Origin of the sequence: Arthrobacter sp., from assembly GCF_031988865.1 — a bacterium.
Taxonomy (GTDB): Bacteria; Actinomycetota; Actinomycetes; order Actinomycetales; family Micrococcaceae; genus Arthrobacter_B.
This window is the reverse complement of sequence record NZ_DALZXY010000006.1, coordinates 1-57671: the sequence shown is the minus strand read 5'-3', so window position 1 is coordinate 57671 and position 57671 is coordinate 1. Positions and strand designations below refer to the sequence as shown.

Sequence of the window (57671 nt, the reverse complement as noted above, 5' to 3'; positions counted from 1 at the left end):
GGCAGTGTGGCCGCGGCCAGGGCCAGGCCCACGCCCAGAATGGACAGGATCACCTGCATGGTCAGCGGGGTTTTGGCGTCCTCGTTGGCGTAGAAGGCGCGGTTCATGAGGAAGGTGGCGCTGAGGAACGGCGCGCTGGCCGCGAGCAGGACCAGGACCTGTGCCTGAATAACTGCCGAGGAGTTCGACCCGCCGCTGAACCACATGCTGATCGGTCCGGCCAGCACCACCAGGACGGCTGCGCAGAACACGGTTGCCACACCGATGGTCCGCAGTCCGCGGGAGACAGTCTCCCGGACGCCGTCCAGGTTCTTCTCCACATAGGCGTGGGACATGCGGTTAAAGAGGACGGTGGCGAGGGAGAGCGTGATGACCGAGTGCGGAATGATGTAGAGCATGGCCGCGGTTTCCAGGTTCAGGTGACCGGCTATCTCCTGGGGCGGGGTCATGGCCTGATACTCCGGCCGCGCAGCGGAGGCGATGGTCGCAACCTTGGTGTAGACAAGGTAGGCGCCGTTGCCGACCAGCATGGTGAGGATGGTCCACTTGGCTACCTTGCCGGTCTGCCCCAGCCCCACGCCGCGCAGCCCGAAGGATGGCCGCAATCCCAGTTTCAACTTCTTCAAGGGGAAGAGCAGGACGACGGCCTGCAGGACAATTCCGAGGGTGGTGCTGCCGGCCAGGATCAGGGTGGCGGTTGACGTCCAGGTTTCCGGAGAGAACTGCTCGGTCTCCTGCCGGCCGACGAAGGTAATAAAGACGATGAGACCGGCGATCGCCACCACATTGTTGACCACCGGCGCCCACATATAGGCGCCAAAGCGTCCGTTGGCGTTGAGGATCTGGCCGATCACGGCATAGGCGCCGTAGAAGAAGATCTGTGGGAAGAGCCAGTAGGCAAAAACAGTGGCCAGCGGCAGCTGGTCCGGGTTCAGGGCTGTCACCAGCGGAAGGATCAGCGGCGCCGCAAGGGTAGCCAGGAAGGCGATGACAGCCAGGAATACCAGGCTCAGGGTCAGGATTCGGGAAACGTAATCCGCGCCCCGGTCCTCCCGTTTGCTCGCCTTGATGATCTGGGGCACCAGAACGGCGTTGAAGACGCCGCCCGCAACCAGCAGATAGATGAAGTTGGGCAGCACGTTCGCGGAGCTGAAGATGTCCGTTACCAGCCCGGTGTTACCGATGGCCACGGCCAGCAGGGCGGTGCGGATCAAGCCAAGTACGCGGGAAACCATGGTTCCCGCGGCCATAACGGCGCTGGAGCGGGCAGTACTGGGAGCGGTTTTCTGTGCGGCCATTATGTCCTTATGCTCTCACCTTCGGGCGCGTTTTCCTCAAAGCGGGCAGGCGGGGGCATCCGGGCAGCCCCGGGCCCACGGGTCAAAGATGCTTGGGCAGAATCTCGCGGGCGAGGTCCGCTATGCGCCGTTCGTTTGGGAAGGAGAGCCTCCGGCCCAGGACCGAAAGCGGCACCCAGGCAACGTCAACGGCCTCATGGTCCGGATCATTCTCGATTGTGAGTTCCCCGCCCACGGCGACAAGCAGGTAATGGTGCACGGTTTTGTGGACCCGGTGGCCGCTGACCGTGAACCAGTAGTCAATACTGCCCAGCGGCGTGAGGATTCGGCCGTTGATGCCGGTCTCCTCGGCGATCTCCCGGATCGCGGCCTGCTCATTGTCTTCATCGTTTTCCGGATGGCCCTTGGGCAGGCACCACTCGAGCCGTCCGCCGCGGTTGAGGCGGGCGATGATGGCCACGGGCAGCTGGGGATCAGAGGTATCCACCACAATGCCCCCAGCCGATACCTCTTCTACGGTGGGAAGGGCCGGATGTGCCGGGTGCGCGCCGGAACTGCCCATTGACACAGTCAATGGGGTCCGCTTGGGCGCACTCGGCACGGGATGGGCCATACCCCCACTGTAACTACCTTTCTCCGGCGATGATGACTGTTCGGAGCCCACGCCTGCCGGGCCGCGGTAACCCCGGCGTGTCCGGGTCACAGGAGGGCTGCGTTGTCCACCGATGCCGGTTTATCTGGCAGGCTTAAAGCACTATGGCGCACCTTTTTGACAGCTCGTTTCCCAGTACCCCGCTTCCTGGCGTCATCCCGCAGCTGGGTGAGAAGTTCCAGGCAGCCGGGTTCGAACTCTCCCTGGTCGGCGGACCGGTGCGCGACCTCTTCCTGGGCCGGGTTTCCCCGGACCTCGACTTCACCACGAACGCCCGGCCGGACGACATCATTTCCGTGGTCCGCGGCTGGTGCGACACGTACTGGGAGATAGGCCGGGAATTCGGCACGATCGGGATGCGCAAGGACGGCTTCCAGATCGAAATCACCACGTACCGCGCCGAAGCCTACGATCCCGACTCCCGCAAGCCAGTGGTCGCGTTTGGCGACAAGCTGGAGGACGACCTGTTCCGCCGGGACTTCACCATGAACGCCATGGCCCTGCGGCTTCCGCAGCTGGAACTGGTGGACCCCTTCGGCGGAGCCCGCGACCTGCACGCCGGAGTGGTGCGGACACCCGGTGCGCCGTCGTCCTCCTTCTCCGATGATCCACTGCGAATGATGCGGGCGGCCCGGTTCGCCTCCCAGCTTGATGTGCGGGTGGCGCCGGAGGTCTTCGACGCGATGAAGGACATGGCAGCGCGGATCGAGATCATTTCCGCCGAACGCGTCCGCGACGAACTGGTGAAGCTGATCAACGGCAAATCACCGGCAGACGGCATGGACCTGCTCGTGGAAAGCGGGCTGGCCGGCTATGTGCTGCCGGAAGTCGCGGCCCTGAAACTGGAGATTGACGAGCACCACCGGCACAAGGACGTCTACCAGCACTCGCTGACCGTGCTGCGGCAGGCCTGCAGCCAGGAGACGGGCCCCGACGGGCCGGTGCCCGGGCCGGACTTTGTCCTGCGGTTCGCCGCACTGATGCACGACGTCGGAAAGCCGGCCACCCGCCGTTTCGAACCTGCGGGTTCGGTCAGCTTCCTGCACCACGACGTCGTTGGTGCCAAACTCACCGCAAAACGGATGAAGGCGCTGCGTTTCGACAATGACACCATCAAAGCCGTGTCCCGCCTGGTGGAACTGCACATGCGTTTCTACGGCTACGGCGACGCCGGCTGGAGCGACTCCGCCGTGCGCCGGTACGTCACGGACGCGGGCCCGCTGCTGGAACGCCTGCACCGGCTGACCCGTTCCGACGTCACCACCCGGAACCGGCGCAAGGCCGAACGCCTGGCCTTCGCGTATGACGACCTCGAAGCCCGGATCGAGAAACTCGCCGAGCAGGAGGAACTGGCCTCGATCAGGCCCGACCTGGACGGCAGCCAGATCATGGAACTGCTGGGCATCCGCCCGGGGCCCGTGGTCGGCCGCGCATACCGGTTCCTGCTGGAAGAACGAATGGAGAACGGTCCGTCGAGTCCGGACGAGGCCGAAGCCAAGCTTCGCAGTTGGTGGCAGGAACAGCCGGAGAGCCGGCAGGAAGCCGGGATCCCCCAGGGACCCGAAACGAAGGAGCAGCCATGACCGCAGAGAACCTCGGACCGGCCGTACCGGACCTGACGCCCTCCGGCACGCCGCTGCCCATGCTATGGCTGGTCCGCCACGGTGAGACGGAATGGTCCCGGGACGGGAATTACACAGGACTTACTGACATCCCCCTCACAGCAGCCGGGGAGGCGCAGGCGGAGGCAGCCCGCGGGAAGATCGGAAATGTCGCCTTTGACCGGGTCTTCACCTCACCACTCATCCGTGCCCGGCGCACTGCCGAGCTCCTGGGTTACCCGGACGCCGAGGTCCTTGAGCACGCTCATGAATGGGACTACGGGCAAAACGAAGGCCGTAAGAGCACCGAAGTGCGGGCCGAGAACCCGGGCTACATCATCTGGAATGACGGCGTGCCGGGCGGCGAAACGCTGGAAGCCGTCGCAGCCCGCGCAGACCGGATCATCTCCACCATCCAGGCCGGATGCGGAACGCCGATGGACCAGGATCCCGGGGCCGTTCCCATGGAGCGGGCAGCGCTCGTGGCCCACGGACACTTCCTGCGCATCCTCGCTGCCCGGTGGCTTGGGTTTGCTCCCGACCAGGGCCGGCACCTGGTGCTCGGGACCGCTGCCGTGTGCGTCCTGGGCTGGGATAAGCACACCCCTGCTGTCCTGAAATGGAATATCTAGGAAAAGATTCCAAAAAAGTTATGCATTTGGGCTTGGCATAAGCTGTATAAGTCGGCTATATTTTTTTCAGCAGCCAGATGTGGCAGCTAATGTGCCGCAGTACCGGCTGTGTTGCCGTACCGGCACAAAATCAGCAACACGCAGCAACCAATGCATCGGCCCCCAGGGGCCCCGGATAAACATGGAGGTGGAAATGGATACCAATCACACGGGCGTACCCGGACAGTTCGGTTTCCGTGCAGCCACTTCCCCCGGCCTGCCGGTTGGAATGCGGTTGCGGCCTTGCGGCGGCTCCACTGCCGGAGGCTCACGGTCGGTCGGTTCCGCGTAGACGCGGATACCTGCCTAGCCTGACCTCCCCGCACCGCCCCGGTTTCCGAAACGCCGGCCTCCCAGGCACGAACTAGTTGTGTCCGGGTGCTGCACGGTTTCGGTTCCTGGCCCTCAACGGCTTTCCCGGCCCGGGTGCCTGTCCGCTTGACTGCGGGCACAGATCAGCACACGGAAGCCCAGTCACCGACAAAAGCCATTGAACCGGACCGCTTTTCGTCCTTCACTTCCTTTCACTTCCCTTTAGCGCGCCTTTTGCACGCCATTCTTTGGAGTATTTCCGTGCCTTATAACAACCTGCCCTTTTTGGGATTGAATGATGACAAATATGTCCATAACGCCGCACCGGCGCCTCCAATCGGGAACGCTGCAGCGGGCACCGTGGACCGCGGGAGCTTCGTGGGCCTGGCTGCCCTTGCGGCGCTGCTGCTCCGCGGCCTGCACCGGACCTTCCGCCGGCAGTGGGGAGCCAGCGGAGAATCGCTCCGGAAGCAGGAGGAACAGCAGTTCAACCTGCTCACCCATTACGTCAACAGCCGCAGGGGGCTGTGACGGGTACGACGCCGTCCTGCCGGGGCCGCCGCAATCAGGCGGCGGCCCCGGGTAAGGAATCAAAACGGCACCCCTTGGCGTTGTATGGTCGATAGGTAGGGAACACAGGCCAGCGACGAAGGGAGTGCTGTGCCCCAGGTCAACCGGGTGGCAATGCTCTCGCTGCATACCTCCCCACTCGAACAACCTGGTTCCGGTGATGCAGGCGGAATGAACGTGTACGTGCGTTCCGTCGCCGTTGAAATGGCGAAGATGGGCATGCAGGTCGACATCTTCACCCGCGCCTCCGCCCCGGATCAGCCATCGGCGGTGGAGATTGCGCCCGGAGCCGTTGTTCGGCACGTGACCGCCGGACCACGCCGCCGCCTGCCCAAGGAGTTGCTTCCCGGCCTGGCCGAGGAGCTGGCAGAGGGCATCGGCGCTGCGGCCCGCGGACTGCAGGATGACGGACGGTACGACGTCCTGCACTCCCACTACTGGGTTTCCGGGATCGCCGGGCTGGCACTTGCCCGCCAATGGGATGCCCCCCTGGTTCACACCATGCACACAATGGCCCGGGTGAAGAACGTCCAGCTGAGGCCCGGGGAACCGGCCGAACCACAGGTGCGGATCCAGGGCGAACAGGACATCGTGGACTCCGCGGCACGTCTGATCGCCAACACCACCACCGAAGCGGCAGAGCTTGTCACTTGGTACGGGGCAGCGGAGTCCGCCATTGATGTCGTAGCTCCCGGCGTCGACCTTGAGGTGTTCTCCCCGGCCGGGCGCGGGGCAGCCAAACGGCAGCACGGCTTCGGCCAGAAGGAGTTCCACGTCGTATTCGCCGGACGCATCCAGCGAATGAAAGGACCGCAGGTGCTGGTGGAAGCCGCGGCCAAGCTGCGGGCCGCCCGTCCGGACATCCCGCTCCGGATCAGCATTCTCGGTGCCCCGAGCGGCTCTGAGGTCCTGGACCTGGACGCAGCCGTAGCCTCGCTGGGGCTGCAGGGTACGGTTCAGCTGCACCCGCCGGTCGCGGCCGGCGGGCTCGCCGGCTGGTTCCGTTCCGCCGACGTCGTTGCGGTGCCGTCCTACAGCGAATCGTTCGGCCTGGTGGCACTCGAGGCCCAGGCCTGCGGGACCCCGGTCATCGCCGCCGACGTTGGAGGCCTGCCAAAGGCAGTCAGCTCCGGCCGGACCGGAGTCCTGGTCCAGGGGCACGACCCAGCGAGCTGGGCTGCCGAACTCGAAGCGCTCTACGACCACCAGTCCTGGCGGGAGGACCTCGGCCGGTCCGCGGCCGTGCATGCCCGGGCCTTCGGCTGGCAGCGCACCGCGATGCTCACTACGCAGGGTTACCGGCGGGCTGCAGAACAGGCCTCGGCGCACGCCGTCGGGAACTAACTCTTCGCTTTCCGCGCCGCGCACCCCCGGATTGACGCATAACGGGGCTGGTGCGAGCGTTGACCCTATGGCCAACGACCTCGAAATTTCCCGCGCCGCAACCATGCAGCCCATCACCTCCATAGCCCGCGCCGCCGGTATTCCCGATGAGGCGCTCGAACTGTACGGCCGGTACAAAGCCAAAGTCGATCCCCAACGGGTGCCGGCCCCGGAGGAGAAGGGCCAGGTTGTCTTGGTTACCGCCATGAGCCCGACGCCGGCGGGGGAGGGGAAATCCACCGTCACGGTGGGACTGGGTGACGCACTGGCGCGTGCCGGCCGCCGGACCATGATCGCGCTGCGGGAACCGTCCCTGGGCCCGGTCCTGGGCATGAAGGGCGGTGCGACCGGCGGGGGCTATTCCCAGGTCATCCCGATGGAGGAAATCAACCTCCATTTCACCGGCGACTTCCATGCCATCACCAGCGCCAACAACGCTCTCGCCGCCCTGGTGGACAACCACATCTACCAGGGCAACGAACTAGGCATCGATCCCCGCCGTATCAGCTTCCGCCGCGTCCTGGACATGAATGACCGGGCACTGCGCAACGTGGTGATCGGCCTCGGCGGGCCCACCCAGGGCACACCGCGTGAAGACGGCTTCGACATCACCGTGGCCTCCGAAATCATGGCCGTTTTCTGCCTGGCCACCGGCATGCAGGACCTCACCAGCAGGCTGGCCCAGATCACGGTCGGCTACACCTATGACCGGAAGCCGGTGACCGTCGCCGACCTGGGCGTCCAGGGCGCGCTGGCACTGCTGCTTAAGGACGCGCTGAAGCCCAACCTGGTGCAGACCATCGCCGGAACGCCGGCGCTGGTCCACGGCGGACCCTTCGCGAACATCGCCCATGGCTGCAACTCGGTGATCGCCACGGCGCTGGCACGGGACCTGGCCGACGTCGTGGTGACCGAGGCCGGTTTCGGAGCAGACCTGGGGGCGGAAAAGTACATGGACATCACCTCACGGGTTGCGGATGTGGCTCCGGATGCCGTTGTAGTTGTTGCCACCATCCGCGCACTGAAGATGCATGGGGGAGTACCTCGGGACCGGCTCGATGAACCCAATCCGGCAGGCCTGGAAGCCGGAACGGCCAACCTGCGCAGGCACCTCGGCAACGTCGCCAAGTTCGGCATCACCCCCGTGGTCGCCATCAACCGGTTCACCTCCGACACTCCGGAGGAACTGGACTGGCTGCTGGAGTGGTGCTCGGAAGCCGGCGTGGAAGCAGCTGTCGCCGAAGTCTGGGCCGGCGGCGGCGGTGGCCCCGGCGGTGACGAGCTGGCCGGCAAGGTCCTGGGTGCTCTCGGGAAGCCGTCCGCCTTCGCCCCGCTCTACCCCCTGCAGATGAGCGTCGAGGAGAAGATCCGCACGGTGGTCCGGGAGATCTACGGTGCGGACGACGTCGAATTCTCCGTGCCGGCACTGCGCCGGCTTGAGGAGATCAAAGCCAACGGCTGGGAGCATTTCCCGGTCTGCATGGCGAAGACCCAGTACTCCTTCTCGGATGACGCCGCGAAGCTCGGCGCCCCGGAAGGGTTCACGGTGCACGTCCGGGACCTGGTGCCCAAAACGGGTGCCGGGTTTATTGTCGCCCTGACCGGAGCGGTGATGACCATGCCGGGCCTGCCGAAGTCACCGGCCGCCCTGCGCATGGGAGTGGCGCCTGACGGCACGCCGTCGGGCCTCTTCTAACGCCGGCAGCCAACCCGGCGAGAGAACAGAGAACGTCCTTCCCAGCGCTGGAAAGGACGTTCTCTGTTCTCTCGATGAGGGGAAGGGCGCTTAGCGCTCGACTTCACCGCGGATGAACTGCTCCACCTTTTCGCGGGCAAGGTCATCGTTGTACTGCTCCGGCGGGGACTTCATGAAGTAGCTCGACGCGGAAAGGATAGGCCCGCCGACACCGCGGTCCAGGGCGATCTTCGCGGCGCGGACGGCGTCGATGATCACGCCGGCCGAGTTGGGCGAGTCCCATACTTCCAGCTTGTACTCCAGCGAGACCGGGGCGTCGCCGAAGTTGCGGCCTTCCAGGCGGACGAAGGCCCACTTGCGGTCATCGAGCCAGGCGACGAAGTCCGACGGGCCGATGTGTACGTCGTTCGCGGAGAGTTCGGCCTCGACGTTGGAGGTCACAGCCTGCGTCTTGGAGATCTTCTTGGATTCCAGCCGCTCGCGCTCGAGCATGTTCTTGAAGTCCATGTTGCCGCCGACGTTGAGCTGGTACGTCCGGTCCAGTGTGACGCCGCGGTCTTCGAAGAGCTTGGCCATCACCCGGTGGGTGATGGTGGCACCGATCTGGCTCTTGATGTCGTCGCCGACGATCGGCACGCCCGCATCGGTGAACTTATCTGCCCATTCCTTGGTGCCGGCGATGAAGACGGGCAGCGCGTTAACGAAGGCGACGCCGGCATCGATGGCGCACTGGGCGTAGAACTTGGCTGCCTTTTCGGAACCGACCGGCAGATAGCAGACCATAACGTCAATGTTGGCGGCCTTCAGCTCAGCCACGATGTCCACCGGGTCCTCATCGGATTCGGTGATGGTTTCCCGGTAGTACTTGCCCAGGCCGTCGAGGGTGTGGCCGCGCTGGACCTTGATGCCGGTCTCGGGGACATCGCAGATCTTGATGGTGTTGTTCTCGCTCGCGCCGATGGCATCCGCCAGATCCAGTCCGACCTTCTTCGCGTCAACGTCGAAGGCGGCCGCGAACTGCACATCGTTGACGTGGTACTTGCCGAACTGGACATGCATCAGGCCCGGGACGGTTGCGCTCGGATCGGCGTCGGCGTAATAACGGACACCCTGCACCAGCGATGCAGCACAGTTTCCGACACCAACGATTGCGACCCGGATGGGGTTCTTAGCCACTGTTCTCCTTTGAAGACATTCCATATGCCGCCGCACGCGGGGCAGGCAACTGCATCAGTCTACTTTGTTAACCTGATCACATCCGGGCAGGTGCCGGCCGCCGGCGGCAGCTGCGGATTGCAGCCCGCTCAGCCGTAGCTGACGGCGGAGACTGCGACGGCGCCCAACCCCAGGACCGCGACCGTGGCATGGCCCGCCATCGAGAGGGTCCGCTGCACCGCACCAGTGGTCCGGCCCCGCAGGTACGCGCCGGAGAAGACAAGTCCCAGCTGCCAGGCCAGGGAGCCCAGGCTCACTCCGATGATGAATGCCCACGGCCCGGCGGGCGGGGATAGAACGTCCCGGAGGCCGACCGCCAGCGCAGCGAAGTAGAACAGCGTCATCGGGTTGATGGCGGTCAGGGACACGAACAGGACAAAGCGGCGCCGTTTGGACGACTCGGGGAACTTGAATGACGACGGCGGCGCCGGGCCCGCCTCGGGCGCCGGGCCGGGACCCGAACGCCAGGTCCGCCGGATGCCCACCAGGCCCAGGAGCATAAGTGCCACACCTCCGGACAGGGCCGGTAGGGCACCCCAGGAAGTAATCAGCGGTGCCGCTGCGGTGCCGGCCAGGATGGCCAGGGTGCAGTACGCCGCGTCGACCAGTGCCACGGCGAAGGCCGCCGGTGCCGCTTCCCGGAACCCTGCAGCCAGCCCCTCACGCAGCAGCAGGACCCCCACCGCTCCGAGTGGGGCGGCCACGCCGAAGCCGGCGAGGACTCCTCCGGCCAGCGCTGTGATGACATCCATTCCGTTACTGTGCCTGCCGGAGCTCGGTTCGACCGCGATTGTAGCGGTCCTGTAGCTAGAATCGCGGTGTGGACGGAATAGACAGCAGAATTCTCGGGATTCTGCAGCGCGAAGCGCGGATTACCTACAGCGAACTGGGCCGTCGGGTTGGCTTGAGCACCAACGCCGCTGCGGCTCGGGTCCGCCGGCTCGAGTCCAGCGGGGTCATCCTCGGCTACCGCGCTGTCCTCGGCTCGGATGTCCCGGAGACCGGAGCGGGGCTGCAGGCCTTCATCGATGTGCGGCTCAAGCCGGAGACGGATTCGCGGGCTTTCCTCGAGTGGGCCCGGGCCGATGCAGCCGTCCAGGACGCCGTGCATGTCACCGGTCCCTACGACTACATCCTGAGGGTTAATGTCCCGACCATGAAGGCACTGGATCTGCTCCTTCACCGGCTGAAGGTGGATTCGGGGGCGATCCAGACGCAGACCAGGCTTGCCCTGCGCTGATCAGGCGTCACTGCATACTGGTAGACATGGATCCCAAGCTCCGCCGGAGGCCGCTGCGCATCGTTGTCCCCAGCCGAAACGACAGGCTGCTGCGCCGCTTCACCGAAGTTATCGGCGGTCCGCTGGGGCGGTTCACCGCCCCGGGAATCGTCTCTCCGGGATTTTTCACGGTGGAGCGCGTGCTGATCCTGATGACCACCGGGGCGGCGCTGATCGCACTGCTGGCCAAAACCCCCTGCCGGCTCAGCGGCTGGTCCAACCAGTTCTATATGGCCTGTTACTCGGACTGGCCGGCGCTTTTCAGCGCCCGCGGCCTGGGGGAGGGGATCTACCCGTTTATCAGCCCTGGCTCCGAATTCGAGTACCCCGTCCTGCTGGGACTGCTGGCAGGCTTCGTGGCCTGGCTGGTTCCTGCCGGGATTGAGTCCCGCGGCCTGCTGTACTTCGACCTCAACGCGGTCTTCGCCACCATCGCCTGGATCGTAACGGTCGTGGCGACCATGAGGATGGCCAACCGGCGCCCGTGGGACGCGGCCATGGTGGCCCTGGCCCCGGCCGTGATCCTGTCTATCTTCATCAACTGGGATATCTGGGCGGTGATGCTCGCAGCGCTGGGAATGCTGGCGTTCGCCCGGAACAAACCGGTGGCAGCGGGCATCCTCCTGGGACTGGGCACCGCACTGAAGCTCTATCCCGTGCTGATACTCGGCGCCGTGCTGGTGCTGGCCCTGCGGACGTTGAAGTTCCGGGCCGCGCTGCTCACCTTCGCTGCCACCGCGTTGACGTGGCTGGTGGTGAACGTGCCCTTTATGCTCCGGGACTTCCCGGGATGGAAGTACTTCTACGACTTCTCCCGGGAGCGGGGTGCCGGGAACTCCAGCGTCTGGCAGGCCTGGGACATCACCTTTCCGGAGTACGCCGTCAGTGCGGAGTTCATCACGTTCTGGGCATACTTCCTGTTCGCGCTGGCCTGCGCAGGCATCGCCGTCCTCGCCCTGAGCGCCCCGCGCCGGCCCCGGCTGGCCCAGCTGGCGTTCCTGATCGTCGCCGCGTTCATCCTCACGAACAAGGTCTATTCCCCGCAGTTCGTGCTGTGGCTGGTTCCGCTGCTGGCCCTGGCCCGGCCGCGCTGGCGCGACTTCCTTCTCTGGCAGTTCTTCGAAGTGATGCACTGGTGGGCCATCTGGCTGTACCTGGCTGCGGTGACCGGCGGCGGTCCGCCGGAGAACAACCTGGATTCCGGCTGGTTCGTCCTTTCGGTTCTTGGACACATGGGTGCCACGCTGTACCTGATGGGGCGCGTGGTGGGAGACATCCTGGACCCGCGGACGGATCCGGTACGCCGCATGGATATCGACGACCCCCAGGGCGGGCCCTTCGACCATGCACCGGACCGCTGGCGGCTCGGGCTCCGCCGCCGCCCTCGGGTACCCTTGGAAGCGGACGAAGCCCCGGCGAAAGAAGCACTGTGACACCCGCTCCCTACCGTTTCCAGCAGTTGTCCCGCGAGGACTTCGATGCGCTGGCAGACCGGCATCCCGACGTCGTAATTCCGCTGGAGCAGACCCCGTACTGGGCGAATTTCGAGACCCGGCTGGGCCGGGATCCCTATGGCATCTGGGCTTACTACGACGGCGATAAATTGGTCGCCACCGCAAGTTTCCTGCGTTCCTCCCGCCGTTTCCGCCCCTCCCTGGTGGCTGTCAACGGTCCCACCTGGTTCGCGGAGCGGACACCGGAGGCCGAAGCCCGGCTGGTGCAGACCGTCCAGGACCAGTTCCGTGCGGATCCGGCTGTCGACCCGCTGTACGTCCGCATGCAGGTGGAGAACCTCGAGCCGCCGGTCACCGGTCCGTTGGAGCACGGCTGGTATGAACGCGAGATCGTCGTCGACCTCAAGCCGGACACGGAGAAGATCTTCGCCGGGTTCCGTCCGAACGCACGCAACCTCATCCGTAAGGCAGAGAAGCTCGGCGTCGAGGTGCGCACGGTGGAGCGGGAGAAGTGGACCACGGTTTTCCGCACCGAACTGTTCCCGATCATGCAGGAAACCGCCGCACGGGATGGCTTCTCAAGCTTCGACTCCGCGTTCTACGAAACGCTCCTGGATGAGCTCGGGGACTATCTGCGCCTGATGGTCGCCTACGTCGAGGGCAAGCCGGTGTCCTGGCTGATCACCACCGAATACCGCGGCTACTCCGTCTACTACTTCGCCGCCAGTTCCCGGGACGCACGGAAGACCAACGCGCCCTACCTGCTGCTGTGGGAAGCCTTCAAGGTGCTTAAGGACGCCGGGAACACGGCCTGCGGCCTGACCGGCATCGAGAGCGAAAACTATCCGTCGCTGGCGAACGTCACCACCTTCAAGCGGAACTTCTCCAAAACCGTTGTTACCGTTCCCACCACGTATGACATTCCGCTGCAGCCGGCCCGCTACCGAATCCTGTCCGCCGCGCTGCGGACCCGGCGGGAAGGGCCCGCAGCCGCCAAGGCGGCCCTGAACCGGCTGAAGCAACTGCCGGCTGCCGTAAAGTCGCGCCGTGACTGACGTGACGGTGGTGGGAGCCGGGCCTAACGGCCTCGCCGCTGCCGTAACCATGGCCCGCGCAGGGCTTTCCGTGCGGGTCGTGGAAGCGGCGACCACCGCGGGCGGAGGATCACGCACCCGGGAATTGATGCAGCCCGGGCACCTCCACGACGTGTGTTCAGCCGTGCATCCGATGGCGCTGGCCGCACCTTTCTTCCGTAGCTTCGGCCTCGCCCAGCGGATCCGGTTCGCCGTTCCGGACGCGTCCTATGCCCAGCCGCTCGACGGCGGACGCGCCGCCGTCGCCTACCGCAGCCTGGAGCGCACCGTTCAGGAACTTGGGGCCGACGGCGCGGCTTTCGGCGCCCTGTTACGCCCGCTGACGCAGCACAGCGACGCCATCACCGAGCTGCTTATGAACCCGCTGCTGAGCCTTCCCCGCGAACCCCTGGCAGCCCTCCGCTTCGGCCTGGCGGCCCTGGAACAGGGAAGCCCCGCCTGGAACCGCCGCTTCACCGGCGACGCCGCCCCCGCACTGCTCACCGGCGTTATGGCCCACCCGGTGGGCCACCTTCCTTCGCTGCCCTCGGCCGGTGGAGGGCTGCTCCTGGCCCTGCTGGCCCACACCGTGGGCTGGCCGATCCCCGAAGGTGGATCACAGGCGATCGCCGATGCCCTGGTGGAGGACCTTCGCCGGCACGGAGGAGAGCTGGAAACAGGCCACCGGGTGGACTCCCTGGACGAGGTCTCCGATTCCCGCGCCGTTCTCCTGGACACCGCGCCGGCCGGCCTGCTGCGCCTGGCCGGGGACCGGCTGCCGTCCCGGTACACGAAGCGGCTGGAGAGCTTCCGGTACGGAAACGCCGCCTGCAAGGTGGACTACATCCTTTCCGGACCGGTTCCCTGGGCCAACCCCGCCGTCGCGTCCGCCGGAACCGTGCACCTCGGCGGGACCCGCGCCGAAACGGCGGCGGCCGAAGCGGAGGTCGCGGCCGGACGGCACCCTGAACGTCCGTACGTGCTGCTTTCCCAGCCCAGCGGGTTCGACTCCTCGCGGGCACCGGCGGGCCGGCACATCCTCTGGACCTACGCTCACGTGCCGGCCGGTTCGGAGCAGGACATGACCGACGCGGTGAGCGCCCAGATCGAGCGGTTTGCTCCTGGCTTTAGGGATCTCATCCTGGAGTCGCAGGCCACGACGGCGGCCGGACTGGCCGCCTACAACGAGAACTATGTGGGCGGGGATTTTGGTGCTGGAGCCGTGACGCTGGGGCAGATGATCCGCCGCCCGGTGGCATCCCCTACGCCCTGGGCCACACCGCTGCCCGGAGTGTTCCTCTGCTCTGCCTCTACGCCGCCAGGCCCCGGGGTCCATGGCATGGGCGGCTATCACGCCGCGTCCGTTGCCCTGCGGCAGGTCTTCGGCCTTCCCCTGCCCGATCTGGACCCGGACCACTGACAGTCCCCTGCTGCCCCGGCCACCTCGGCAACGGGGCGTTCCCGGCGAGCCCAGGGCGGCCCGCCCGCAAGCTGCGCGCCAGGTAGCTGCCCGCCCGGGAGCTGGATAAAACCGATCCCGGCCCGCCGAGTCGACGTGAAAAGCCGCGTCCACAGCCTGTATCTTGAACAAGTGCGTCCTCGGGCAGGGACCACAGTCAGAGCTCAGCCGGGGGATTTGCCGAATGACCGTTTCAACACCACAGCGTCCCCGTAGCCGTCCCCGGGCAGGCGGGCGGCCATCCTCCCAAACCGCCGAAGGCCTCCGGTCCGGCCCCGCACGCCGCCGGCTGCTCCGAAGCCGCCGCACCGCCGTCGTACTGGCTGCTGCGGGCGCTGCCCTGCTGATAACCGCCGCAATCCTCGGCTTCCGCTTCCTCAGCCAGCAGGTCTTTGGCCCGCAGGCACAGGTGGAGGGGTATCTTGCCGCGCTGGTTTCCGGGGATCAGGAGGCGGCCGTGGCGGCATTGCCGCCATCCCAGGCCCTGACCCCGCAGGATCCGGGTATCTATGCAGCGGCAGGGAACCGGATTACCGGTTATGAGATCCTCGGCCAGGAAATCAACGGCAGTGAAGCGGTGGTCCGTGCCGAACTTGAACAAAACGGTAAAACGTCCGCCGTTGAATTCGCCCTGCAGGCAGAGGGAAGCCGGTTGCTGGCCTTTACCGATTGGCAGCTCCAGCACACGGCGGCGCGCTCTGTGGCGGTTGCCATACCGTCCGGAACCGAGGGGCTCAGGGTCAATGGCCGCAACGTCCCGCTGCCAGCGGACGCTTCCGGCACGGTTGAACTGCGGCTGCTCCCAGGCAGATACAGGCTTCAGGGCCCGGACACCCGGTACCTCAGCTACGGGGGCCCGCACACCGTCATGGTGGAACCCGGCATGGCCGGAGACCCGGATCCCGTGCGCCTCTACGCCTCGGTGACGGCTGAACTCGCCGCGGATGTACAGGCGCAGGGAGAGGCCTACCTGGCGGCATGCCTGGGCAGGGGCGAGACCGCGCCGGAGGCCTGCCCGAATACCGCTTACGCCTCCGGGGACGCCGCACGCTTCCGCGCTGCGGAGTGGACACTGGAAAAGGCGCCTGTCTACCGGATCACCGGAACACCGGCAACAGGTTTGGCCGTCTACGCCACCGGAGGCAAGGCCCGGGTTACCTATCAGGAGGATGTCACCGGAAGCGGACGCTGGGAACCCCGTTCGGACCTGGTGAATATCCCGTTCGGTTCGGACCTGGAGGTGGCAGGGGAAGAACTGTCAGTGGACTTCCGGCCGTAGCCCCTTGCACTGGCCGCCGGTGCGTGGCGAACTTGATGGAGGAGGTTCAAATGACGGCTACACCCGAGCACCTGAATAACCACCACCGGGACACACTGAACCAGATTCTGCGCCACCCGGTGTCCCACAACATTGAATGGAAGCGGGTGCGCTCCCTGCTCGAAGCAATCGCGGACACCACCCGGGAACACAACGGCAAGTACGAGGTCACCCTCGCGGGCCGCACCGACGTCCTCACCCCGCCGAAGGGCAAGGACATCGATGAGCAGACCGTGGTGGACCTGCGGGAGATGCTCCAGCGGGCCGGATATTCATTGGAGAGCTGAGCCTGCCCGCTGGCTGGCCTGGCTCACCCAAGGCCGCTGGTTGAAAGCACCAGCCGGCAGTCTTATGACACCGGGCTAGTCGACCGCGCTAGTCAACAGTGAGCTCACCCATCCGGGACCACTCCTCGCCGTCGATGCCCGTATTGATGATCCGCGGGGTTTCCACCAGGGCCTGGACCATATCCTTCATGGCCTGCTGGAAGTGGTCGCTGTTCACATGGGCGCCGGCGGCGTCGTCCTTGAAAGCCTCCACCAGCACGAACTCGTTCGGATCTTCAACACTGCGGGACCAGTCAAACCACAGGTTCCCGGGCTCGGACCGGGTGGCGGCAGTGAAATCGGCGGTCAGGTCCAGCCACCGCTCGCTCCACTCGGGCTTGACCTTGAACTTGACGACGATGAAGATCATTTCTCCTGCTTTCGGTTGGGGCCGGGAACGGCCATCCTATGCCCGGCCCGCGGCCGCCGTCACGCAAGGCGGATCCAGCCATAGGCAGTGGGAGGATGGAAGCGTGGCTCATCTCGACGTATCCAACATTGACTACTTCCTCTCGGACGGACGGCAGCTGCTCAGCGGCGTCAGCTTCAAGGTCGGCGACGGCCATAAAACGGCGCTGATCGGCCCGAACGGCACCGGCAAGACCACCCTGCTGCGGATTATTTCCGAGGACATCAAGCCCGATGAAGGCACCGTCGCGCGCTCCGGACACATGGGCATCATGCGCCAGTTCGTGGGCCAGGTCCGCGACGGAAGCACGGTCCGGGACCTGCTCGTATCCGCCGCCCCACCCGCCCTCGCCGCAGCCGCCCGCGCAGTGGACGATGCGGAAATGGCGATGATGGAGAACGACGACGAACCCACCCAGATGCGCTATGCCCAGGCCATCGCGGACTGGGGTGACGTCGGCGGCTACGAACAGGAAACCGTCTGGGATGAAGTAACGATGGACTCCCTTGGGATGCCGTTCGAGAAGGCGCAGTACCGGCAGGCCAGCACACTCTCCGGCGGGGAGCAGAAACGGCTGGTCCTCGAAGCGCTGTTCTCCGGACCCGATGAACTGCTGCTGCTGGACGAGCCGGACAACTACCTTGACGTGCCGGGCAAACGCTGGCTGGAGGCCAAGCTGGCCGAATCAAAGAAATCGGTGCTGTTCGTCAGCCACGACCGCGAACTGCTGGCCAATGCCGCCACCCGGATCGTCACCCTGGAACCGGGAATCAACGGTGCCTCCGCATGGATCCACGGCGGCGGATTCGAAAGCTACGTCCAGGCCCGGGAAGACCGCAACGCCCGCTTCGAGGAACTGCGGCGGCGCTGGGACGAGGAGCACGTCAAGCTCAAGGAACTCGTCAACATGTACAAGAACAAGGCCGCGTTCCGCTCCGACATGGCCAACCGCTACCAGGCGGCGCAGACCCGCCTGGCCAAATTCCTGGAAGCCGGACCACCCGAGGCACTGCCGATCGAGCAGAACGTCCAAATGCGGCTGCGCGGCGGACGTACGGCCAAACGGGCCGTGGTGGCCCAGAAGCTCGAGCTCACCGGGCTGATGAAACCCTTCAGCACCGAAATCTGGTTTGGCGACCGGGTTGGGGTGCTGGGCTCCAACGGCTCCGGAAAGTCCCACTTCCTGCGCCTGCTGGCCGCGGGCGGCAGCGATCCTGAGAAGGAACACGAGCCGGTTTCCGAAGTGGAAATCGCGCCGGTCCCACACGCTGGGTCCGTGAAACTCGGTGCCCGGATCCGGCCGGGATTCTTTGCCCAGACCATGCTGCGCCAGGACCTTCTGGGGAAGACACTCCTGGACATCCTGCACCGCGGAGACGAGCACCGCTCGGGGCTGGGACGTGAAGCGGCCGCCGGGGCGCTGGACCGCTACGGACTGGCCTCGCAGGGGGAGCAGAAGTACGACTCGCTTTCCGGCGGACAGCAGGCGCGCCTGCAGATCCTGCTGCTGGAACTCTCCGGCGCCACGCTGCTGCTGCTGGATGAGCCCACCGACAACCTGGACCTGCACTCGGCCGAGGCACTGGAAAAGGCGATCGACGCATTTGAGGGAACCGTGCTGGCCGTGACGCACGACCGCTGGTTTGCGCGCAGCTTCGACCGTTTCCTGGTCTTCGGCTCCGACGGCAGGGTCTACGAGTCCGAGGAACCTGTCTGGGACGAACAGCGGGTCGTGCGGACCCGGTAATCCCGGCCGGCAGCCGGTATTTCCCAACGGTGGTGTTCCGGCCACAGAATGGGGGAGTGGACACCAAATCCCTGGATCGGGCACTCCTGGCAGTTTTCGCCATCTTCGGACTGAACGGCATGATCTTCGCCAGTTGGGCGGCGCGGATTCCCGCTGCCGCGCAGGCGTTGGGCATCGGGTCGGCAGGCGTCGGCCTGCTGCTGCTCTTCTCAGCCGTAGGATCCGTCACTTCGCTGCCGCTGGCCGGAGCCTTGGCCCAGCGGGTCGGCACGGCCAACGCCGTCCGGGTTGGCGGGCTGCTGGCTTCCAGTGCCGCCCTGGTAATCGCCGCTGGGCTGGCCTGGAGCTCGATCCCACTGACGGCCGGTGGCCTGCTGATATTCGGTGCCGGAATTGGCCTCTGGGATGTGGCCATGAACCTTGAGGGCACCGAGGTGGAGCACGGGTTGAAGCGAACCGTGATGCCCAAGTTCCATGCGGCGTTCAGCGGCGGTGCCTTCATCGGTGCCATGATCGGTGCCGTGCTCTCCGCCGTCGGAGTGAGCCTGCCGCTGCACCTGATCGGAATCGTGGCGGTTGCCGTGGTGCTGGTGATACTGGTGCCCCGCGCGTTCCTGCCGGACAGCCCCGCGCTTGAACATGGGGAAGCTGTGGCCAGGCCCTCCAGTTTCGGGGCGTGGAAAGAGGGACGCACCCTGCTGATCGGCGTCGTCGTCCTGGGGGCGGCGCTGACGGAAGGCGCGGCCAACGATTGGGTGGCCAAGGCGACCGTGGACGGGCTGCAGGCCTCCGAAACCGCCGGTGCGGTGATGTTTGGGATTTTCGTCGCAGCAATGACGGCTACCCGTTGGTTCGGTGCGCGGCTGATCGACAGCCTGGGCAGGGTCCGGGCGCTGCGGCTTTGTATGGGCGCTTCACTGGTGGGGCTGGTCCTGTTCGTGGTTGCGCCCACGCTGTGGCTGGCGGCCGTGGGAGTCATCCTGTGGGGCATCGGTGCTGCCCTGGGCTTCCCGATGGGCATGTCCGCGGCCGGGGATGACCCGGTCCACGCCGCGGGGCGGGTCTCGGTGGTGTCCACCCTTGGTTACACCGCGTTCTTTGTTGGTCCGCCGGTGCTCGGATTCCTCGGCGAGCTCTGGGGCGTGCGCAACGCCCTGCTGGTGGTTGGCGCCGCAATCCTGCTCTCGATCGTCTTTGCTCCTGTCGCCGCTGAACGCGGAAAAGCTGAACAGGGTGCCAAAGATCCTGCCGTGTAACGGGTAGTTCCAGCCAAGTTCTCCCCGCCCCGCGACTTGCGGACCAAAGTTGTCCTGAAAGGGTCTTCCAGCCGCGGAGGCGCAGCCCTACCCTGTTCGCATGTCTTTTCCCCAAAACCCCCCACATCCGGAACGCCCGGTCTCCGAGGGCCGGAGGGATCCGCTGATCCAGGCCCACGGCCTAACCAAGGTCTATAAATCCAAGTCCGGGCCGGTCCATGCCCTGGATGGGCTCGATATCGGCGTGCCCGAGGGGACGGTCACCGCGCTCCTGGGGCCAAACGGCGCCGGCAAGACGACAGCGGTGAAAGTGCTGACCACCCTGATCGAGCCAAACGCTGGGACTGCGTCCATTGCTGGTATCGACGTCGCCGCACGGCCCAAAGAGGTGCGCCGGATTATCGGTGTCTCCGGCCAATATGCTGCGGTGGACGAGAACCTCACGGGCATCGAGAACCTGCGGATGGTCGGCAAGCTGTACCACCTGCCGACCCAGAAAGCCCGGAATCGCGCCGCCGAACTCATCGATCAGTTCGATCTGTCCGACGCCGGCAACCGGCCGGTCAAAGGCTATTCCGGCGGTATGCGCCGGCGGCTGGACCTTGCCGGTGCACTGGTGAACGAGCCCCGCGTCCTGTTCCTGGACGAACCCACCACCGGGCTGGACCCGCGCAGCCGGCTGGCCCTCTGGGACGTGATCAAATCCCTGGTAGCCGGCGGAACCACCCTCCTGCTGACCACCCAGTACCTAGAGGAAGCGGACCAGCTCGCGGACACGGTGGCGGTGATCGACGGCGGCAAGGTAATCGCCGAGGGCACCTCCGACCAGCTCAAGGCACGGATCGGTGGCCACCGGGTGGCCGTCGCGCTGGTGGAGGGATTCGACGCCGGAGTCGCCCGGGACATCCTGGCCCGGTACGGCAACGGTGACGTCCAGACCGCCAGTGACGGCCGGACGCTCGAAGTTGCGGTCACCGAGGGCCCGTCGGCACTCCAGCAGGTCCTGCGCGACCTCGAATCCGCAGGAATCGAACTGCATGACGCCGGGATCCGGCGCCCCACCTTGGATGACGTCTTCCTCAAGCTCACCGGGCACGTCGCCGAAGAGGAAAAGGACGACGCCGGGAAAGCGAAGGCCGCACGATGACTACCGCCACGCAGACACTCAAGTTCCAGCCGGGTTCCGGCACAACTGCCGGAAGCTGGGCCTCCGATGGCTGGACTGTGACCAAACGGAACCTGATCAAGATCCGCCGCACACCGGACATGGTGGTGTTCGCCGTCCTGCAGCCGATTATGTTCGTGCTGCTGTTCAGCCAGGTCTATGGCGGGTCCATCCAGGTGGCCGGGACCGATTACACGCAGTACCTGATGGCCGGGATCTTCGCGCAGACCGTGGTGTTCGGCTCTACCTTCTCCGGTTCCGCCATGGCGCAGGACCTGAAGGAAGGAATCATCGACCGCTTCCGCACCCTCCCCATGAGCCCGTCGGCCGTGCTGATCGGCCGGACGAACTCCGACCTGGTGCTGAACAGCATCTCGATGGTGATCATGATGGGGACCGGCCTGCTGGTCGGCTGGCGCGTGAACACCGGATTCTGGAGTTTCCTCGGCGGCCTCGGGCTGCTGTTGCTGTTCTCCTACTCCTTCAGCTGGGTGATGGCGCTGCTCGGAATGTCAGTGCGGTCCCCGGAGGCGATCAATAACGCGTCCTTCATCATCCTGTTCCCCATCACCTTCATCTCCAATGCCTTTGTGCAGAGTTCCACCCTGCCCGAACCGCTGCGGACCATCGCGGACTGGAATCCTGTCTCCGCACTGGTCCAGGCCGTCCGACAGCTCTTCGGCAACCTCGGATCAACACCCGTGCCGGACACCTGGCCCATGCAGAATCCGATCGCCACAGTGCTGATCGGCTCGGCAATCATGCTCGTGGCGTTCGTGCCGCTGGCCGTGCGGAAGTTTGAAGCCGTGAGCTCCCGCTAAGGGACGGCGGTTGTCATCCCTGAGGGGGAGGGGTGGCAGCCAAGTGCCTGCCGCAGTTCATCCCAGGGGCCAATGTGCGGAACTGGGACGGTGTCCTAGGCTGGGGAGTGCTGGGCTTTTCCGACTTCCGGAACCTGCCGGGCTCCCCGACCCTTGGGGCCGCACCCGTCTTTGAGCCCGTCTGCTTCCCTACAACCGACCCAGAGGATGCATCATGATTGAGGCAATCGGCCTCTCCAAGCGCTACGGCAGCAAGACCGCTGTCGACGGCGTCTCCTTTACCGTCGAGCCCGGCAAGGTGACCGGTTTCCTGGGCCCGAACGGTGCAGGAAAGTCAACGACCATGCGGATGATCGTCGGACTTGACCGGCCCTCCGCCGGGACCGTGACCGTCAACGGCGCACCCTACGCCCGCCACAAGGCGCCGCTGCATGAGGTTGGCGCCCTGCTGGATGCCAAGGCCGTGCACACCCGCCGCTCCGCCTACAACCACCTGCGCGCCATGGCAGCAACCCACGGCATCTCCAACAAGCGGGTGAACGAGGTCATCGAGCTGACCGGACTGGAACCCGTCGCGAAGAAGCGCGTTGGCGGCTTCTCTTTGGGCATGGGCCAGCGGCTCGGTATCGCCGTCGCCATGCTCGGCGACCCGCAGACCCTGATCCTCGACGAGCCCGTCAACGGTCTGGATCCCGAGGGTGTGCTCTGGGTCCGCAATCTCGCCCGCGGCCTCGCCGCGGAGGGACGCACGGTTTTCCTGTCTTCACACCTCATGAGTGAAATGGCCGTCACGGCCGATCACCTCATTGTCATCGGGCGCGGCCGCATCATCGCCAACGCTCCGATCCAGGACATCATCGACGGCGGTGGCCGCCAGCGGACCCGCGTCCGGACTGAGGGGGCACAGGAACTCCTGCCGGTCCTCGAGGCGCAGGGTGCAACGATCCAGCGGATGGAAGAGGGCCTCTTCGAGATCAGCGGCGCCGATTCACGCGCAATTGCGGAGATCGCCCTCGATCGCCGGATCCTGCTGACCGAGCTGACACCGCTCCAGGTTTCGCTCGAAGACGCGTACATGGAACTGACCCGGGACGACGTCGAGTACAAGTCCCACGGATTCTCGCAGGAACCGGCGTCCGCCGGTGTCACCGGGGAAGGAAACTGACAATGAGCACCACATCTGCACCGGCTCCCTCCCACCGGGCCGCCCGGCCCGACGGCAGCGGCGTGAACTTCGCGCGGATCCTGCGCTCGGAATGGATCAAGGTCACCACCGTCCCCTCCACCGTGATCCTGATCGCGACCACCCTGGTGGTCATGGTTGGTCTCGGCGCCTTCTTTGCCTGGAACGTCGTTGTCAGCAAAGAAATCATGGCTGAAGCCAGTCCCGAAATGATGGCCCAGATGGGCGGCGCCATGGACATGCAGGCCATGGCCCACATGGTTCCCACCTCCGGGCTTATCTTCGGTCAGCTGCTCATCGCCTCCCTGGCCGTGGTCCTGATCGCCTCCGAGTACAGCACCGGGATGATCCGCTCCACCATGGTCGCCGCCCCGAAACGCATCCCGGCCCTTCTGGGCAAGACTGTGATCATTGCCCTCATCGCGTTCGTAGTGGGGGCGGTCTCCGCCTTCCTGAGCTACCTCGTGGGGCAGCCCATCCTCAACAGCGCAGACCTGGGTTTCTCCCTGAACGTTGACGGCATGGTCGGCAGCATCATCAACACCGGCACCTTCCTTGCGCTGGTGGCGGTCATCGGCACCGCCCTCGGCACGCTGCTGCGCAGTACCGCCGGAGGCGTCGTGACTACGATCGGCCTGCTGATGATCCTGCCCATCCTGTCCTCGATCTTCAACGTGGAGTGGGTGACGGACGTTTCCCGCTTCCTGCCGAGCAACGCCGGCAACCAGCTCGTCGCACTGGAGATCGCCGAGGACGCACTGAACCAGTGGCAGGGCGGGCTGGTCCTGGCCGCCTGGGCAGTGGTCCTGCTGGTGATCGCCTTGGTCGTAACGAAGCGGCGGGACGTCTAACGCCGAAATAACCCGCTCCCGGTGAGCGGATAAAAGCCCGGTGGAGGGGACAGCGGAACGAACGGCCGCTGTCCCCTTCACTGTTTTGTCCGGTGCATTCTGGTTGAATCGGACTATGTTGAATCCGACCAGGCAACCACGTGAACACGTCAATGACCTCGGTGAGTACGTGAGTGCCTCACCCTCGAGCTTCCACGCCGCCCGCACCGCGGCGGACCGCCTCGTGGCCGCAGGATTCACCGAGCTGGGTGAAGACCAGGACTGGCCGGTGGCATCGGGACGGTACGTGGTGGTCCGCGACGGCGCGTTCATCGCCTGGATCGTTCCCGAAGATGCGACGCCGACCACCGGCTTCAATATTTTCGGCACCCATACCGATTCACCCACCTTCAAGCTCAAGCCCTCACCCACAACCGGCCGGTTCGGCTGGCTGCAGGCCGGCGTCGAGGTGTACGGCGGGCCGCTGCTGAATTCCTGGCTGGACCGCGAGCTGGAACTGGCGGGACGGCTGGTCACCATGGACGGGCAGGAGCACCTGGTCGCCACCGGGCCGCTGCTGCGCTTCCCCCAGCTGGCCATTCACCTGGACCGGGCCGTCAACGAGGGCCTGGCCCTGGACAAGCAGCAGCACCTGAACCCGGTCTGGGGCCTGGGGGATCCGTCCACCGCCGACCTGCTGGCCCTGCTCGCCGCCAAGGCCGGCGTGGACCGGGCAGAGATCGGCGGGTACGACGTCGTTGCCGCCGACACCCAGCCGGCCCGGATATTTGGGGCGGACAGTGAGTTCTTCGCCTCCGGCCGCCTGGACAATCTCTCCTCGGTGCATGCCGGACTGTGCGCGCTTGCGGCCGCAGCCGCAGCCAAGACCCAAGGGGCGATTGCCGTTTTGGCCGCGTTCGATCACGAGGAGGTCGGCAGCGGTAGCCGTTCCGGTGCCGCCGGACCCTTCCTGGAAGACGTGCTGGCCCGCATCAGCGCCGGTTTGGGTGCAGATGCCATGCAGGCACAGCGGGCCTTCGCCGCTTCCTTCTGCATCTCCGCCGACGCCGGGCATGCGGTGCACCCGAACTACGCTGAACGCCACGATCCGGCCAACAAGCCGGTCCTGAACGGCGGACCCCTGCTGAAAATCAACGCCAACCAGCGGTACACCACCGACGCCCCGGGGGCAGCCTATTGGGCCGCACTGTGCCGCGAGGCCGACGTGCCGTACCAGGAATTCGTGTCCAACAACTCCATTCCGTGCGGCTCCACCATCGGACCACTGACAGCGACCCGGCTCGGGATCCGGACCATCGACGTCGGAATTCCGCTGCTGTCCATGCACTCGGCCCGCGAAATGGCCGGGGTGCAGGATCCGTATTTCCTCTCGCGGGCCGCGGAGCTGTTCTTTCGCCGCTGACTCCCGTCCGGCGTCGAACCCGGGCTTTGGGTGTCCACAGGTCTCCAATGGCGTTCAGTGTAGGAGTTAAAGTCCGTTAGGATAGTGGAGTCTGTGCTGTCGGCCTTGGCTGGCAGGCGCTTGGCGTGCGGTGGGACTATCTGCCGCCGCCCGGAGCAAAGACAACGCTAAAGAACCTCCTGTTACGGAAAGACCGTGACCGTATAGCCCAAAGGAGGTGGGTTCACAAATGCGTGCTTATGAACTGATGGTAATCATCGACCCCGAGGTCGAAGAGCGTACGGTGGAGCCTTCGCTCGACAAGTTCCTCAACGTTGTCCGCAACGATGGTGGAACCGTCGACAAGGTGGACATCTGGGGCCGTCGCCGCCTCGCCTACGAAATCAAGAAGAAGGCCGAAGGCATCTACGCGGTGGTTAACTTCACCGCGAGCCCTGCAGCGGCTGCTGAACTTGACCGCCAGCTTGGCCTCAACGAGACCATCCTGCGCACCAAGATCATCCGCCCCGAAGACCAGAAGGTTGTTGCCGAGTAATTTCGGCCCATCCTTTTACTCGTCAACGAAAGGTCCGTTTACGCGGACCGAGACACCAGGAGGCATAAATGGCAGGCGAGACAACGATCACCGTGGTCGGCAACCTGACGAATGATCCGGAACTCCGGTTCACCCCGTCCGGTTCGGCAGTGGCGAACTTCACCATTGCCTCGACGCCGCGTACCTTCGACCGGCAGTCCAATGAGTGGAAGGACGGCGAAACGCTGTTCCTCCGTGCATCGGTCTGGCGCGAAGCTGCGGAAAACGTCGCCGAATCCCTGACAAAGGGCACACGCGTCGTCTGCCAGGGCCGACTCAAGTCGCGTTCGTACGAGACCAAAGAAGGCGAAAAGCGCACCGTTATGGAGCTTGAGGTCGACGAAATCGGCCCCTCGCTGCGGTACGCGTCCGCGAAGGTCACCCGCACCCAGCGCTCCGGCGGCGGGGGCGGCGGCTTTGGCGGCAACGCTGGAAACACCGGCGGCTTCGGCGGCAACTCCAACCCCGGTTGGGGCGGCCAGCAGCAGCAGTCCGCACCTGCGGAAGATCCTTGGGGCGCGCCTGCGGGCGGCAACTCGGGTGGCTGGGGAGCCGGGCCGGATTCCAACGATCCGCCCTTCTAAGCAATACCTGGTGCCGCAAGGCACCAACCTCTGACGGCAACCGCCGTCGAGCCCATCCCGTGGAATAAATCCACGGGCTCCACTAGACATAAGGAGCTCCACGATGGCTAAGGCTGAACTTCGCAAGCCCAAACCAAAGTCCAATCCCTTGAAGGCCGCTGACATCACCGTCATCGACTACAAGGACGTAGCATTGCTGCGCAAGTTCATTTCCGACCGCGGAAAGATCCGCGCTCGTCGCGTAACTGGCGTAACCGTGCAGGAACAGCGCAAGATCGCACAGGCAATCAAGAACGCCCGTGAAGTTGCCCTCCTGCCTTACTCCGGCGCTGGCCGCGGCTAAAGGAAAGGAACCTAACTCATGGCAAAGCTCATTCTGACCCACGAAGTCACCGGTCTCGGTGCAGCAGGCGACGTCGTCGAGGTGAAGGATGGTTACGCACGTAACTACCTGGTACCCCGCGGCTTCGCCCTGACCTGGACCAAGGGTGGCGAGAAGCAGGTTGAGTCCATCAAGGCTGCTCGCGCCGCGCGCGAGCACGCTTCGCTGGAAGATGCCCAGAAGCAGGCTGCTGCTCTCTCCGCCAAGCCGGTCAAGCTGACCGTCAAGGCCGGCGAGTCCGGACGCCTCTTCGGCACGGTCAAGCCCGCTGACGTTGCCGCTGCCGTTGAAGCTGCCGGCCTCGGCAGCATCGACAAGCGCAAGGTTGAACTGCCGACGCACATCAAGTCGGTTGGTTCCTTCCAGGCCAACGTCCGCCTGCACGACGACGTCGCTGCCGTCATCGACCTCGAGGTCGTTGCCAGCTAGTACGTCTGTTGCGCGCTGCGCGACTTAAAAGCGCCCTCCGCCTCTGGCGGGGGGCGCTTTTGTATGCCCGGAGCCCTTGGCGCCGTGCTCCCTTCTCCCGGGGCCCTGTGGGCTCCTGCCCGGGCAGGAGCCTTGGGCACCGCGCGTTTCCTGGCAACTAAATATGTGTTGTCGGCCACATCTGCGGCGAGTGGCAGATACTACGCAAACTTATCAATCCAAGTAATTTTGATAGGCCCACAAGTATGTGGATATCGGCTGTGGATAAGCGGATCCCTATGCCCCTGTGGTGGATCTGTCAACCTGAAGGTAGAGGATGAATGTTGGGGAAAATAGTTGGCTGTGCACAGGTGTGGACGAGCATTTGCCCTAGTCAGAGCCATATTTGCCGCGAAACTAATTTGTTATCCACAGTCTTATACCCAGCCTGTGCACAAGACACGCCCAGTTATGAACAGGGTATCCACAACGCCTGTGGATAACACGTTTGTTGAGGGGCCCTTACGGGGCTACGGTTGCGGTGGACTCCCTCATCGGCGCACCCGGAAAGGTTACGGCGAGGGCATTGGCGGCAGTTGCGCCAATGTCAGTGCCGTCGGATAGACAAGTATCCAGCCATACCCACATGCCGCCCGCCGGACGGGGCCCATGGAACTAACGCTTTTTGAAAGGGTGGCCATCGTGTCGCTTGCACATGCGGATGCCGCTGAATCAACCCGCAGTTCAGATTTCGGACGCACCCCGCCGCAGGACCTGGTGGCTGAGCAGTCCGTTCTCGGCGGCATGATGCTCTCCAAGGACGCCATCGCGGACTGTGTTGAGGTCCTGCGCGGCGTCGACTTCTACCGTCCCGCCCACGAAGCGGTCTACGAAGCCATCATCGACCTCTACGGCAGAGGCGAACCGGCCGATGCCGTCACCGTCTCGGATGAACTGACCAAGCGCGGGGAAATCAGCCGCATCGGCGGACCGGCGTATCTGCACACTCTCATCCAGTCCGTGCCGACCGCCGCTAACGCCGGGTTCTACGCCGAGATCGTGCGCGAACGTGCCGTACTGCGCCGCCTGGTGGACGCCGGCACCAAGATCGTCCAGCTCGGCTACTCCAACGACGGAGAAGTCGACGATCTGGTGAACGCAGCCCAGGCCGAGGTGTACGCCGTGGCGGAACGCCGCACATCCGAGGATTATGTTCCGCTGAAGGACATCATCGAGGGCACCGTCGATGAAATTGAGTCCGCCGGGCACAAGGGCGAAGGCATGACCGGTGTTCCGACCGGTTTCTACGAGCTCGACGAACTGACGCAGGGACTGCACGGCGGCCAGATGATCGTTATCGCTGCCCGCCCGGCCGTGGGTAAGTCCACCTTCGCGCTGGACTTCGCGCGTTCCGCGGCGATCAAGAACAACATGACCACGGTGTTCTTCTCCCTGGAAATGGGCCGCAACGAGATCGCCATGCGCCTGCTTTCGGCCGAGGCCACGATCGGCCTGCAGGACTTGCGAAAAGGCACCATCAAGGACGAACAGTGGGGCAAAATCGCCACCACCATGGGCCGTATGAACGACGCGCCGCTGTTCATCGATGACAGCCCGAACATGTCCCTGATGGAAATCCGCGCCAAGTGCCGCCGCTTGAAGCAGCGGCACGACCTCAAGCTTGTGGTGCTGGATTACCTGCAGCTGATGTCCTCCGGCAAGCGCGTGGAATCCCGCCAGCAGGAAGTCTCGGAGTTCTCCCGTGCCTTGAAGCTGCTGGCCAAGGAACTCGACGTCCCGGTCATTGCGCTTTCGCAGCTGAACCGTGGTTCCGAGCAGCGCACCGACAAGAAGCCCATGGTTTCGGACCTGCGTGAATCCGGTTCCATCGAGCAGGACGCCGACATGGTGATCCTGCTCCACCGCGAGGACATCTATGACAAGGAATCCCCGCGCGCCGGCGAAGCCGACGTGATCGTGGCCAAGCACCGTAACGGTCCAACGAAAACTATTGTGGTGGGCTTCCAGGGCCACTACTCCCGGTTCTCCAACATGGCGGTTGAAGGCGGCTCCGGGTTCTAACTCGAATTCCCCCAAGCACCGCGATGGCCTCCGGCATCGGTGGTGCCGCTTGGCCCTCATGGGGCCAGCTTCCCAGCGTTTCCCTGATCAGCAGTCTTCGAGGAGTAATACCGTGCCCAAGTCCAAATCCCGCAAGAAGGCCGCCGCCAAGAAGACCCAGGCCCGCCGAAGCGAGCATGAAAGTAACCGGATCCTTGGAGGTACGGAAACTTTCCAAAGCGACGAGGGCGAGGAGCTGCTGACTTCCCGCGGTTGGATCAGCGAGCGTAATCAGCCAGGCGGGTTGGACCAGGGGGACGCCTGGTACTGGATGCCGTCCCAGCTCCCTGCCTATCTGGAAGAGGGGGAACCGGTTCCGACCTCCGTGTTCCCGACCAAGGCCGGATTTGTCAGCCAGTTGGCCACACCGGACGGCTCCGTTCCGCCGGAGGCCCAGCGGGAGTACGCCTCGCTGGAAGAGCTGGCGGCGGACCTGGATCGGCTTGAGTCCTACCGGGTGCCCGAGGGCGCCTGGACCGTCCTGGGCGGGGGCCCCGGACCGGAGGAAACCCCCGGAGAGCTGATCGATACGATCGCGGAGGAATGGGAGCTTGTTGCCGAGCTGATTCACTTCCCGTACAGCAGCGATGACGACTCACGGTCCTTCGAGCGCGTGGAACAGGCAGCGCAGGAGGGCCGGCTGACGGACTTCGCCTACCAGTGCGTCCTGGCCGGCCGTGGAGCATCCCGGCCATAGCGGTCCTGGAGGTGCACGGGGAGCCGTGTGTGGGCCTTCGTTGCCCCGGCGTCCGGCTCCGCACTAGGATGGGACGCATGCTGCTTTCCTGACGCTTAGCGCCCGCGCCCGAGGCCCCCGCACTCCGCCGGCGGATCCGAACATACGGACATCCGCCGTCGGCCAACCTGCGGTGCCGTGCCCGGCGGGCATCCGCATTTTGGAGGTCAGGACCCTACATGGCTGCAGCACACCCCTCCACAGCACACACCACCCCAGGACACGCCTGGACAGTCAATCCCGGAAGTATCCGGCACCTTCAGCTGGACGCCGTCTCCCTCAGCTATCCGGGCCGCCGGTTACTGACAGATGTGTCGGTAGTCGTCTCCCCGGGACAGCGTACCGGCCTGATTGGGGAGAACGGGGCCGGAAAATCCACCCTCCTGCGGATCGCCGCCGGTGAAATTATGCCCGACGGCGGTTCCGTGCAGCGGCCAGCGTCTGTCGGATTCCTCCGCCAGGAACTGGTACCCACTCCGGGTCTCTCCGTGGAGCAAGTCCTGGAAGCCGCCGTCGCCCCGGTTCGCTCACTCGGAGAAGCACTGACCGTACAGGCGGAGCGGCTCGGGGCAGAGCCGGCCAATCCCGCGGTCGCTGACACCTACGACCGGATCCTGCAGGAGGCGGAGAACTCCGGACTGTGGGCGCTGGATGCGCGGATCGCCGCCGTGATGGACGGCCTGGGTCTGGGCGCTGTCCCGCGCAGCCGCCCGGCGGCTGGCCTCTCCGGCGGTCAACGCCGGCGTTTATCACTTGCCGCGCTGCTGCTGGAAAGGCCGGTTGCCCTGCTCCTGGACGAGCCCACCAACCACCTCGACGACGACGCCGTGAACTTCCTCGCGGCCGAACTTGCCGGTTGGCGCGGTCCCGTCCTGATGGCCAGCCATGACCGGTGGTTCCTGGATACCGTTGCCACGGACCTGGTGGACCTGGATCCCGGATCCGGACCCGTTGGCTACGGGGGACCGGCCGTGCAGGGCACCCGCTACACGGGAGGATTTTCGCAGTACCTGCGGGTCCGAACCGGGGTGCGCAGGCGCTGGGCGGAGGCCTGGCAGGCACAGGAGCAGGAGCGGGGACGGCTGCAGCGGATCGCTGACGTGGACGGCCGCAACGTCTTCCACACCACCGTGCCCAAGACCGAAGGGCGCGGCGCCCGGAAGTTCTACAGCGACAAAGCGGCCAAGACCGTGAGCGGCCGGGTCCAGGCCGCACGGCGCAGCCTGTCCGAACTGGACCGCTCCGCCGTTCCCGAGCCGCCGGCCCTTCTGCGCTTCCGCGGGATTCCCGACGGCGGGCCTGGAACCGACCTGATCCCGGCAGCCGATCTGCGCCCGGCATCTGACCTGGCCCCGAAACTGCCCGCGGCAGCCCCGGAGGAGATTCTGTGCCTCAGCGGCGCCGGAGTGGAGGGACGGCTGCATCCGCAGACCCTGGTCCTGCGCGTCGGCGACCGCCTGCTGGTGGAGGGGCCAAACGGGGCCGGCAAATCGACTCTGCTGGGACTCCTGGCTGGAACCGTGTCCGCGGATACTGGCATCGTGGTCCTTGCCAGCGGACTGACGGTTGGCTTCCTGTCTCAGGAAGACCGCTGGCCGGACCTGGAAATCCCCGCCGGGGAGGCTTACGGCTCCCGGCTTGCCGCACCCGATCAAGCGCCGTCGCTGGCCGATCTGGGTCTTCTTCATCCGGGCGAGGACCGGCAGCGGCTTACCGAGCTCTCACCGGGCCAGCGCCGGCGGGTGGCTCTGGCGGTGCTGATGGCCGAGCCGCCGCAGCTGCTGCTGTTGGACGAACCGACCAACCACCTGTCCCTGGCCCTCGCCGAGGAACTGGAACACGCCGTCACGGCCTATCCAGGGACGGTGGTAATGGCCAGCCATGACCGCTGGCTCCGGCGGCGCTGGACCGGCGAACGGATCAGCCTGGCGGCGCCGGAAGCCGGCACACAAACGCCCTAGTCGCCGGTCCCGGGCGTGGCGGTCTTGTCCCGGCTGGACGCCAGCTGCCAGGGGACACTCGCAACCATGATTCCCGGCTCGAAGTGCAGCCGGGTCTTGATCCGCAGGGCGGTCTGGTTGTGGACCAGCTGTTCCCACCAGCGGCCAACCACATATTCGGGGATGTAGACCACAAAGAGCTCGCGGGGTGAACTGCGGCGGGCCTCACGCAGGTAGGCCAGGACGGGGGAGACGGTTTCCCGGTAGGGGGAGGAAAGCACGGTCAGGGGCACCGGAATGCGCAGGCGCTCCCAATCATCCACTGTTTTCTGCGTCTCATCCGGGTCCAGGTCCACGATGATCGCGTTCAGGCTGGACGGGCGGGATGCCCGTGCATAGGCGAGGGCGCGGAGCACGGGTTTGTGGACCTTGGACACCAGGATCACGGCATTCACCCGGCTGGGCAGGGCCAGCAGCTCCGGATCCTCCTCCACTCGCAGCTCCTCGGACACGGACTGGTAATGCATCCGGATGCTGTTCATCACCACGTAGAGGAACGCCATGGCCAGCAGGGTAATCCATGCCCCGTGCTCAAACTTGGTCACGACGACGATGACCAGCACCAGTGCCGTCATGCCGAAACCGCAGGCGTTGATCAGCCGCGAACGCATCATCCGCCGTCGTGCCTCCTTGCTCCGTTCGGTGCGCAGCTTCCCCGTCCAGTGCCGGATCATGCCCAGCTGGCTGGCCGTGAAGGAGACAAACACACCCACGATGTAGAGCTGGATGAGGCGGGTGACATCGGCGTTGAACGCCAGGATCAGTACCAGCGCGGCCAGGCCGAGGGCAATGATGCCGTTGCTGAAGGCCAGCCGGTCACCGCGGGTGCGCATCTGCCGCGGCAGGTAGCCATCCCGGGCAAGTACCGAGGCCAGGATGGGGAAGCCATTGAAAGCAGTGTTGCTGGCAAAGATCAGGATCAGGCCGGTCGCCGCCACGACAATGTAGAAAAACAGCGAGCCGTCGCCAAAAATGGTTTCCGCCAGCTGGCTGATCACCGGGTGCTGGATGTAGTCCTGGACCGGGGCGCCGTTCAACAGCAGCTGGGTGGCGGGGTTCTGTACGAAATGGACCTTGGTGAGCATGGCCAGGGTCAGGATTCCGGCCAGCATGGCCGCAGCCAGGCCGCCGAGCAGGAGCAGTGTGGTTGCGGCGTTCGTGCTCTTTGGTTTCCGGAAGGTGGGAACACCGTTGCTGATGGCTTCCACCCCGGTCAGGGCCGCGGCACCGGAAGAGAACGCCCGGAGCAGCAGGAACGCGCCCGCCAGCCCGGTCAGGCCGGCGTCGAGTCCTGCCTCGGGCACCAGGTCAAAGGCGGCCGACGGCGCCTTATCAAGCGTTCCGGTTGCGGCCTGGAAGAGGCCGATGGCGCACATGCCGAAGACTGAGGCAAGGAAGAGGTAAGTGGGGAAGGCAAAGAGTTTGCCGGCCTCCTTCACGCCCCGCAGGTTCACCACCATCAGGATGACGACGCCGGCAGCTGCCAGGAGGCCCTGCCTTCCGTGAAGCGCGGGAACGGCCGTGACAACGTACTGGGCGGCCGAGGACATGGAAACGGCCACCGTCAGGACGTAGTCCACAAGCAGTGCCGACCCTACGGTGAGCCCGGCACGCCGGCCCAGGTTTTCGCTGGCGATCTCATAGTCTCCACCGCCGGAAGGGTAGGCATGGACGTTCTGCCGGTAGGACGCCACCACCGTCAGCAGGACCACGATGACGGCTGCGCCGACCCACGGGGAAAGGGTAACGGCGGTAACCCCGGCCAGCGCCAGGGTAAGGAGGATTTCGTCCGGCGCGTACGCTGCGGACGAAAGTGCGTCCGAGGCATAAACGGGCAGGGCAACACGCTTGCGCAACAGGGTGCGCGAGAGCTGCTCGTTGCCGTACGGACGCCCCACCAGAATGCGCTTGAGCGCATTGAAGAATGTGAGCACGAGGTCAAACCCTAGACGGGTTGCAAACCCAAGTCCAGAAGGCCCTGAATCGGCTCAGGGGAGGCCTGTGGCAAAGCGTAGAAAAAGCGGGTCGAACGGCACGAATAAGCCTCGTGCCGCGCCGTCGGCCGCAGGGCCTTCTATCCAGCTGTGCCATCCGCTTCCCTGCGGTGGTGGTGAGTCGGAAACGGAGGGTTTTAGCGCTGCGGATGGTTCGGACCGGTGATGTTCACCTCAGATCTGGCTTCCTGGCACGTCGACTTCGATGGCACTCCCACCGCAAATCAGCTGGCATCCCAGCCGAGAACGGTCCAGTCGCGCGGCGCTGGTGCAGTCGAGCATCTCCTCCTCGTCCTCTGCGGCTGGCGGCACTGAGTCCAGGTATTCCTCTCGGACATAAACGTGGCATGTGGCGCACATGGCCTGCCCTCCGCACTCACCCACGATCCCCGCGACGCCGTGGGTAACGGCGGCGCGCATGACCGATGTACCTGGTTCGACGTCCAGGACATCCATGCCGCCGCCGGAATGGTGGAAGGTAACTTTTGCCATTGGGTTCCTTGAGTCGTCCACGCGGAGAAGGGAATCCTCTCCGCGGTATTCGAAGATCAGTGACTGGATGTTGGGCGAGCAGCCAGCGTCCCGGGCCTAACCGCCGGCCCGGGACGCGGTGTCACCCGGTCAGAACGTTGGGACCACGGTGTCCGCTGCGGGGTCGCTCGCCAGAGCGGGTGCTTCGGTCAGGCTCCTGTCCTTGGACTCCGGCATACAACTCACAGTGATCAGGCTCATGAGGGCAATTGCGCCCAGATAGATAATCACCGGCGTAGTGGACTGCCCGCTTCCGCCGTAGAGGTTCGCCAGCACGATCGGAGTGAAGCCAGCGCCCAGCAGGGTGGCGATTTGGTACCCCAATGACGCTCCTGTGTAGCGGGAGCCTGTGCCAAAGCGTTCGGCAATGAATGCGGCCATCGGGCCGTAAAGAACGGTTTGGGTCACAATGCCGAGAGTGAAGGCCAGGAATACAAGGGCGAGGTTGCCACTCGAGGGCAGCGCAAAAACGGGGACCAGGACAAGAATGAAGAGAACATTGCCAGCTATCATCAACGGCTTGCGTCCGAGTCGATCGGAAAGCCGTCCCATCAGAAGGGTGGTGCCGATGCTGATTACGCCGGCGCCTGCGAAGGCCAGCATGACCTGGGATTGAGGCAGGCCGAGGGAGACCGTGTAGGAGATTGCGAAGGTGGACAACAGGGTCTGCAGAGCGAAGGCGGAGGTCGCTGCCAGGATAATTGCCACCAGCAGGCCGGGTCGGTGGAGGACCTGCAACAGGGGTGCGCTCCGGCGTGCGTCCTTGTCGCGGGCGGCTTTATCGTCTAGGCGGGCCATGGCGTTCTGGAAGACGGGGCTTTCGGCCACTCGGGACCTCACATACAAGCCCACAAGAAGCAGGACGAAGGACAGCAGGAAGGGGATACGCCAACCCCACGCCAGGAAGGCTTCCTGTGGCATGGCCGAGAACGCGCTCATTACCAACAGGCCCAGAACCGATCCGGTGGGTGCACCCGCGTTCGTGAAGGACGCTGCGAAGCCGCGCGACTTAGGGTCAGCGTGTTCCAGTGCCATCAGGGCCGCTCCGCCCCATTCCCCGCCGATAGCGATGCCCTGGATAACGCGCAGGAGGACAAGCAGCACGGCTCCCCAGGATCCGATCAGCTCGGGGCCGGGGACCAGCCCAATAGCAGTGGAGGCCAAACCCATAATGAGCATGGAGAGAACCAGCAGTTTTTTGCGTCCCAGCTTGTCGCCGAAGTGACCGAATATCACTCCGCCGAGAGGACGGGCTAAGTAGCCTGCGGCAAAGGTTCCATAAGCGGCAACAGTGCCGGCCCAGGGGTCCAGCCCCGAGAAGAACACCGGGCCGAACACCACTGCCGAGGCTGTCGCGTACAGCAGGAAATCGTAGAACTCGATTGTGGTCCCCAGATAGCTGGAGAAGACCACGCGCCGGCGGTCACGGACCACTGTGCGATCAGTGATCGCGGAATTCGGGTTTGGTGATGACATCATTGTCACTTTCTGCGAAGGGATGGGGTGTTACCAAACGACGGGCAGGCTCGTGAGACCCCGGAAGACCCAGCCGTCCCATGTTTCGGGTCTGGACTGGTCCAGCCGTAGGCCGGGAAGCTCCCGGTACAGCAGAGGTACGGCGATCTCACCGATGGCCTTCTGTGCGGCCCACTTGCCGGCGCACTGGTGCACCCCTGCGCCGAAGGCCAGATTGGTGCCACTGGGCCGATGGATGTCGAAGACGTCGGGCTGAGTGAACTGCCCTGGATCACGGTTGGCTGAGGCAAGAATCATGCCGATCTGCGTCCCAGCCGGTATGACGACGCCGTGAAGATTGATATCGGCGGCGCTCTGGCGCGTAATCATGCCAATCGGCGAGAAAAGTCTGGTCGCCTCGGTGAAGACTTGCTTCCAGAGTTCAGGGTTAGCCAGGACCTCCGCTTTCTGCTCGGGTGAACGTTCCAGCAGCCAGACCATGTTGGTGATCATGTGCTGTGGTTCGTTCATGCCCCCGGAGATCGTCAACTTGACGTTGTTGCGGACTTGTTCTTCTGCCATACCTGCTTCCAGCAGCATGGAAGTGATGGAGGGATCGGGCCGTCTGCGCAGCCGGGCGACTGTCTCATCCAAAGCGGCATCGCACTCGGCTCTGGAGCGTTCACATCGGTCCCAGATTTCCTGCTTGTCCAACACATTGCCGGTCCCGGCAATAAAATCAATTGACCACCGCGCCAAATCCATTGGCTCTACGTCTGGCATTCCCAGCATGTCGCAAAGATTCTTCGCTGCTACCGGTGCGGCGTATGCGGTGTTTAGATCCGCGGCGCCCCGGCCGTTGAAGATCATTTCTTCCAAGTACCTGCGGGCATTTATTTCAAACTTGTCGGCCCAAATATCCATGATCTGTTTCGGTCTCAACGTCCGGTTCATTGGAGCCCGCTCGGCTGCGTGTTCAGGATCGTCCTTGCGAATCAAGGGGCGCCCGCCCAGGGCTTTGGCCATGGTTCCGCCTGCCACGTTTGAGGAGAAGACCTCGGGATGGCGCTCCCCGAAACTGCAGCCCTCAAAGGATGAAACAAGGACCTTTTTTACGAGCGGCGCCCAAACCACAGGAGCCTCACGGCGAAGGCGCTCATAACTGGGATATGGGTTATGAGCCAGGTCTGCCGGATCGAGCCAGTCGGCAGTGGGCAGGTCCAGCGGCACAGCTGTTGTTGTCATGATTGGGTCCGGCCTTTCCACAGAGTCTTGATTCCCGAAAGTATGATCTGAGTCACGCCAGATAGGCCTGGCGATTCGTATCAAACGAAAAAGAGGGACTAAATGGCGAAATCCTCGCGGGGGCAATCGGGGCTTTCCAGGGCTGTGCGGGTATTGGAGGCGTTCGATTCATCACGCAGTGAGCTGACCCTGACACAGGTGGCTGCCCGCACCTCAATGGCGCCGAGTACTGTGCATGGGATTGTCGCCGAACTTCTAGGGCTCGGGCTGCTGGAGCGCCGGGGCCGCGAGCTCATCCTGGGTGTGAAGCTCTGGGAGTTAGCGGTCCGCGCCCCGGGTGTTTTCGGGCTGCGTGAGACTGCGCTGCCGTATTTGGAAAAGCTGCGTGACAAACTCCTCCAGCATGCCCAGCTGGGCATCCTCCAGGGAGCAGAGGTTCTGTATTTGGAACGGCTTTCGTCTCCGGAATCGGCTGTCAACTTCACTACGGTTGGAGGCCGGATGCCCTGGTATGCCACTTCAAGCGGACTCGTACTGGTCGCTGGACAGAGTCCGGAAGAAGAGGATCGAATTCTGGGCCTTCCCCGCCCGCGCTACGCGGCGGAGCCCGCACAAAGCGCTGCGACACTCCGGGCCCGCTTGGCCAAAGTGCGGGTTGAGGGTCACGCCGTGACCAACGGCTTCATTCACCCGGACTCCACCGCAATCGCAGTCCCGGTGAGAGGGCCATACGGTCGAACCGTTGCAGCCTTGGCCGTTGTTGTCCCCGCAGACGGATTTCACCTCGAACCGGTGATGGCTGTACTCGCGCCAGCGGCGCGGACAGTGGGTCTCCAGCTAATGAAGTCCTTGACGGGCCAGATGGGAAGTCTGGCTGGCGAATACAGATGAGATGCATCCGATGGGGGATGCCCTCTGTGAGTGCGGGGGTCACGGGTTGCAAACCCAAGTCCAGAAGGCCCTGAACCGGCTCAGGGGAGGCCTGTGGCAAAGTGCACAACAGGCCCCTCGATCGGCATGAATAAGCGGAAGTCTAGCGCGGTTACAGTTCCTCCCCAAAGGTCTCGATTTGATATCGATTGAGACCCGTCTTAGGTTAGATATGTGCCCGATACGGGACGAAGTCGGATCCAAGAAGAGTCCGCTGAGGCTGATCCGGCCGGCCGGCACCCATACGAGATGGTGCGGCCGACAAGAATGCAAGGTGCCCCGCGCCACCAGACGTCGCCGCGGTGGGAGCACCTGAACCTGAACTCTAGTAGTCGGGGTAGGCGACGGCGTTGTGAAGCCCGGGGACGGGCAGAACGCATGGTGGACCCTAGGAGCAGATACAGCTGATGAAGAACTCGAAGATTACCCGTTACGTTCGCCGTGGACTTGCTGCTGCTGTTGTGGCTGGCGCAGGCCTCACCTTTGCTGGGCCCGGTGCCCAGGCGGCCGATGCGAGTACTTGGGACGCCCTGGCGCAGTGTGAGAGCGGCGGCAACTGGAACACGAACACCGGCAACGGTTTCTCCGGTGGCCTGCAGTTCACGCCTTCCACCTGGGCGGCCTACGGTGGAACCGGCAGCCCCGAAAACGCTTCCCGCGAGCAGCAGATCGCTGTTGCCGAAAAGGTCCTGGCAGGCCAGGGCTGGGGCGCATGGCCTGCATGCTCCGCCAAGCTGGGTCTTTCCGGCGGCGCTACCGGAGTGACCTCCGCAGCCCCCGAAGTAACCACCCAGAGCCAGTACGTGGCTCCCGAGCAGACCGCTCCGGCCGCTCCGGTGGAGACCTACGTTCCGGAGACCCCGGTGCAGGAAGTTGCTCCGGCCCCGACCTACACTGAGCCGGCCCCGGTTGCACCCGTTGCACCCGTAGCACCGGTTGAGGCTCCTGCCCAGGCCCCGGTGGCTCCGGTCCAGGCCCCTGCAGTGAGCGGTGACACCTACACCATCCAGGCCGGCGACACGCTGTCCACCATTGCCGAAAAGCTTGGCATTGAAGGCGGGTGGCAGGCCCTGTACGCCGCCAACGCTGACACGATCATCCACCCCGACCTCATCTTCACCGGCGAGGTCCTGCAGCTCCCCGCCTAAGGCGGTGCTGTCTGAGAACGGCTGGACTCCCTCGGGAGTCCGGCCGTTCCGTCGTTAACCCGGCTACCCGCCGGCGATGGATTGCAGGATCAGTACTTCGGAGCCCGGGCCGACGGCACTGCGCTGCCGGTCCAGCCCGCGGATGTCCTGGCCGTCTATATAGATGTTCACGAACCGCCGGACCGTCCCGGTCTCGTCCCGGATCCGGCGTTCCAGAACCGGATAACGGGCACCCAGTCCGTCGAGGAGCGTTCCGACAGTGAGTCCCTCGCTGCCGGGCAGCGTCAGCTCCCGGTGTCCCTCTGCCGTGGATGCCAGGACCTCCGGAAGCAGAACCCGAACTTCCCCCGCGCTCAAAGGCCCGTTACTCCGGTGGCAGCTGCGCGAACGCACAGCACATCGGGGAGGTTGGAAGTGACCAGGTGAAAGGTCGACCCTTCATCGGCGCTGGCGTACACATCACCCGCCCTGGTGCCGAAGTACACACCCACTGGGTCCGCGGCATCCACGGCGGCCGCATCACGCAGGATCGCATTGAACTCAGCATCGGGCAGGCCCGCATCCTGGCGGGTCCACGACTCTCCGGCCTGGGTGCTGCGGTAAACCGCCAGGTGCCCATCGGGCGGTATGCGTTCGCCGTCTGCGACCAGCGGGATGGTCCAGATGGTCCCGCCGGTGCGCGGATGGGAGAGCATCACGAAACCAAAATCCGCCGGCAGCCCGTCGGCGATCGAAATCCATGTTTCGCCCGAATCATCTGAGCGGTACACGCCGTGGTGGTTCTGCGCGTACAGGCGGCCTGGGGTCTCGGCGTCGCGCGCCACCTTGTGGACGCACTGGCCGAATTCCGGATTCGGGTCCGGCAGAAAGTAGGCGGAGATGCCTTGGTTCCGTGCCTGCCAGCTGTCTCCGCCGTCGTCGGAGCGGTAGACACCGCCGGAACTGATGGCTACGTGCACAGTGTCATCCGCCGGGCTCGGCAGGACAGTGTGCGCGGCTGCTCCGCCGTAGCCGGCGCCCCAGTCGGCGCGGTGCGGATGGTCCCACAGGCCCCGGTTCAGCTCGAAGCTGCTTCCCCCGTCCGTGGATTTCCAGACCGAGATCGGTTCGCAGCCGGCCCAGACCACCCCCGGCCGCTCTGCGGAGTCCGGCTGCAGTTGCCAGATCCGTCCCAGGGATTCACCGGTCCCGGTGGGAAAGGCGATGGCGCCGTCCTCGGGTTCGGTCCAGGTCTCGCCAAGGTCATCCGAGATCACCACGGTCGGCCCCCAATGCTCGGAGAGCAGCCCGGCAAGAATCCGCGGCGGAGAAGTCCGGGTGTCCAAGGCAACGCTGGCCACCTCGTTCATCAGGAAAAAGGGTCCGCTGAGACTCCAGTCAGCGCGGTCCTTGCTGCGGGCCAGCCAGAGCCCCTTGCGTGTGCCGATGGCCAGGACAGTTTCCTCCGTCTGCGTCATGGGTGACATTGGACCATCCGGCCTGCTGCCGGGCAAGGGGGATCCGGCAGCCCAGCCGCCACAGCCGGCAGACAGGGGGAGGTGCCGGCGACGCCGGATCCGTCGTGGAAAAGAGGTTGGGAAAACCCAACCGATAGGATAAGCCGCATGGGCGCCCCCTTCGGCGCCCCCGGGAGCACCCGCCACGCGATGGCTGCTCCCGGTTATACGAAGCGGCGTGTCGAGGCGGCCCATGGGCCGCCTCCGCGCTGTGTGACACGAGGCCGAAAGGCCGGAAAGGCAGCCTTGACTGCACGAATTGCCATTATCGGAGCCGGCCCCAGTGGCATGGCCCAGCTCAGAGCGTTTGAGTCGGCGGCCCGGGAGGGCCTGGAAATCCCCGAGATTGTCTGCTTTGAAAAGCAGGATGACTGGGGAGGCCAATGGAACTACTCCTGGCGCACCGGGATCGACGGATACGGTGAGCCCGTCCACTCCAGCATGTACCGCAATCTCTGGTCCAACGGACCGAAGGAGGCCCTCGAGTTCGCTGACTACACCTTCGACGAGCACTTCGGCCGGCCTATCTCCTCCTATCCGCCGCGGGCGGTCCTCTGGGACTACATCAACGGCCGGGTCAGCAAAACGGACGTCCGCAAGTGGGTGCGCTTTGCGCATGCCGTCCGCTGGGTGAAGGAGGTCGACGGCGGCTTTGAGGTCACCGTTGAGGACCTGCGGGCTAAAACAACGACGACGGAACGCTTCGACCGTGTGGTGGTGGCCACCGGCCACTTCTCCGTCCCGAACGTCCCCGACTTTGACGGCATTGAGACCTTCCCCGGCTCACTGCGCCACGCCCACGATTTCCGCGGTGCGGAGGCGCTCGCCGGCAAGGACGTCCTGCTGGTTGGCGCCAGCTATTCCGCCGAGGACATCGGCGTGCAGGCGTTCAAGATGGGTGCGAAGTCCGTCACGATGAGCTACCGGACGGCTCCGATGGGTCTGGACTGGCCGGACAGCATGGAGGAACTGCCGCTGCTGGAACGCTTCGAGGGTGAGACCGTGCGGTTCTCCAACGGTGAGCCCCGCCGCTTCGATGCAGTGATCCTGTGCACCGGATACCTGCATAAGTATCCGTTCCTGCCGGCCGACCTCGCCCTGGACTCCCCGAACAACGTCTACCCCGAACGCCTGTACCGGGGCGTGGTGTGGGAAGGGAACCCGCACCTTTACTACTTGGGCGCCCAGGACCAGTGGTTCACCTTTAACATGTTCGATGCGCAGGCCTGGTATGTGCGGGACCTGATTCTTGGTACCGCGGACCTGCCGTCCGAGGCCGGCCGCCTGCAGCATCAGGCGCAGTGGCTGGCCCGCTTCCGGGCCATCGGCAGCGCCGCAGACGAGGTGCGGTTCCAGGCTGACTACATCAGCGACCTGGTGGGAGCGACGGACTATCCGGAATTTGACCTCGACCGCGTCGTCGAGGTGTTCCTCGCCTGGAAGCAGGACAAGAAGGAGAACATCCTCACCTACCGCGACGGCGTGCACACCTCCGTCCTGACAGGCACCGAGTCGGTGGTCCACCACACCCCGTGGCTGAGCGAGCTGGACGACTCCCTGGAGCGCTATCTGTCCGAGCCGGCAGAGGACGAGATCGCCCGGATTGTCCGCGGGAACACCGCAGCGGAGCCTGCCGGACAGTAACCGGTCAGCACAACCCTTTCCGCGGGACGGCAACCCGCCGTCCCGCGGGTCGAAGGCCGGCGGTCAAGCGGCCCAGATGGAAATTGTGGGGCCGGTGGACTAAGGATGGAGGAATGGTTCCCGCACCCCGGCCCTCCGAGTCCGTTTGATCTATATAGACCCGCCCCTGTGGCCTGCGCACAATACACACTTCTCCCACCTGGTCTCCGACACCTCGCTGGAGGAGCTGCACGCCTTTGCCGACGCCGCCGGCATCTCCCGCCGGGCATTCGACCAGGACCACTATGACGTTCCCGCGCACCGGCATGCGGACCTGGTGGCCGGGGGAGCCACCGCTGTCGACGGCGCTGCCCTGGTCCGGGTGCTGATCGCCAGCGGACTGCGGATCCCGGCCCGTGAACGCGCCGCCTCCCTGGTGCACCCGCTGCGCCAGCGCTGGGAGGCGCTGCTGCCCGGGGCGCCGGAGCTGGGAGTCGAACTCCTGAACCGGTGGGGCGAGCCGCACCGCCGCTACCACGACCGCCGCCACCTGCTCCAAGTCTTGGAAGCCCTGCACCGCCTGGACTGTGAGGACCGTCCGGTTTTGCTCGCGGCCTGGTTTCATGACGCGGTGTACGACGGCGTGCCCGGCGCAGATGAGGAAGCCTCCGCCGCGCTGGCCGAGCAGCTGCTGCCGGCCACCGGCGCGGGCAGCAGCGACGTGGCCGAGACCGCCCGGCTGGTCCGCCTGACAGTGGGCCACGACCCGGACCCCGGGGACGGCCGGGGTGCGCTGCTTTGCGACGCTGATCTGGCCGTCCTGGGCCGGGAGCCGGGCGGTTATGACCGGTATGCCGCAGACATTCGCCTGGAGTACCGGCACATCGACGATGCGTCCTTCCGTTCCGGACGTAGCGCGGTCCTGGCGGCACTGCTGGGCCGGGAACGGCTCTTCCACACACGCCGGGGCGAGGAAATGTGGGGCAGCCGCGCGCGCAGCAACCTGCGGCGGGAACTCACTGCCCTCTCCAGGTCCGGCCCCTTGAGGATCCAGCCGGCCTCCCCGGACGGGGAAGCAGGGATCCCCGGTGCCTGAACAGACAGCAGGATTCCCCGGCCACGAGCGCGGAAGCGCCGGCTACCGCGGGGTGCTGGTCGGCCTGGCGGCCGCCGGAATAGCGACCTTCGCCCAGCTCTACTCGGTGCAGGGCCTGCTGCCCCAACTGGCCGCCGACTTCGGCGTCACTGCCGCGACCGCAGCCCTCAGCGTCTCGGCGGCGACCCTGGGGCTTGCCGCCGCCGTTATCCCCTGGTCCGCTGCGGCCGACCGCTACGGCCGGCTGCCAATTATGCGCTCGGCCATCGTGGCCGCCGTCGTACTGGGACTGCTGGTTCCGCTGGCCCCGGATTTTCCGGCCCTCCTGCTCCTGCGCTTCGCAGAAGGCGCTGCCCTCGGTGGAATTCCGGCTGTCGCACTGGCCTACCTGAGTGAAGAAGTCAGCCCCGTCCACACCGCCGTCGCCGCGGGCACCTACGTCTCGGGAACCACGATCGGCGGGCTGACCGGCAGGATCGTGGCCGCCCCGGTCGGGGAATATACCGATTGGCGCATAGGTGTGGCCGTGGTCAGCCTCCTAGCGGCGGTGGCCGCCGTCGTGTTTATGCTGGCGGCACCGCGGCAGCTTGGCTATAGGCCCCGCAGCCGGCACGACGGCGGCCCCGGCCTGGGTGCCCGGCTCGCCGGTAACCTGCGGTCGCCCCGCCAGCTGGTGCTTTACGCCCAGGCTTTCCTGCTCATGGGTGGTTTCGTGGCGGTGTACAACTACCTGGGCTTCCGGCTCGGGATGCCGCCCTTTAACCTGCCGCAGGCCCTGGCCAGTTCACTGTTTCTTGCCTACCTGGCCGGCACCTGGTCTTCCCGGGCCGCCGGAAAGGCCGCCGGACGGCTGGCCGGCGGCCGCAGGAACGTGCTGCTGGCCAGTACCGCGGTGATGGCTGCCGGTCTGGCGGTTACGCTGCTGCAGACGCTGCCGGCGGTGATCACCGGACTGGTGGTCTTTACCGCCGGGTTCTTCGGAGCCCATGCGGTGGCTTCCGGCTGGGTGCCGGTGCTGGCAGCAGAAGGCCGGGCGCAGGCCTCCTCGCTGTATAACCTCGCCTACTACGGCGGTTCCAGCCTGCTGGGCTGGGCGGGCGGGTTCTTCTTCCAGGGGGCAGGCTGGGCGGGGCTGGCCGGATTTGTCGGCGTACTGATGCTCCTGGCTGCCCTTCTCGCTGCGACCCTGCCCGGCCGCGCGGGAAGCCGGAACCGCCACACGGCCGGCCGTAGGCTGGAGGAGTGAAAACCCGGGACCCTGCATCGAACCGTGGCCTTGGCCGGCAGATCCTTGCCCTTGCCCTGCCGGCCCTCGGCGCGCTTATTGCCGAGCCGCTGTTTCTGCTGGCCGATGCCGCGATCGTCGGGCACCTCGGTGTGAACCAGCTGGCCGGGGTGGGCCTGGCGTCGACTGTGCTGCAGACCGCCGTGGGCCTGATGGTGTTCCTGGCCTACTCGACCACCGGCACCGTGGCTCGGTACCTGGGCGGGGACCGGCGCCGGGACGCGGTGGCCGCCGGCCGCGACGGGATCGCCCTCGCGGTGCTGCTGGGTGTTGTACTCTCCGCCGCCGCGATCCTGCTGGCGCCCTGGCTGGCCGGTGCGATGGGTGCCGAGGGGGAGGTGCTGCGCTACGCCGTGGATTACCTGCGCTGGTCAGCGCCAGGGCTGACGGCCATGCTGGTGGTGCTGGCCGCCACGGGCGTGCTGCGCGGTTTTCAGGACACCAAGACTCCGCTGGCCGTTGCGGTGGCCGGGTTCAGCGTGAACATCGGCCTGAACTTCCTGCTCGTTTACGGACTGGGCCTTTCCGTGACCGGTGCGGCGCTGGGGACCAGCATCAGCCAGTGGGGCATGGCCGCGGTTTACCTGGTGATGGTGGTGCGCATGGCGCGGCGGGAATCGGTCTCCCTCCGGCCAGTGGCGTCCGGGATCCTCGCCAGCCTGCATGTGGGCTCCTGGCTGATGCTCCGTACCCTCAGCCTGCGGATCGCGGTGCTCGCCGCCGTCTTCGTCGCCACCGCCCAGGGCCCGGTTTCCCTCGCAGCGCATCAGCTGGTCATGACCTTCTTCACGTTCCTGGCGTTCGCGCTCGACGCGCTCGCCATCGCCGCCCAGGCGATGATCGGCAAGGAACTTGGTGCCGGGAACCGCCGCTCAACCCGGGAGCTGACCCGGAAGATGAGTGCATGGGGCGTTGGCTTCGGCGTAATCACCGGCGTGCTGCTGGCAGCGGCAGCACCGTTTGTGGGCTGGATCTTTACACCGGACCCGGGCGTGCAGCAGGCTCTGACGGCCGGTCTGTGGGTCCTGGCCGCAGCACAGCCGGTCTGCGGCCTGGTCTTTGTCCTGGACGGCGTGCTGATCGGGGCAGGAGACGCGAAGTACCTGGCCCTGACCGGCGTCGTAAACCTGCTGGCCTATCTTCCGCTGCTGTGGTGGGTCTATTCCGCCGGGCTCGAAGGCGGCGCCGGGATCGCCTGGCTCTGGGCCGCGTTTGGGCTCGGATACATGACCGCTCGAGCCCTGACGCTCTCCTGGCGGGCGCGCGGGGAGGCCTGGATGGTGACCGGTGCGGCACCGGGGAACCGGAAGGACTAAGCTAAGGATCGGCCGGAACGGCCGCCAAGCGAACTGAAAGCGGAGGCCAACCGTGGGCGTATCCCACCCCAAGGCACCTTGGATTCCCATCCTGCTGCGTTCCGTCATTGCGGCGGTCTACGGAGCATTGACCATTTTCTGGCAGGAACCGACCCTTCCGGTGCTCGCCGCCGCCGGAGGCATCTACCTGGTACTGACCGGCGTCAGTGTCTGGCGGATGGCTGCCCTGGCCCGGGCTTCGCAGGTTCCTGCGGTCCCCGCCGCGTTGCTGGCGGCCGCCGCCATTTACGCTGCGGCCGGCGTTATTGTGGCTGTCTTCCAGTCCAATGAGGTCTTTGCCTATGTTGCTGCGGCTGCCCTGCTCATAGGCGGAGCCATCGAACTCGTGTTCTGGTACCGCGCCCGGAAACTGTTCGTCCCGGCCCGTGACTGGCTCATCACCGGAGTGGTTGGAATCGGCGCAGGTGTGCTGCTTCCGGTGTTCCTCGCCCTGCCCGAAGGCAGCCAGGTTCAGGCCCTGCTCGGCGTCAGCGGCGGAGCCGCCGTCATCACCGCAGTCATTCTTGCGATCTCCGGACTGGGGCTGCGCCATGACGCCAGCCTGACCCGGGACAGCAAGGAAGCCTCGCAGGCACTAAACTAGAACTACCCGCGCTCTTCTACCTCAGGTAGAAGAGTGCCCCAAACGATATTGCAGGAGGACAGATAGTGGCGAAGAGCCAGCCCGGTGGGCCGCAGAAACGGAATTCCGTGAAAGCCCCGCTGGTTTTCTCCGCAGTCCTGGCCGTCATCGCCGGTATCACCACCATGATCTTCGCCACCGGCGGAGCTACCAAGGAACTGCGGCTTGACCTAGGCCTGACCGCAGCGGGCATTGCGTTTATCGCTTCGCTGCTGATTTCTTCGCTCCTGCTGATGACCGAGAAGCCGAATCCGGAACACCTCAGCGAAGGGTCCGGCATCCACCGTGCCTCCGCCAAGATCCCCGGCGGCGCAGGCAGCGTAGGCGGGCCCGCTTCCAAGGATCCTGTCCAGGATGTCCAGGACTCCGGAACCTCCACACCTGATTCGGATCCGGATTCAGCCGGGAAGGCCTAGTTTCGCAGTCCCACCTGGGGCTGTTTCAGGAAAGCTAGCGGCGCTTCCGTTTTTTCCGGGATGGCCGGTCGGTCTTCTCGGGAAGGTGAATGCCGGGCTCGCGTGCCCGCGGCTCATTCAGTAGCTGGTCCAGACCGGTTTCCTCGGCCGCGTCCGGGTCTGTCGGATTGCTGGCAGGCCGCGCCCGTTTCAGCCGACGGGACTCCCGTCTGTGCAGGACCAAGGCAGCAACTGCTGCTGCCGCGGCCACGGCGCTGAGCAGTGCTGCCAGGGCGTTCAGGTACAACCAGGCGAACGTCAGCAGCGACGGAACCGAGGCAGGCAACCGGAGCAGCCCAAGAGCCGAGAGCACCCAGAACAGGATGCAGGCGCCGATCACGGCCCAGGCGGCGAGGGGCGGCAGTGTGGAACGCAGTCTTTGCTCCATGGGATGCTCCTGGAGGCAGGCGGGGAATGCCGTGCTGCTCGATCCACTCAGTCTAGGAGCGGATGTTCCTTGGATGCGCCCCGAAGAGGGCGAAACGGGGTGCGTCAGGGGTTGTTTGTGGCCAGCGGGGTTCCCACCCCGGTGGACTCGGCTACTGCCACGGGTACGTTGGCGGGAAGTGTCGCACCGGCCAAGGCCGTGCGCAGCTGCTCCACCTGCCCTGCCGGCACGAAGGCGGTGATGCCGGTCTGGCCGCTGGAACTGATTTTGTGAAGTGCCACCCCGGCTGCAGTTCCAGTGTCCTGGACAAGGCGCAGTGCGGCCTGCAGTTCCGCGGCGGAGAATGCCGCCTGCACCGGGACGGCTCCGGTGGCTCGGATGGCCTCGAAAAAGGACGTGTCCGTGACCGCCACGTGCAGCAGGCCATCAGCGACCCACGCATCGGTATAAGCCGCGCCAAGTGCCTTCTTGAGGGCCATGTTGGTTTCCACCGGATCTGCCATGCCGTCCTCCGTGTGTGATTCTTCGGCTCCGGCGGAAGGTAATCCGGCCTTCGGAGCGGCCGGAATCCCCGGCCCCTCGACAACTGCAGGTTCTGAAGACGTGGCGTCTGCTCGTCCCGCAGTGGAGGACTCCGGCTCCGGTGCAGGGCCGCAGCCCGCCAGCGGCAGCAGCAGAGCGCCAATGACCACGCCACGCACCAGCACCGCCGGTGTGGACCGCGGACGGGCAGCGGAACTCGAACGGACCGCGGGCAGCGGGCCGGCTTTGGCATCGAACCGAACTGACTGCACCGGAGCTCCTCCCTTTCCATCTGACCCGCAGGGCTCTCCCAGTATTGGCCCATGCCGGAGATCTTGCCAGACCAAAACGGTCCGGGTTCCGCTAAGGCGGATCCCGGACCGTTTTGTGAGTGGGGCTAGCGGGTGCTGCTGCGCCGGCGGCGGCTAATGCCTACGCCTGCCGCTCCGCCCAGAAGCAGGACTCCTGCTGCTGAGAGCAGTGCGGTGGTGGTGCCGCTTGCTCCCGTGCTGGGCAGCTTGCCGCCCGGACCCGGGTTGACCACACCGGCAATCTGGAGTGCCGTGACGCGGACATTGGCAGTCGCCGCGGCGGATCCGATGCCGTTGAGTTCCTGGGTAGCGGTGATGACGTAGTCACCGGCGCCCCACGTTCCCAACTCCACGGTCCAGTTGCCATCTGCATCCACCACAGCGGTGGGATCAGCGTCACCGACGGTCAACGTGAGCGTTGCTCCGGGGACGCCGGTTCCGGAGATGGTCTCCGGCGCCGTCGCTTCGGTGAAGACTTCCCCGTCCCGCAGCGATGTGATGGCCGGAGCCGGGTAGATCACGCTGAAGGTGGTGGTGGCCACCGGGGAAGCGGTCTTCCCCTGAATGCCGTCCTGGCTGGCCGCGACAACGTAGTTTCCCTGGGACAGCGGTTCGTCCAGCTGGACCGAGAAGGCCCCCTGGGCGTTAGCCGTGGCGGTTAGGACCTGCGGGTCGGCGGCTGCCCGGGCCTGGGCTTCACCTGCCTCGCCGTTAGCGGGAGCGACCTCCAGCGTCACGGTGGCCTCAGGATCCGCGAGCCCTTCGATGACCCGGAGTTCGTTCACGACGGACGCTCCGTCTGCAGGGTTGGTCAGGACCGGGGCAGCCAGTGCAGAGTGCTTCACGATCACGTTGTACGTCGTGGTCTTGGACTTGTTGAATCCGATGGTGGCTGTGGCCGTGATTTTCGCGTCGGCGCCGTCGGCAACCGTGCGGGGAACCTTCATGGACCAGGTTCCGTTGTCCGCGGCCGGGATTTCGGCGGTGCCTCCATTGACGGTGACCTTCACCGTCGATCCGGCCGGCGCCGTGCCGGTCAGTACCTGGTCGGTCTGGACCGTAGCGCCGTCTTTGACGTCGAGCGTCGGCGCCGCGACGTGCAGGGCTACGGTGTAGCCGCCGGTGAGGGAGAGTGCTGACGTCAGGTCTGCGGCTCCCACCGTGTCGATGGTTCCGTCGCCGTTCTTGTCGAATCCTCCGCTCACCAGGCCGAGAGCGGTGTTGCCCGCAATGACCGGACCGCCGGAGTCACCCTTCGCTGCCACCACTGTGGACTCGAAGCCCAGGACGGCACGCACATCTTTTTGGTCGGCCGGGTAGTTGGGGCCGCCAACCCCAAAGACAGCAAGCTCGGTGACCGTGCCGCACTGCCAGCCCGTGGTCAATCCGGAGCGGCAGACCGGCAGCCCGGCGACAGCGGTTCCAGTGCCGGTGATCTGCGTTGTGGTCTCGGAAAGTCCACTGGCGGCCCACTGGGTAACTTCAGGCAGCAAATCCAGGTCCTTGTTGATGCCGTCAATGACAGCGACGTCCGTGCCGACGATCCCCGGGGCGTTCCCCGGACCACCGAAGACGGAGGTGCCGAACGTTCCAAGTGGTGTGGTCGGCAGTCCGGTGCCGGACGCGGGAGCCAGGTACGTGTTCTTGATGCCGCCGTCATCGGTGCAGTGGCCGGCCGTGATGACAGCCGGTTCACCTGCCGGGTTCCAGCCGTTGAAGCCGATCGAGCAGGAGCCGAAAAGCTGCCCGCCCCCGGCGGCGGGGCCGGCGTCGCCCAGATAGCCCTGACCGCCGTAGACGTCCTCCAGAGCCTTTCCGGGGCCGGAGGCTGGTTTGGCCACGACGTTCGTGTAGTCGTCGGCGAATTCCTTCGGAGTGGGTGCGTCGGAATCCTGCAGGGTCCGTGCCGAAGCTGCGGCGGGTTCTTCCGGCGCAATGACATTGATGGTGAAGCCGTCGCGGCCGAGGCTGATGGACTGGAGTCCCTCGACGCCCACACTGGCGATGTAGTCCTGTGCCAGGGCGGCCAGGTCGGTAGCGGTGCGGGTCGCCTCAGGGGTTTCCGCGGCTGACTCTGCGGGTGCGGGTTCAGGTGAAGGCTCGGTTGAAGGGGCCGGAGCCGGCGCTGTCTCGGTGGGAGTGGGAGTGGGGGAGGCAGAAGTGCTGCTGCCATCCGTAGCCGTCTCGGCGTCGGGAGTTTCTTCGGCTGGCTTTTCGGGGGTGGCGGGTGCCTCGAGCCGGGCGTCCAGCTCCTCGGCCAGGGCTTCCAGCGCCGGGCCGGATCCGTAGATGACGATTTCCGCGTCTTCAAGGGCCAGTCCGGCGAAGCCGTCCGTGGCCTGGAGCTGCGGCAGGGCCGCGGCGGCGCGCTGTCCCAGTTCACCCGCCTTCTGGAATTCCTCCTCGGTTATCCCGAGGTCGCGCTGCAGCGCCTCGGCCAGGCCGGGCGGCAGGGCGCCGGGAAGTTGGGCGGATCCTTCTGCTGCTGGGGATGCCGCCGGCTGGGATGCGGCCGGCTCCTTTGGTTCGCCAGCGCCGGGTGCCGCTTGGGCCGGCATTCCGATCATGGCGCCGCCGACCACCAGGGCTGCGGTGACGGCCACGGCGCGCACTGGGCCGGACCTGACTAGTGACGTTCTCCTCATTGAATACCCCCATCAGACGTGAGCCATGCTCATGCTGCCCGGGCATGCCTGAAGAAGAACCAGCACCGGGAATCCGAGACTTATTTGGCATTCCGGTGACATAGAAGGGTCCCGGAACTGACCCGGAGCCGAGCCACAAAATCCGGAAATGGCAATTGGTAAGGTTACTTCGTGCCCGTCAGGGTGAAGATTGCCGCAGCCGGTAGGCGCGCACGTTTTCGCGGTTGCCGCAGTTTCCGCTGCCGCAGTACCTTCGGGACCGGTTGCGGGACAGGTCGATCAGGACGTCGCCGCAGTCTGAGGCAGCACACACGCGCAGCCTCCCAAGTTCCCGTGCACGGACGACGTCGGCAAGTGCCATCGCGGCCTCCGTTGCCATGCGATCGGCCAGGGCGGCCTCCGGAGGTGTGCAGTGCAGATGCCAGTCCCAGCCGTCATGCCGGACCAGCTGCGGCAGTGCCCGGGAAGCGCTGAGGAGGCGGTTGATGCCTTCAACCAGTGATTCTTCCGGGAGCGTCCAGAGTTCGCGAAGGTCAGTCCGAAGCCGGAGCACGGCCTTTAGCTCAGCGGGGGTATGGGTCCGGGATCCGGAGAAACGCTCCTGTTCCAGGAACCGGGTGAGGCCAGCGTCATCAACAAGGGGATCAGGGTCCTCGGAGGCCGTGTTGGCCAAGGCGGCGGCGGTTACCAGCGCCACCTCCGTGTCATAAGTGAAAAGCATCTTGACTCCTGACATTGACCACCCTAGTGTCACTAGCATAGGCCCATTTAGCTCGTGACAAGCTGGTGACAAGTTCGGGATGTTGCCCAATTGGGGGGCGGGCCGCTTCCTCGAAAGGTCCGTCATGGAACAGCCCAAATCCGCGTCACGCGCGCTGTCGCCCGCTGCTGCAGCCGGTGCCTCCGGCATTCTTATCGCGCTTCTCTCCTCGGCCGTTTTCGGCCTTTCCGGGTCCTTTGCCAAATCACTGATGGAAGCAGGCTGGACACCGGCCACCGCCGTCGCGTTCCGCATGGGCGGCGCTGCCCTGGTACTGCTGGTCCCTGCCCTTATTGCGCTGCATGGCCGCTGGTACCAGGTCCGGCAGAACTGGAAAACCATCGGCCTGTTTGGCCTGGTGGGTGTGGCGGGGTGCCAGTTCTTCTACTTCAACGCAGTGGAACGCCTGTCCGTGGGCGTAGCCCTGCTGCTGGAATTTCTGGCCCCCGTGCTGATGGTGCTGTGGATGTGGTTCCGCAGCCGCCGTCGCCCCGGAACCGCCACCATCTTCGGCGCCGCGGCCGCCGTCGTCGGACTGGTCCTGGTCCTTGATCTGGGCGGTGACCTGCGGGTGGACCCCCTTGGGGTCGCCTGGGGCCTGGCTGCCGCCGTCTGCCTGGCGATGTACTTCTTTATTACCGCCAAGCAGAACGACACCCTCCCGCCGCTGGTGCTGACCACGGGCGGGCTGCTGGTTGGCGCCGGAACCATGCTGCTGCTCGGCCTGACGGGACTCCTGCCTACCGGGTTCAGCACGGCGGACGTGGAGCTGGCCGGCTGGGTGACCCGGTGGTGGGTTCCGCTGATCGGCCTGGTGCTGCTCTCCACAGTGCTGGCCTACGTCACCGGGATCATCGCTGCCCGTGCCCTCGGGCCCCGGGTAGCCTCCTTCGTCTCCCTCACCGAGGTGCTTTTTGCCGTGCTGTGGGCCTGGCTGCTGCTTTCGGAGCTGCCGCGGACCATCCAGCTGGTCGGCGGGGCCCTGATTGTGACGGGACTTGTCCTGGTCCGGTCGGACAAGCACACGGACCTGCCCGACGTCGGGGCGGAGGAGGCCCCGGAAACTTCGGACCAGGTCACGGGGCGGCGGCGCTTGTAAGGGCCGGGTCCGGTAGGCTCACCGGCAACGAAAGCGGCTCGAGTAAACGGGGGAAACTGTGAAGACTGACCATTCCGCACCGCGGGATACCCGGCCGGGACCGGCTGCGCTCCGTAACCGGAGATCCGTGCGCAGGGCAACTGCGGCAGGCTCCGAATGAGCCCCAGCCCATCCCGGACGGCCTCGAGGTCCCCCTGGCTGAAACTGGCGTGGATGGTGCCCGTGGCACTGCTGGTGCTCGCCGGCGTCGTCCTGGCCGCCCGCTGGCTCCGGGACACGCCTGCACTGCAGGACTTCCTGGCCCAGTATCCGGGATTCTCTCCGCTCCCTGACGGTGCCCCGGTCGGGATTCCGGCGTGGGTGGGATGGCAGCATTTCCTCAATTCCCTGCTGCTCCTGCTGATCATCCGCTCGGGCTGGCTGATCCGGACCCGTCAGCGGCCCATCGGGTCGTGGACCCGGAACAACAAAGGCCTGATCCGCACCAAAAACCCGCCGAAGCGAATCAGCCTGGACCTCTGGTTCCACCTCAGCCTGGACGTGCTCTGGGTCCTGAATGGCCTGATTTTCTACGTCCTGATTTTCGCCACCGGCCACTGGGTGCGGCTGGTGCCCACCAGCTGGGATGTGTTTCCCAACGCCGCCTCCGCCGCGCTGCAGTACGCCTCGCTTCAGTGGCCGCTGGAAAACGGCTGGGTCAACTACAACAGCCTGCAGCTGCTGGCATACTTCTCCATCGTGTTTATTGCCGCGCCGCTGGCCATCATCTCCGGATTGCGGATGTCCCCGTCCTGGCCGGCCAAATCCCGGGTGAACCGGTACTTCCGCATTGAAACGGCCCGGGCAGTGCACTTCCCGGTGATGGTCTACTTCGTGCTGTTCATCATCGTTCACATCACGCTGGTGCTCACCACCGGGGTGCTGCGGAACCTGAACCACATGTACGCCGCGTCGGACGATACCGGCTGGACCGGCTTCTGGTTCTTCGCGGTCTCGGTGGTGGTCATGGTCGGAGCGTGGGTGGCAGCCCGTCCACTGCTCCTGCGGCCCGTCGCCGCCCTGACCGGCAAGGTCTCCCGGTAAGGGCGGCTGCCGCGGCCCCTATACGTCGAGGGTGCCGGCCCGCACCCCGGGGGCCGGCTGCGCTGCTCGAACGTTGATTTCACGCTTGAGGATCTTGCCGGTGGGACCCTTGGGCAGTTCATCGGTGAACACCACCCGGCGCGGGTATTTGTAGGCGGCGAGGCGGTCCTTGGCGAACTCCATGATCTCAGCGGCCAGCGCGTCCCGGGCGTCGTCGTCCTGCGGAACGGCCTCGGCCTTGAGTCCGATCACGGCCGCCACTTCCTCGCCGTTGAGCTCATCGGGCATTCCGACGACGGCGGCTTCCGCGACGGCGGGATGCTCGTACAGGATTTCCTCCACTTCGCGCGGGTACACGTTGTAGCCGCCGCGCAGGATCATGTCCTTCTTCCGGTCCACGATGTAGATGTTGCCTGCTTCATCGAACCGGGCGAGGTCACCGGTGCGGAACCAGCCGTCGGGGATGGCGGCCGCCGTGGCCTCCGGGTTGTTCCAGTACTCCTTCATCACGCCGAGCCCGCGGACCGAAAGCTCGCCAATCTCACCGATCGGCACGTCATGGCCCTCGCCGTCGAGCATCCGCACTTCCATGCCGAACACCGGCTTGCCGATCGAGCCGGGATGGTGCTCCTCGCCGGGGAGATTAAAGGACACGATCGGAGAGGTTTCGGACAGGCCGTAGCCTTCGAGCAGCTCCGTACCGAACCGTTCCTCGAATTCCCGGAGGACTTCGACCGGCATTGCGGCCCCACCGGTGATGGCTCCGCGCAGGGACGAAATGTCGGTGGTGGCCAGGTCCGGGTGGCGCAGCATCCCGACGTACATCGTGGGCACGCCCTCAAAGAGTGTCACCCTGTCCCGCTCGATGATTTCCAGGGCCTGGCCGGCGTCGAACCGGGGGAGGAGGCTGATGGCGGCGCCGGCGAGCACTGCGGCGTTAAGCGCCGCGGTCTGCCCGAAGACGTGGAAGAAAGGCAGACCGCCGAAGATCACGTCAGTTTCCGTGATGCCCAGCAGGTCCCGGGCGACGTCGGCGTTGCTGCGCAGGTTGTTATGGGTCAGGGCCGCGCCTTTCGGCCGGCCGGTGGTGCCGGAGGTGTAGAGGACGACGGCGATGTCCCCGCCGTCGACCTCAGCAACGCCGTCCTCCGCCTCGGTGTCCGCGAGCAGCTCCCGGAAGCTGCTGGCGTTGACTGGGATGACGTCCACGCCGCCGGCCTCCTCGGCGCCCGCGGCGGCCTCGGGAAGCATCAGCTCGAAGGCGAAGAGCAGGCTCGCACCGGAATCCTGCAGCGTGTAGGCGACTTCCCGGGCCTTCAACAGGGGATTCATTGGCACCACGACAGCCCCGTAGCGCAGTACCCCGTAGTAGACCGAGGCCATCGGCGGAATGTTGGGCATCATCAGGGCTACCCGGTCTCCGCGCTGCACGCCGCGGGCGCGGAGCAGTCCTGCGACCTTGGCGCTCATGGCGTTCAGCATTTGGTAGCTGATGACGGTGTCGGCCAGCTTCAATGCGGTGTTCCCGGGAACGCGGGCTGCGGTGTCGGTCAGGATTCCGGCGAGGTTGGGCATGGACGATCTCCTTTGATCAGGGCCAGCGGTAGCTGCGGTGCACCCGAGGCTACACAGCCTCTCCCTGTGTGGGAACCGCCTATGCACTGCGTTTCGGTAAGCAAAGGACCACCGGTGCGGTTTTCCAGCCTCTGGTGGCTGCTGCCCTAGCGGCGCTTTAGCCGGGTCCCAGGTCGTTACCCCCGGAATAAGCCGCTGTAGGCATTGAGGGCCAGCTGTCCGCCGAGATGCGCATAGAGGACCCTGCTGCCGGCCGGGATGCCGCCGCTGGTCACGAGGTCGATCAGCCCGGCCAGGGACTTCCCCTCATAGACCGGGTCGGTGATCATGGCCTCAAGCGATGCTCCGAGCCGGATCGCTTCCAGCGTGGAGTCGACCGGAATGCCGTAGAGATCTCCGGCCCAGCCCTCCAGTACGGTGATCTCGTCGTCGCGCAGGTCCCGGCCCAGTCCGATCAGCTCCGCAGTGTTCCGCGCGATGCGCTCTACCTGGCCGCGGGTCTTCTGCAGTGTGGCGGAGGCATCGATGCCGATCACCCGGCGCGGCCGCTCCTGGCCTGCGAAGCCGGCGATCATGCCGGCGTGGGTGGAGCCGGTGACTGTGCAGACGATGATGGTGTCGAAGAAGATGCCAAGCTCACGCTCCTGCTGCTCCACCTCGTACGCCCAGTTGGCGAAGCCCAGGCCGCCCAGCGGATGGTCCGAGGCGCCGGCCGGAATCGCGTAGGGAGTTCCGCCGTCGGCCTTCACCTCTTCAATGGCGGCCTCCCAGCTGCTGCGGATGCCAATGTCGAAGCCGGCGCTGTCCAGCCGGACGTCGGCTCCCATGAGCCGGGAGAGCTGGATGTTGCCCACGCGGTCCGAGAGCGGGTCCGGCCAGTCCACCCAGTTCTCCTGCACCAGCCGCGCCTTCAGCCCCAGTTTGGCTGCCACCGCGGCGACCTGCCGGGTGTGGTTCGACTGGTAGCCGCCGATGGACACCAGGGTGTCCGCGCCCTGCGCCAGCGCATCGGGTACCAGATACTCCAGCTTGCGGGTCTTGTTGCCGCCGAAGGCCAGGCCGCTGTTGACGTCCTCCCGCTTCGCCCAGATCTCGACGCCGCCGCCCAAGTGTGCGCTCAGGCGGGGGAGCGGGTGAACCGGGCTCGGCCCGAAGGTCAGCGGATAGCGCTCAAAGTCTGTGATGGCCATGCGGACGAGTATGCCCCACGCCTGCGGCCGGGGTGCGGAACCAGGGGCAGGTCCTCAGAACTTTTCGACTGTGCTCTGGATGTCGTGAACCTGCTCGGCCGGGATCCAGCCGGCAACGCTCTGGTGGAACAACGGTTCGTTGTAAGAGAAGGGATGGAAACCGTAAGAGCTGATGAGTCTGCGCTGGTCGGATTCCTCCCAGCGGCTTGACTGCATGACGGCGAGTCTTCCCGCGGCGTCTTCGGCAAGGATTCGGACCTGCCGTCCCCGGCCCAGGTCTCCTGATACTTCGACCTCCTGAACACCTGATACTTCGTCAGCTGGCACCCGGAGGATGTGGTCGACCGGGGTTGCGGCGAAATTATTCGGATGCCGGCGGCACGTTTTCCATTCAGGGCCGGGAGCCAAATCGGCCCTGCTGACCAGCGTCAGGGTTCCGTACTGACTCGGTCGGACATCCCGAAGCTCGTATTCGCTGCCGCGCCAGGTTCCGAAGGCCCCGGTGAGCTTGCTGCCGTCCGCCCGCCACCTGCTGACGCCCGGCACGAATGATGGTTCGTTTTCCATGTCCCCCTGCTTTTCACTGGCTGCTGTTTCTGTTTCGACCCTCTCATACGAGCCGTTACAGTCTGCTGGTGGAACCCTTGGCTGCACCAGCGGGCTGGACCGGCGGCGGTATTCTGGAACCGGATTCGAGGCACGGCCCCGGCACTCCGTCCCGGCCGCCGAACATCCCGCACACCCGAATGGAAACCGCCTTGTCCCTTCCTGCCCCGAGCCCCGCTCCAGCAACTGCCCCGGCAGCACGGCAGACCGTGCTCTCCACCCTGCGCTCGCCGCAGCTGCTGAAGACCGAGGCGCTGGCCGGACTGGTGGTGGCGCTGGCCCTGATCCCG

Annotated in this window: 53 protein-coding genes (1 of these 53 running past the window's edge); 35 read left to right on the top strand and 18 right to left on the bottom strand. The window is 65.5% G+C overall.

Annotation, left to right across the window (positions count from 1 at the left end):
• Both murJ and RTN46_RS02260 read right to left on the bottom strand, forming a co-directional pair.
• Positions 1–1298 carry the 5' portion of a murein biosynthesis integral membrane protein MurJ gene (gene murJ, locus RTN46_RS02265; RefSeq protein ID WP_312178801.1) on the bottom strand. 370 nt of this gene lie to the left of the window's left edge, so only the first 1298 of its 1668 coding nucleotides appear in the window; it begins with the start codon at positions 1296–1298; its stop codon lies off the left edge, out of view.
• An 82-nt stretch (positions 1299–1380) separates the two neighbouring features.
• Entirely contained in the window at positions 1381–1860 is a 480-nt protein-coding gene (locus tag RTN46_RS02260; RefSeq protein ID WP_312178815.1) for an NUDIX hydrolase, read from the bottom strand.
• A gap of 194 nt (positions 1861–2054) precedes the next feature.
• Between RTN46_RS02260 and RTN46_RS02255 the strand changes: the two genes are divergently transcribed.
• The 5 genes from RTN46_RS02255 (at position 2055) to RTN46_RS02235 (ending at position 8183) form a co-directional block, all read left to right on the top strand.
• On the top strand, positions 2055–3533 hold the full coding sequence (locus tag RTN46_RS02255) for a CCA tRNA nucleotidyltransferase (RefSeq protein ID WP_312178800.1): 1479 nt from the start codon (positions 2055–2057) through the stop codon (positions 3531–3533).
• Entirely contained in the window at positions 3530–4183 is a 654-nt protein-coding gene (locus tag RTN46_RS02250; RefSeq protein ID WP_312178799.1) for a histidine phosphatase family protein, read from the top strand. Before RTN46_RS02255 ends, RTN46_RS02250 begins: the two co-directional genes overlap by 4 nt.
• A gap of 612 nt (positions 4184–4795) precedes the next feature.
• On the top strand, positions 4796–5065 hold the full coding sequence (locus tag RTN46_RS02245) for a hypothetical protein (protein ID WP_312178798.1): 270 nt from the start codon (positions 4796–4798) through the stop codon (positions 5063–5065).
• A 129-nt stretch (positions 5066–5194) separates the two neighbouring features.
• The gene (gene mshA, locus RTN46_RS02240) at positions 5195–6448 is read left to right on the top strand and encodes a D-inositol-3-phosphate glycosyltransferase (RefSeq protein WP_312178797.1); all 1254 of its coding nucleotides are present in this window, start codon (positions 5195–5197) and stop codon (positions 6446–6448) included.
• 67 nt (positions 6449–6515) lie between these two features.
• Entirely contained in the window at positions 6516–8183 is a 1668-nt protein-coding gene (locus RTN46_RS02235) for a formate--tetrahydrofolate ligase (RefSeq protein ID WP_312178796.1), read from the top strand.
• Between the two features lie 90 nt (positions 8184–8273).
• Here RTN46_RS02235 and RTN46_RS02230 read toward each other — a convergent pair whose 3' ends face one another.
• On the bottom strand, positions 8274–9359 hold the full coding sequence (locus RTN46_RS02230) for an inositol-3-phosphate synthase (RefSeq protein WP_312178795.1): 1086 nt from the start codon (positions 9357–9359) through the stop codon (positions 8274–8276).
• Positions 9360–9487: 128 nt separating this feature from the next.
• Positions 9488–10150, bottom strand: coding sequence for a LysE family transporter (locus RTN46_RS02225; protein WP_312178794.1), 663 nt, complete (start codon positions 10148–10150; stop codon positions 9488–9490).
• A gap of 68 nt (positions 10151–10218) precedes the next feature.
• On the opposite strand from RTN46_RS02225, the gene RTN46_RS02220 reads away from it, so the two are divergent.
• The 6 genes from RTN46_RS02220 (at position 10219) to RTN46_RS02195 (ending at position 16268) form a co-directional block, all read left to right on the top strand.
• Positions 10219–10638 (top strand): Lrp/AsnC family transcriptional regulator, encoded by a 420-nt coding sequence (locus RTN46_RS02220; protein ID WP_312178793.1) that lies wholly within the window; start codon positions 10219–10221, stop codon positions 10636–10638.
• A 26-nt stretch (positions 10639–10664) separates the two neighbouring features.
• Complete coding sequence (locus RTN46_RS02215) at positions 10665–12110, top strand: glycosyltransferase 87 family protein (RefSeq protein ID WP_312178792.1); 1446 nt, start codon at positions 10665–10667, stop codon at positions 12108–12110.
• A complete protein-coding gene (locus tag RTN46_RS02210; protein WP_312178791.1) occupies positions 12107–13186 on the top strand; it encodes a peptidoglycan bridge formation glycyltransferase FemA/FemB family protein in 1080 nt (359 codons plus the stop codon). Before RTN46_RS02215 ends, RTN46_RS02210 begins: the two co-directional genes overlap by 4 nt.
• Positions 13179–14624 (top strand): NAD(P)/FAD-dependent oxidoreductase, encoded by a 1446-nt coding sequence (locus RTN46_RS02205; protein ID WP_312178790.1) that lies wholly within the window; start codon positions 13179–13181, stop codon positions 14622–14624. The genes RTN46_RS02210 and RTN46_RS02205 overlap by 8 nt, the downstream gene beginning before the upstream one ends.
• A 223-nt stretch (positions 14625–14847) precedes the next feature.
• The gene (locus tag RTN46_RS02200) at positions 14848–15942 is read left to right on the top strand and encodes a hypothetical protein (protein ID WP_312178789.1); all 1095 of its coding nucleotides are present in this window, start codon (positions 14848–14850) and stop codon (positions 15940–15942) included.
• 50 nt (positions 15943–15992) lie between these two features.
• Entirely contained in the window at positions 15993–16268 is a 276-nt protein-coding gene (locus RTN46_RS02195) for a hypothetical protein (protein WP_312178788.1), read from the top strand.
• An 88-nt stretch (positions 16269–16356) separates the two neighbouring features.
• Here RTN46_RS02195 and RTN46_RS02190 read toward each other — a convergent pair whose 3' ends face one another.
• On the bottom strand, positions 16357–16677 hold the full coding sequence (locus RTN46_RS02190; RefSeq protein WP_312178787.1) for a putative quinol monooxygenase: 321 nt from the start codon (positions 16675–16677) through the stop codon (positions 16357–16359).
• 103 nt (positions 16678–16780) lie between these two features.
• Between RTN46_RS02190 and RTN46_RS02185 the strand changes: the two genes are divergently transcribed.
• The 14 genes from RTN46_RS02185 to RTN46_RS02120 all read left to right on the top strand — a co-directional run bounded on the left by RTN46_RS02185 (position 16781) and on the right by RTN46_RS02120 (position 31907).
• Complete coding sequence (locus RTN46_RS02185) at positions 16781–18463, top strand: ATP-binding cassette domain-containing protein (RefSeq protein WP_312178786.1); 1683 nt, start codon at positions 16781–16783, stop codon at positions 18461–18463.
• A gap of 56 nt (positions 18464–18519) precedes the next feature.
• Complete coding sequence (locus tag RTN46_RS02180) at positions 18520–19719, top strand: MFS transporter (protein WP_396157188.1); 1200 nt, start codon at positions 18520–18522, stop codon at positions 19717–19719.
• Between the two features lie 100 nt (positions 19720–19819).
• Positions 19820–20866, top strand: a complete 1047-nt coding sequence (locus RTN46_RS02175) for an ATP-binding cassette domain-containing protein (protein ID WP_312178785.1) — start codon at positions 19820–19822, stop codon at positions 20864–20866.
• Positions 20863–21705 (top strand): ABC transporter permease, encoded by an 843-nt coding sequence (locus tag RTN46_RS02170; protein ID WP_312178784.1) that lies wholly within the window; start codon positions 20863–20865, stop codon positions 21703–21705. Before RTN46_RS02175 ends, RTN46_RS02170 begins: the two co-directional genes overlap by 4 nt.
• Positions 21706–21919: 214 nt before the next feature.
• Positions 21920–22870, top strand: coding sequence for an ATP-binding cassette domain-containing protein (locus RTN46_RS02165; protein WP_312178783.1), 951 nt, complete (start codon positions 21920–21922; stop codon positions 22868–22870).
• Between the two features lie 2 nt (positions 22871–22872).
• Complete coding sequence (locus RTN46_RS02160) at positions 22873–23739, top strand: ABC transporter permease subunit (RefSeq protein WP_312178782.1); 867 nt, start codon at positions 22873–22875, stop codon at positions 23737–23739.
• 115 nt (positions 23740–23854) lie between these two features.
• Positions 23855–25141, top strand: coding sequence for a M18 family aminopeptidase (locus RTN46_RS02155; RefSeq protein WP_312178781.1), 1287 nt, complete (start codon positions 23855–23857; stop codon positions 25139–25141).
• A 229-nt stretch (positions 25142–25370) separates the two neighbouring features.
• Positions 25371–25676, top strand: coding sequence for a 30S ribosomal protein S6 (gene rpsF, locus RTN46_RS02150; RefSeq protein ID WP_066300367.1), 306 nt, complete (start codon positions 25371–25373; stop codon positions 25674–25676).
• Between the two features lie 68 nt (positions 25677–25744).
• Positions 25745–26299: a single-stranded DNA-binding protein gene (locus tag RTN46_RS02145; protein WP_312178780.1), complete on the top strand. Its 555-nt coding sequence runs from the start codon at positions 25745–25747 to the stop codon at positions 26297–26299.
• A gap of 103 nt (positions 26300–26402) precedes the next feature.
• A complete protein-coding gene (rpsR, locus tag RTN46_RS02140; protein WP_003800144.1) occupies positions 26403–26642 on the top strand; it encodes a 30S ribosomal protein S18 in 240 nt (79 codons plus the stop codon).
• Between the two features lie 18 nt (positions 26643–26660).
• The gene (rplI, locus tag RTN46_RS02135; protein WP_055242872.1) at positions 26661–27110 is read left to right on the top strand and encodes a 50S ribosomal protein L9; all 450 of its coding nucleotides are present in this window, start codon (positions 26661–26663) and stop codon (positions 27108–27110) included.
• A 681-nt stretch (positions 27111–27791) separates the two neighbouring features.
• The gene (gene dnaB / locus RTN46_RS02130; protein WP_312178779.1) at positions 27792–29171 is read left to right on the top strand and encodes a replicative DNA helicase; all 1380 of its coding nucleotides are present in this window, start codon (positions 27792–27794) and stop codon (positions 29169–29171) included.
• A 112-nt stretch (positions 29172–29283) separates the two neighbouring features.
• The gene (locus RTN46_RS02125) at positions 29284–29907 is read left to right on the top strand and encodes a hypothetical protein (protein ID WP_312178778.1); all 624 of its coding nucleotides are present in this window, start codon (positions 29284–29286) and stop codon (positions 29905–29907) included.
• A gap of 218 nt (positions 29908–30125) precedes the next feature.
• Positions 30126–31907, top strand: coding sequence for an ABC-F family ATP-binding cassette domain-containing protein (locus RTN46_RS02120; RefSeq protein WP_312178777.1), 1782 nt, complete (start codon positions 30126–30128; stop codon positions 31905–31907).
• Here RTN46_RS02120 and RTN46_RS02115 read toward each other — a convergent pair.
• The 4 genes from RTN46_RS02115 to RTN46_RS02100 all read right to left on the bottom strand — a co-directional run bounded on the left by RTN46_RS02115 (position 31904) and on the right by RTN46_RS02100 (position 37171).
• Positions 31904–33880 (bottom strand): APC family permease, encoded by a 1977-nt coding sequence (locus tag RTN46_RS02115; protein ID WP_312178776.1) that lies wholly within the window; start codon positions 33878–33880, stop codon positions 31904–31906. The genes RTN46_RS02120 and RTN46_RS02115 overlap by 4 nt on opposite strands.
• 234 nt (positions 33881–34114) lie before the next feature.
• Positions 34115–34432, bottom strand: coding sequence for a 2Fe-2S iron-sulfur cluster-binding protein (locus tag RTN46_RS02110; protein WP_312178775.1), 318 nt, complete (start codon positions 34430–34432; stop codon positions 34115–34117).
• 129 nt (positions 34433–34561) lie between these two features.
• Positions 34562–35947, bottom strand: a complete 1386-nt coding sequence (locus RTN46_RS02105; protein ID WP_396157197.1) for an MFS transporter — start codon at positions 35945–35947, stop codon at positions 34562–34564.
• A gap of 30 nt (positions 35948–35977) precedes the next feature.
• Positions 35978–37171: a cytochrome P450 gene (locus tag RTN46_RS02100; RefSeq protein WP_312178773.1), complete on the bottom strand. Its 1194-nt coding sequence runs from the start codon at positions 37169–37171 to the stop codon at positions 35978–35980.
• Between the two features lie 102 nt (positions 37172–37273).
• On the opposite strand from RTN46_RS02100, the gene RTN46_RS02095 reads away from it, so the two are divergent.
• The gene (locus RTN46_RS02095) at positions 37274–38062 is read left to right on the top strand and encodes an IclR family transcriptional regulator C-terminal domain-containing protein (RefSeq protein WP_312178772.1); all 789 of its coding nucleotides are present in this window, start codon (positions 37274–37276) and stop codon (positions 38060–38062) included.
• 446 nt (positions 38063–38508) lie between these two features.
• On the top strand, positions 38509–39249 hold the full coding sequence (locus tag RTN46_RS02090; RefSeq protein ID WP_312178771.1) for a transglycosylase family protein: 741 nt from the start codon (positions 38509–38511) through the stop codon (positions 39247–39249).
• 63 nt (positions 39250–39312) lie between these two features.
• On the opposite strand, the gene RTN46_RS02085 is transcribed toward RTN46_RS02090, so the two are convergent.
• Both RTN46_RS02085 and RTN46_RS02080 read right to left on the bottom strand, forming a co-directional pair.
• Positions 39313–39606, bottom strand: a complete 294-nt coding sequence (locus tag RTN46_RS02085; RefSeq protein ID WP_312178770.1) for a MoaD/ThiS family protein — start codon at positions 39604–39606, stop codon at positions 39313–39315.
• On the bottom strand, positions 39603–40715 hold the full coding sequence (locus RTN46_RS02080) for a WD40/YVTN/BNR-like repeat-containing protein (RefSeq protein WP_396157182.1): 1113 nt from the start codon (positions 40713–40715) through the stop codon (positions 39603–39605). Before RTN46_RS02080 ends, RTN46_RS02085 begins: the two co-directional genes overlap by 4 nt.
• Positions 40716–40991: 276 nt before the next feature.
• Here RTN46_RS02080 and RTN46_RS02075 point away from each other — a divergent pair, with 276 nt between their 5' ends.
• From RTN46_RS02075 to RTN46_RS02050, 6 genes are all read left to right on the top strand, one after another.
• Positions 40992–42389 carry an NAD(P)/FAD-dependent oxidoreductase gene (locus tag RTN46_RS02075; protein WP_312178768.1) on the top strand — a complete coding sequence of 466 codons (1398 nt, stop codon included), beginning with the start codon at positions 40992–40994 and terminating at the stop codon, positions 42387–42389.
• Positions 42390–42534: 145 nt separating this feature from the next.
• Positions 42535–43464: a DUF4031 domain-containing protein gene (locus RTN46_RS02070; protein ID WP_312178767.1), complete on the top strand. Its 930-nt coding sequence runs from the start codon at positions 42535–42537 to the stop codon at positions 43462–43464.
• On the top strand, positions 43457–44710 hold the full coding sequence (locus tag RTN46_RS02065; RefSeq protein ID WP_312178766.1) for an MFS transporter: 1254 nt from the start codon (positions 43457–43459) through the stop codon (positions 44708–44710). The genes RTN46_RS02070 and RTN46_RS02065 overlap by 8 nt, the downstream gene beginning before the upstream one ends.
• Complete coding sequence (locus RTN46_RS02060) at positions 44707–46065, top strand: MATE family efflux transporter (RefSeq protein ID WP_312178765.1); 1359 nt, start codon at positions 44707–44709, stop codon at positions 46063–46065. Before RTN46_RS02065 ends, RTN46_RS02060 begins: the two co-directional genes overlap by 4 nt.
• A gap of 52 nt (positions 46066–46117) precedes the next feature.
• A complete protein-coding gene (locus RTN46_RS02055) occupies positions 46118–46708 on the top strand; it encodes a hypothetical protein (protein WP_312178764.1) in 591 nt (196 codons plus the stop codon).
• Positions 46709–46773: 65 nt separating this feature from the next.
• Positions 46774–47163: a hypothetical protein gene (locus tag RTN46_RS02050; protein WP_312178763.1), complete on the top strand. Its 390-nt coding sequence runs from the start codon at positions 46774–46776 to the stop codon at positions 47161–47163.
• A 34-nt stretch (positions 47164–47197) separates the two neighbouring features.
• On the opposite strand, the gene RTN46_RS02045 is transcribed toward RTN46_RS02050, so the two are convergent.
• From RTN46_RS02045 to RTN46_RS02030, 4 genes are all read right to left on the bottom strand, one after another.
• Entirely contained in the window at positions 47198–47590 is a 393-nt protein-coding gene (locus RTN46_RS02045; protein ID WP_312178762.1) for a hypothetical protein, read from the bottom strand.
• 104 nt (positions 47591–47694) lie between these two features.
• The gene (locus tag RTN46_RS02040; RefSeq protein ID WP_312178761.1) at positions 47695–48384 is read right to left on the bottom strand and encodes a hypothetical protein; all 690 of its coding nucleotides are present in this window, start codon (positions 48382–48384) and stop codon (positions 47695–47697) included.
• Between the two features lie 125 nt (positions 48385–48509).
• Positions 48510–51026 (bottom strand): trypsin-like serine protease, encoded by a 2517-nt coding sequence (locus RTN46_RS02035; RefSeq protein WP_312178760.1) that lies wholly within the window; start codon positions 51024–51026, stop codon positions 48510–48512.
• A gap of 220 nt (positions 51027–51246) precedes the next feature.
• The gene (locus RTN46_RS02030; protein WP_312178759.1) at positions 51247–51789 is read right to left on the bottom strand and encodes a CGNR zinc finger domain-containing protein; all 543 of its coding nucleotides are present in this window, start codon (positions 51787–51789) and stop codon (positions 51247–51249) included.
• A 124-nt stretch (positions 51790–51913) separates the two neighbouring features.
• On the opposite strand from RTN46_RS02030, the gene RTN46_RS02025 reads away from it, so the two are divergent.
• Both RTN46_RS02025 and RTN46_RS02020 read left to right on the top strand, forming a co-directional pair.
• The gene (locus RTN46_RS02025; protein ID WP_312178758.1) at positions 51914–52927 is read left to right on the top strand and encodes a DMT family transporter; all 1014 of its coding nucleotides are present in this window, start codon (positions 51914–51916) and stop codon (positions 52925–52927) included.
• 156 nt (positions 52928–53083) lie between these two features.
• Positions 53084–54010: a cytochrome b/b6 domain-containing protein gene (locus RTN46_RS02020; protein WP_396157177.1), complete on the top strand. Its 927-nt coding sequence runs from the start codon at positions 53084–53086 to the stop codon at positions 54008–54010.
• Between the two features lie 18 nt (positions 54011–54028).
• Here RTN46_RS02020 and RTN46_RS02015 read toward each other — a convergent pair whose 3' ends face one another.
• The 3 genes from RTN46_RS02015 to RTN46_RS02005 all read right to left on the bottom strand — a co-directional run bounded on the left by RTN46_RS02015 (position 54029) and on the right by RTN46_RS02005 (position 57342).
• Positions 54029–55585 (bottom strand): long-chain fatty acid--CoA ligase, encoded by a 1557-nt coding sequence (locus RTN46_RS02015; protein WP_312178757.1) that lies wholly within the window; start codon positions 55583–55585, stop codon positions 54029–54031.
• A gap of 176 nt (positions 55586–55761) precedes the next feature.
• Positions 55762–56775, bottom strand: a complete 1014-nt coding sequence (locus RTN46_RS02010; protein ID WP_312178756.1) for a 1-aminocyclopropane-1-carboxylate deaminase — start codon at positions 56773–56775, stop codon at positions 55762–55764.
• Positions 56776–56829: 54 nt separating this feature from the next.
• Positions 56830–57342: a hypothetical protein gene (locus tag RTN46_RS02005; RefSeq protein WP_312178755.1), complete on the bottom strand. Its 513-nt coding sequence runs from the start codon at positions 57340–57342 to the stop codon at positions 56830–56832.
• Positions 57343–57671: the final 329 nt, after the last annotated feature.

Bases quoted from the DNA above. Each gene is read 5' to 3' on its own strand.
- RTN46_RS02170 (WP_312178784.1), top strand. From the start codon at position 20,863: ATGACTACCGCCACGCAGACACTCAAGTTCCAGCCGGGTTCCGGCACA.
- RTN46_RS02100 (WP_312178773.1), bottom strand. From the start codon at position 37,171: ATGACAACAACAGCTGTGCCGCTGGACCTGCCCACTGCCGACTGGCTC.
- RTN46_RS02080 (WP_396157182.1), bottom strand. From the start codon at position 40,715: ATGTCACCCATGACGCAGACGGAGGAAACTGTCCTGGCCATCGGCACA.
- RTN46_RS02025 (WP_312178758.1), top strand. From the start codon at position 51,914: ATGGAACAGCCCAAATCCGCGTCACGCGCGCTGTCGCCCGCTGCTGCA.
- RTN46_RS02260 (WP_312178815.1), bottom strand. From the start codon at position 1,860: ATGGGCAGTTCCGGCGCGCACCCGGCACATCCGGCCCTTCCCACCGTA.
- RTN46_RS02175 (WP_312178785.1), top strand. From the start codon at position 19,820: ATGTCTTTTCCCCAAAACCCCCCACATCCGGAACGCCCGGTCTCCGAG.
- RTN46_RS02195 (WP_312178788.1), top strand. From the start codon at position 15,993: ATGACGGCTACACCCGAGCACCTGAATAACCACCACCGGGACACACTG.
- RTN46_RS02030 (WP_312178759.1), bottom strand. From the start codon at position 51,789: ATGCTTTTCACTTATGACACGGAGGTGGCGCTGGTAACCGCCGCCGCC.
- rplI (WP_055242872.1), top strand. From the start codon at position 26,661: ATGGCAAAGCTCATTCTGACCCACGAAGTCACCGGTCTCGGTGCAGCA.
- RTN46_RS02110 (WP_312178775.1), bottom strand. From the start codon at position 34,432: ATGGCAAAAGTTACCTTCCACCATTCCGGCGGCGGCATGGATGTCCTG.
- RTN46_RS02200 (WP_312178789.1), top strand. From the start codon at position 14,848: ATGACCGTTTCAACACCACAGCGTCCCCGTAGCCGTCCCCGGGCAGGC.
- RTN46_RS02095 (WP_312178772.1), top strand. From the start codon at position 37,274: ATGGCGAAATCCTCGCGGGGGCAATCGGGGCTTTCCAGGGCTGTGCGG.
- rpsR (WP_003800144.1), top strand. From the start codon at position 26,403: ATGGCTAAGGCTGAACTTCGCAAGCCCAAACCAAAGTCCAATCCCTTG.
- rpsF (WP_066300367.1), top strand. From the start codon at position 25,371: ATGCGTGCTTATGAACTGATGGTAATCATCGACCCCGAGGTCGAAGAG.
- RTN46_RS02225 (WP_312178794.1), bottom strand. From the start codon at position 10,150: ATGGATGTCATCACAGCGCTGGCCGGAGGAGTCCTCGCCGGCTTCGGC.
- RTN46_RS02010 (WP_312178756.1), bottom strand. From the start codon at position 56,775: ATGGCCATCACAGACTTTGAGCGCTATCCGCTGACCTTCGGGCCGAGC.
- RTN46_RS02215 (WP_312178792.1), top strand. From the start codon at position 10,665: ATGGATCCCAAGCTCCGCCGGAGGCCGCTGCGCATCGTTGTCCCCAGC.
- RTN46_RS02090 (WP_312178771.1), top strand. From the start codon at position 38,509: ATGAAGAACTCGAAGATTACCCGTTACGTTCGCCGTGGACTTGCTGCT.
- RTN46_RS02105 (WP_396157197.1), bottom strand. From the start codon at position 35,947: ATGTCATCACCAAACCCGAATTCCGCGATCACTGATCGCACAGTGGTC.
- RTN46_RS02015 (WP_312178757.1), bottom strand. From the start codon at position 55,585: ATGCCCAACCTCGCCGGAATCCTGACCGACACCGCAGCCCGCGTTCCC.
- RTN46_RS02145 (WP_312178780.1), top strand. From the start codon at position 25,745: ATGGCAGGCGAGACAACGATCACCGTGGTCGGCAACCTGACGAATGAT.
- RTN46_RS02235 (WP_312178796.1), top strand. From the start codon at position 6,516: ATGGCCAACGACCTCGAAATTTCCCGCGCCGCAACCATGCAGCCCATC.
- RTN46_RS02250 (WP_312178799.1), top strand. From the start codon at position 3,530: ATGACCGCAGAGAACCTCGGACCGGCCGTACCGGACCTGACGCCCTCC.
- RTN46_RS02255 (WP_312178800.1), top strand. From the start codon at position 2,055: ATGGCGCACCTTTTTGACAGCTCGTTTCCCAGTACCCCGCTTCCTGGC.
- RTN46_RS02120 (WP_312178777.1), top strand. From the start codon at position 30,126: ATGGCTGCAGCACACCCCTCCACAGCACACACCACCCCAGGACACGCC.
- RTN46_RS02160 (WP_312178782.1), top strand. From the start codon at position 22,873: ATGAGCACCACATCTGCACCGGCTCCCTCCCACCGGGCCGCCCGGCCC.
- RTN46_RS02045 (WP_312178762.1), bottom strand. From the start codon at position 47,590: ATGGAGCAAAGACTGCGTTCCACACTGCCGCCCCTCGCCGCCTGGGCC.
- RTN46_RS02005 (WP_312178755.1), bottom strand. From the start codon at position 57,342: ATGGAAAACGAACCATCATTCGTGCCGGGCGTCAGCAGGTGGCGGGCG.
- RTN46_RS02020 (WP_396157177.1), top strand. From the start codon at position 53,084: ATGAGCCCCAGCCCATCCCGGACGGCCTCGAGGTCCCCCTGGCTGAAA.
- RTN46_RS02165 (WP_312178783.1), top strand. From the start codon at position 21,920: ATGATTGAGGCAATCGGCCTCTCCAAGCGCTACGGCAGCAAGACCGCT.
- RTN46_RS02190 (WP_312178787.1), bottom strand. From the start codon at position 16,677: ATGATCTTCATCGTCGTCAAGTTCAAGGTCAAGCCCGAGTGGAGCGAG.
- RTN46_RS02155 (WP_312178781.1), top strand. From the start codon at position 23,855: ATGTTGAATCCGACCAGGCAACCACGTGAACACGTCAATGACCTCGGT.